The organism is Paenibacillus sp. J31P190, from assembly GCF_059692075.1.
On sequence record NZ_JCAUAS010000030.1, the window covers coordinates 1 to 57,671 of the forward strand.

Annotated in this window: 61 protein-coding genes and 2 pseudogenes (1 of these 63 running past the window's edge); 60 read left to right on the top strand and 3 right to left on the bottom strand. The window is 41.1% G+C overall.

Annotation, left to right across the window (positions count from 1 at the left end; genetic code table 11):
* The first annotated feature begins 979 nt into the window (after positions 1-979).
* From AC58U0_RS32125 to AC58U0_RS32195, 15 genes are all read left to right on the top strand, one after another.
* Positions 980-1,618 carry a hypothetical protein gene (locus AC58U0_RS32125; RefSeq protein WP_497382841.1) on the top strand — a complete coding sequence of 213 codons (639 nt, stop codon included), beginning with the start codon at positions 980-982 and terminating at the stop codon, positions 1,616-1,618.
* Positions 1,619-1,854: 236 nt separating this feature from the next.
* Positions 1,855-2,526: an orotate phosphoribosyltransferase gene (gene pyrE / locus AC58U0_RS32130; RefSeq protein WP_497382842.1), complete on the top strand. Its 672-nt coding sequence runs from the start codon at positions 1,855-1,857 to the stop codon at positions 2,524-2,526.
* Between the two features lie 208 nt (positions 2,527-2,734).
* Positions 2,735-3,040: a hypothetical protein gene (locus tag AC58U0_RS32135; RefSeq protein ID WP_497382843.1), complete on the top strand. Its 306-nt coding sequence runs from the start codon at positions 2,735-2,737 to the stop codon at positions 3,038-3,040.
* 64 nt (positions 3,041-3,104) lie between these two features.
* Entirely contained in the window at positions 3,105-3,461 is a 357-nt protein-coding gene (locus tag AC58U0_RS32140; RefSeq protein ID WP_497382844.1) for a cyclic-phosphate processing receiver domain-containing protein, read from the top strand.
* A gap of 68 nt (positions 3,462-3,529) precedes the next feature.
* Positions 3,530-4,021, top strand: a complete 492-nt coding sequence (locus tag AC58U0_RS32145) for an SMI1/KNR4 family protein (RefSeq protein ID WP_497382845.1) — start codon at positions 3,530-3,532, stop codon at positions 4,019-4,021.
* Between the two features lie 211 nt (positions 4,022-4,232).
* Positions 4,233-4,721 (top strand): EutP/PduV family microcompartment system protein, encoded by a 489-nt coding sequence (locus tag AC58U0_RS32150; protein WP_497382846.1) that lies wholly within the window; start codon positions 4,233-4,235, stop codon positions 4,719-4,721.
* Between the two features lie 71 nt (positions 4,722-4,792).
* Positions 4,793-5,593: a P-loop NTPase family protein gene (locus AC58U0_RS32155; RefSeq protein ID WP_497382847.1), complete on the top strand. Its 801-nt coding sequence runs from the start codon at positions 4,793-4,795 to the stop codon at positions 5,591-5,593.
* A gap of 105 nt (positions 5,594-5,698) precedes the next feature.
* On the top strand, positions 5,699-6,115 hold the full coding sequence (locus tag AC58U0_RS32160; protein WP_497382848.1) for an NUDIX hydrolase: 417 nt from the start codon (positions 5,699-5,701) through the stop codon (positions 6,113-6,115).
* Positions 6,116-6,295: 180 nt separating this feature from the next.
* Positions 6,296-6,754: a hypothetical protein gene (locus tag AC58U0_RS32165; RefSeq protein ID WP_497382849.1), complete on the top strand. Its 459-nt coding sequence runs from the start codon at positions 6,296-6,298 to the stop codon at positions 6,752-6,754.
* A 121-nt stretch (positions 6,755-6,875) separates the two neighbouring features.
* Entirely contained in the window at positions 6,876-7,349 is a 474-nt protein-coding gene (locus AC58U0_RS32170; protein ID WP_497382850.1) for an SMI1/KNR4 family protein, read from the top strand.
* Positions 7,350-7,595: 246 nt separating this feature from the next.
* A complete protein-coding gene (locus AC58U0_RS32175) occupies positions 7,596-8,654 on the top strand; it encodes a hypothetical protein (RefSeq protein ID WP_497382851.1) in 1,059 nt (352 codons plus the stop codon).
* Between the two features lie 9 nt (positions 8,655-8,663).
* Positions 8,664-9,062, top strand: a complete 399-nt coding sequence (locus AC58U0_RS32180) for a T9SS type B sorting domain-containing protein (RefSeq protein WP_497382852.1) — start codon at positions 8,664-8,666, stop codon at positions 9,060-9,062.
* Between the two features lie 64 nt (positions 9,063-9,126).
* Positions 9,127-9,273: a hypothetical protein gene (locus AC58U0_RS32185; protein WP_497382853.1), complete on the top strand. Its 147-nt coding sequence runs from the start codon at positions 9,127-9,129 to the stop codon at positions 9,271-9,273.
* 1,207 nt (positions 9,274-10,480) lie between these two features.
* Positions 10,481-10,915 carry an HIT family protein gene (locus AC58U0_RS32190; protein WP_497382854.1) on the top strand — a complete coding sequence of 145 codons (435 nt, stop codon included), beginning with the start codon at positions 10,481-10,483 and terminating at the stop codon, positions 10,913-10,915.
* Between the two features lie 189 nt (positions 10,916-11,104).
* Positions 11,105-11,491 carry a VOC family protein gene (locus tag AC58U0_RS32195; RefSeq protein ID WP_497382855.1) on the top strand — a complete coding sequence of 129 codons (387 nt, stop codon included), beginning with the start codon at positions 11,105-11,107 and terminating at the stop codon, positions 11,489-11,491.
* Between the two features lie 351 nt (positions 11,492-11,842).
* Here AC58U0_RS32195 and AC58U0_RS32200 read toward each other — a convergent pair whose 3' ends face one another.
* The gene (locus AC58U0_RS32200) at positions 11,843-11,965 is read right to left on the bottom strand and encodes a hypothetical protein (protein WP_497382856.1); all 123 of its coding nucleotides are present in this window, start codon (positions 11,963-11,965) and stop codon (positions 11,843-11,845) included.
* A gap of 340 nt (positions 11,966-12,305) precedes the next feature.
* On the opposite strand from AC58U0_RS32200, the gene AC58U0_RS32205 reads away from it, so the two are divergent.
* On the top strand, positions 12,306-12,860 hold the full coding sequence (locus AC58U0_RS32205) for a dihydrofolate reductase family protein (protein ID WP_497382857.1): 555 nt from the start codon (positions 12,306-12,308) through the stop codon (positions 12,858-12,860).
* A 575-nt stretch (positions 12,861-13,435) separates the two neighbouring features.
* Here the strand turns inward: AC58U0_RS32205 and AC58U0_RS32210 are convergent.
* Positions 13,436-14,266, bottom strand: a complete 831-nt coding sequence (locus AC58U0_RS32210) for a hypothetical protein (RefSeq protein ID WP_497382858.1) — start codon at positions 14,264-14,266, stop codon at positions 13,436-13,438.
* Between the two features lie 513 nt (positions 14,267-14,779).
* On the opposite strand from AC58U0_RS32210, the gene AC58U0_RS32215 reads away from it, so the two are divergent.
* The 21 genes and pseudogenes from AC58U0_RS32215 (at position 14,780) to AC58U0_RS32315 (ending at position 30,827) form a co-directional block, all read left to right on the top strand.
* Entirely contained in the window at positions 14,780-15,067 is a 288-nt protein-coding gene (locus AC58U0_RS32215; protein WP_497382859.1) for a hypothetical protein, read from the top strand.
* 373 nt (positions 15,068-15,440) lie between these two features.
* On the top strand, positions 15,441-16,202 hold the full coding sequence (locus tag AC58U0_RS32220; RefSeq protein WP_497382860.1) for a hypothetical protein: 762 nt from the start codon (positions 15,441-15,443) through the stop codon (positions 16,200-16,202).
* A gap of 345 nt (positions 16,203-16,547) precedes the next feature.
* Positions 16,548-17,216: a DUF4309 domain-containing protein gene (locus tag AC58U0_RS32225; protein WP_497382861.1), complete on the top strand. Its 669-nt coding sequence runs from the start codon at positions 16,548-16,550 to the stop codon at positions 17,214-17,216.
* Between the two features lie 175 nt (positions 17,217-17,391).
* Positions 17,392-18,144, top strand: a complete 753-nt coding sequence (locus tag AC58U0_RS32230; protein WP_307440727.1) for a hypothetical protein — start codon at positions 17,392-17,394, stop codon at positions 18,142-18,144.
* A 426-nt stretch (positions 18,145-18,570) separates the two neighbouring features.
* Positions 18,571-18,831: a hypothetical protein gene (locus tag AC58U0_RS32235; RefSeq protein WP_497382862.1), complete on the top strand. Its 261-nt coding sequence runs from the start codon at positions 18,571-18,573 to the stop codon at positions 18,829-18,831.
* Positions 18,832-19,175: 344 nt separating this feature from the next.
* A complete protein-coding gene (locus AC58U0_RS32240; RefSeq protein WP_497382863.1) occupies positions 19,176-19,652 on the top strand; it encodes a GNAT family N-acetyltransferase in 477 nt (158 codons plus the stop codon).
* A gap of 192 nt (positions 19,653-19,844) precedes the next feature.
* Positions 19,845-20,198: an AraC family ligand binding domain-containing protein gene (locus AC58U0_RS32245; protein ID WP_497382864.1), complete on the top strand. Its 354-nt coding sequence runs from the start codon at positions 19,845-19,847 to the stop codon at positions 20,196-20,198.
* A gap of 119 nt (positions 20,199-20,317) precedes the next feature.
* Positions 20,318-20,761: a helix-turn-helix domain-containing protein gene (locus AC58U0_RS32250; RefSeq protein WP_497382913.1), complete on the top strand. Its 444-nt coding sequence runs from the start codon at positions 20,318-20,320 to the stop codon at positions 20,759-20,761.
* A complete protein-coding gene (locus AC58U0_RS32255; RefSeq protein ID WP_497382865.1) occupies positions 20,754-21,257 on the top strand; it encodes an ankyrin repeat domain-containing protein in 504 nt (167 codons plus the stop codon). The genes AC58U0_RS32250 and AC58U0_RS32255 overlap by 8 nt, the downstream gene beginning before the upstream one ends.
* A gap of 165 nt (positions 21,258-21,422) precedes the next feature.
* Complete coding sequence (locus AC58U0_RS32260) at positions 21,423-21,770, top strand: VOC family protein (protein ID WP_497382866.1); 348 nt, start codon at positions 21,423-21,425, stop codon at positions 21,768-21,770.
* 107 nt (positions 21,771-21,877) lie between these two features.
* A complete protein-coding gene (locus tag AC58U0_RS32265) occupies positions 21,878-22,585 on the top strand; it encodes a hypothetical protein (protein WP_497382867.1) in 708 nt (235 codons plus the stop codon).
* 67 nt (positions 22,586-22,652) lie between these two features.
* Positions 22,653-22,928, top strand: coding sequence for a hypothetical protein (locus AC58U0_RS32270; RefSeq protein WP_497382868.1), 276 nt, complete (start codon positions 22,653-22,655; stop codon positions 22,926-22,928).
* A 37-nt stretch (positions 22,929-22,965) separates the two neighbouring features.
* Entirely contained in the window at positions 22,966-23,178 is a 213-nt protein-coding gene (locus AC58U0_RS32275) for a hypothetical protein (protein WP_497382869.1), read from the top strand.
* A 304-nt stretch (positions 23,179-23,482) separates the two neighbouring features.
* On the top strand, positions 23,483-25,375 hold the full coding sequence (locus AC58U0_RS32280; protein ID WP_497382870.1) for a hypothetical protein: 1,893 nt from the start codon (positions 23,483-23,485) through the stop codon (positions 25,373-25,375).
* A 78-nt stretch (positions 25,376-25,453) separates the two neighbouring features.
* On the top strand, positions 25,454-26,938 hold the full coding sequence (locus tag AC58U0_RS32285; protein WP_497382871.1) for a WD40/YVTN/BNR-like repeat-containing protein: 1,485 nt from the start codon (positions 25,454-25,456) through the stop codon (positions 26,936-26,938).
* Positions 26,939-27,055: 117 nt separating this feature from the next.
* Positions 27,056-27,250 (top strand): hypothetical protein, encoded by a 195-nt coding sequence (locus tag AC58U0_RS32290; protein WP_307440732.1) that lies wholly within the window; start codon positions 27,056-27,058, stop codon positions 27,248-27,250.
* Between the two features lie 168 nt (positions 27,251-27,418).
* Positions 27,419-27,649: pseudogene (locus AC58U0_RS32295) on the top strand (transposase domain-containing protein); the annotation flags it as partial.
* A gap of 410 nt (positions 27,650-28,059) precedes the next feature.
* Positions 28,060-28,983 carry a helix-turn-helix transcriptional regulator gene (locus tag AC58U0_RS32300; protein WP_497382872.1) on the top strand — a complete coding sequence of 308 codons (924 nt, stop codon included), beginning with the start codon at positions 28,060-28,062 and terminating at the stop codon, positions 28,981-28,983.
* A 194-nt stretch (positions 28,984-29,177) separates the two neighbouring features.
* On the top strand, positions 29,178-29,930 hold the full coding sequence (locus AC58U0_RS32305; RefSeq protein WP_497382873.1) for an SDR family NAD(P)-dependent oxidoreductase: 753 nt from the start codon (positions 29,178-29,180) through the stop codon (positions 29,928-29,930).
* Positions 29,931-30,185: 255 nt separating this feature from the next.
* Positions 30,186-30,593, top strand: a complete 408-nt coding sequence (locus AC58U0_RS32310) for a nuclear transport factor 2 family protein (RefSeq protein ID WP_497382874.1) — start codon at positions 30,186-30,188, stop codon at positions 30,591-30,593.
* A 90-nt stretch (positions 30,594-30,683) separates the two neighbouring features.
* Positions 30,684-30,827 carry a hypothetical protein gene (locus tag AC58U0_RS32315; RefSeq protein WP_497382875.1) on the top strand — a complete coding sequence of 48 codons (144 nt, stop codon included), beginning with the start codon at positions 30,684-30,686 and terminating at the stop codon, positions 30,825-30,827.
* A gap of 117 nt (positions 30,828-30,944) precedes the next feature.
* Here the strand turns inward: AC58U0_RS32315 and AC58U0_RS32320 are convergent, their stop codons facing one another.
* Positions 30,945-31,148 carry a helix-turn-helix domain-containing protein gene (locus AC58U0_RS32320; RefSeq protein WP_497382876.1) on the bottom strand — a complete coding sequence of 68 codons (204 nt, stop codon included), beginning with the start codon at positions 31,146-31,148 and terminating at the stop codon, positions 30,945-30,947.
* 612 nt (positions 31,149-31,760) lie between these two features.
* Between AC58U0_RS32320 and AC58U0_RS32325 the strand changes: the two genes are divergently transcribed.
* From AC58U0_RS32325 to AC58U0_RS32435, 23 genes and pseudogenes are all read left to right on the top strand, one after another.
* Entirely contained in the window at positions 31,761-32,318 is a 558-nt protein-coding gene (locus AC58U0_RS32325; protein WP_497382877.1) for a TetR/AcrR family transcriptional regulator, read from the top strand.
* Between the two features lie 72 nt (positions 32,319-32,390).
* Entirely contained in the window at positions 32,391-33,569 is a 1,179-nt protein-coding gene (locus AC58U0_RS32330; protein WP_497382878.1) for an MFS transporter, read from the top strand.
* Positions 33,570-33,605: 36 nt separating this feature from the next.
* Positions 33,606-34,028, top strand: a complete 423-nt coding sequence (locus AC58U0_RS32335; protein ID WP_497382879.1) for a universal stress protein — start codon at positions 33,606-33,608, stop codon at positions 34,026-34,028.
* Positions 34,029-34,075: 47 nt separating this feature from the next.
* Entirely contained in the window at positions 34,076-34,396 is a 321-nt protein-coding gene (locus tag AC58U0_RS32340; protein ID WP_497382880.1) for a TetR family transcriptional regulator C-terminal domain-containing protein, read from the top strand.
* Between the two features lie 65 nt (positions 34,397-34,461).
* Positions 34,462-35,181 (top strand): hypothetical protein, encoded by a 720-nt coding sequence (locus tag AC58U0_RS32345; protein WP_497382881.1) that lies wholly within the window; start codon positions 34,462-34,464, stop codon positions 35,179-35,181.
* A gap of 94 nt (positions 35,182-35,275) precedes the next feature.
* Complete coding sequence (locus tag AC58U0_RS32350) at positions 35,276-35,503, top strand: hypothetical protein (protein ID WP_497382882.1); 228 nt, start codon at positions 35,276-35,278, stop codon at positions 35,501-35,503.
* Between the two features lie 648 nt (positions 35,504-36,151).
* The gene (locus AC58U0_RS32355; protein ID WP_497382883.1) at positions 36,152-36,415 is read left to right on the top strand and encodes a hypothetical protein; all 264 of its coding nucleotides are present in this window, start codon (positions 36,152-36,154) and stop codon (positions 36,413-36,415) included.
* Between the two features lie 303 nt (positions 36,416-36,718).
* A complete protein-coding gene (locus tag AC58U0_RS32360; protein ID WP_497382884.1) occupies positions 36,719-39,547 on the top strand; it encodes an Ig-like domain-containing protein in 2,829 nt (942 codons plus the stop codon).
* A gap of 501 nt (positions 39,548-40,048) precedes the next feature.
* Positions 40,049-40,489: pseudogene (locus AC58U0_RS32365) on the top strand (NUDIX hydrolase).
* Between the two features lie 2,229 nt (positions 40,490-42,718).
* A complete protein-coding gene (locus AC58U0_RS32370) occupies positions 42,719-43,291 on the top strand; it encodes a beta-class carbonic anhydrase (protein WP_171690679.1) in 573 nt (190 codons plus the stop codon).
* A gap of 351 nt (positions 43,292-43,642) precedes the next feature.
* Positions 43,643-43,957 carry a hypothetical protein gene (locus AC58U0_RS32375; RefSeq protein ID WP_497382885.1) on the top strand — a complete coding sequence of 105 codons (315 nt, stop codon included), beginning with the start codon at positions 43,643-43,645 and terminating at the stop codon, positions 43,955-43,957.
* Between the two features lie 274 nt (positions 43,958-44,231).
* The gene (locus AC58U0_RS32380) at positions 44,232-44,825 is read left to right on the top strand and encodes a glycerol-3-phosphate responsive antiterminator (protein WP_497382886.1); all 594 of its coding nucleotides are present in this window, start codon (positions 44,232-44,234) and stop codon (positions 44,823-44,825) included.
* A 162-nt stretch (positions 44,826-44,987) separates the two neighbouring features.
* Positions 44,988-46,328 carry an alkaline phosphatase family protein gene (locus AC58U0_RS32385; protein WP_497382887.1) on the top strand — a complete coding sequence of 447 codons (1,341 nt, stop codon included), beginning with the start codon at positions 44,988-44,990 and terminating at the stop codon, positions 46,326-46,328.
* Entirely contained in the window at positions 46,313-47,242 is a 930-nt protein-coding gene (locus AC58U0_RS32390; RefSeq protein WP_497382888.1) for a carbohydrate ABC transporter permease, read from the top strand. The genes AC58U0_RS32385 and AC58U0_RS32390 overlap by 16 nt, the downstream gene beginning before the upstream one ends.
* A gap of 16 nt (positions 47,243-47,258) precedes the next feature.
* Positions 47,259-48,086 (top strand): carbohydrate ABC transporter permease, encoded by an 828-nt coding sequence (locus tag AC58U0_RS32395; RefSeq protein WP_497382889.1) that lies wholly within the window; start codon positions 47,259-47,261, stop codon positions 48,084-48,086.
* A 75-nt stretch (positions 48,087-48,161) separates the two neighbouring features.
* Complete coding sequence (locus tag AC58U0_RS32400) at positions 48,162-49,496, top strand: ABC transporter substrate-binding protein (RefSeq protein WP_497382890.1); 1,335 nt, start codon at positions 48,162-48,164, stop codon at positions 49,494-49,496.
* A gap of 36 nt (positions 49,497-49,532) precedes the next feature.
* Positions 49,533-50,357, top strand: coding sequence for an HAD-IIA family hydrolase (locus AC58U0_RS32405; RefSeq protein ID WP_497382891.1), 825 nt, complete (start codon positions 49,533-49,535; stop codon positions 50,355-50,357).
* Positions 50,358-50,618: 261 nt separating this feature from the next.
* On the top strand, positions 50,619-51,878 hold the full coding sequence (locus tag AC58U0_RS32410) for an MFS transporter (RefSeq protein ID WP_497382892.1): 1,260 nt from the start codon (positions 50,619-50,621) through the stop codon (positions 51,876-51,878).
* 711 nt (positions 51,879-52,589) lie between these two features.
* Complete coding sequence (locus AC58U0_RS32415) at positions 52,590-53,468, top strand: hypothetical protein (RefSeq protein WP_497382893.1); 879 nt, start codon at positions 52,590-52,592, stop codon at positions 53,466-53,468.
* Between the two features lie 480 nt (positions 53,469-53,948).
* A complete protein-coding gene (locus AC58U0_RS32420; protein WP_497382894.1) occupies positions 53,949-54,968 on the top strand; it encodes a LacI family DNA-binding transcriptional regulator in 1,020 nt (339 codons plus the stop codon).
* Between the two features lie 40 nt (positions 54,969-55,008).
* On the top strand, positions 55,009-55,833 hold the full coding sequence (locus AC58U0_RS32425) for an ABC transporter permease (RefSeq protein WP_497382895.1): 825 nt from the start codon (positions 55,009-55,011) through the stop codon (positions 55,831-55,833).
* Between the two features lie 35 nt (positions 55,834-55,868).
* Positions 55,869-56,900, top strand: coding sequence for an ABC transporter ATP-binding protein (locus tag AC58U0_RS32430; protein ID WP_497382896.1), 1,032 nt, complete (start codon positions 55,869-55,871; stop codon positions 56,898-56,900).
* A gap of 24 nt (positions 56,901-56,924) precedes the next feature.
* Positions 56,925-57,671 carry the 5' portion of an extracellular solute-binding protein gene (locus AC58U0_RS32435; protein ID WP_497382897.1) on the top strand. 417 nt of this gene lie beyond the right edge of the window, so 747 of the gene's 1,164 nt are visible here — the first part of the coding sequence; it begins with the start codon at positions 56,925-56,927; its stop codon lies off the right edge, out of view.

A 57,671-nucleotide genomic window follows, 5' to 3' on the forward strand; every position in this document is an offset into this window, starting at 1 on the left:
GAACCAACGGTTCTAAGCAACTTACTATCTGAACGATCTTGATTTTCAAGGTGATGAAATCCTGCGAATGAGTGAGTATACGTGAGATAAACCCTTAAAACCGAGGGACGGAGAACGTTTGTTTAATACACAGCAATGGGAGGCTGCCGGCACGACCGGCAGCCTTTCGCTCACCTAACGGGTAGGATAGTTTAATTAACTACACGAATTCATAAGATATAGGATACGAAATTAATGTGCAAAAAGGAAAGTAGGTGATCATTATTTTAGAAAGAATGTATGCAAGAAACTTTATGGATTCATTATTTTACCTTTTTATATTTATTAGATCCGATCCAATGAATCCTGTACTTTATAATCTTTTACATAAGTATCAATACTGGTTACATAACGACTTGGTAATTGATAATCGTTCCATAAATAAGTTAATAAATGAATTGAATTTAGTGGAAGACCACCAATATAAAGCAGCAATTATCTCTAAACTTAAGAAAGTCAGAATATTTAACAGGACTAAAAATATTGAAAGGATTTATCAAAGCATTAGACCGATCAAGTACATAATAGAAAGTTTAATAAATGTAATTAATCGGAAAGAGACAGAAAAGATAAGGATTATGGCAAGTTCAGTACATAACTACCCATCGTTCATTTTGGGTAATTATTACTGTAATTCAATTGATTTCTGGAATGAGCACATTAGCTACAAAGTAACTTTATGAACGAGTGGAAGCATTTATTTCAAGAATACTATCCGAAGCACGAGAAATGAGTATTAATCTATCGGAACATGAAAGCTCAATAAAGCACAGTGTAGGCAGCTGACATCAAGCAGCTGCCTCTTCCCCGCTAACGGGCAGGATAGTTACAAAAAAAGGAAAGTAATATTTGGTTGCGAATACTTAAATATCTGCAAATTTCATGTAATAGCAGATTGGCGAAACTCTCGTAAGTAAATATTAATTTGGGGGACGAATTCATGGAAGAATATATTTATCAAACAGTAAAGAATAGAATTCTCGGTTGGGATTCAGAGCTTGTTAACGAAATATATGTTTTATCATTCTATATTGATTTTGAAAATGATGATTATAGGAAACCCCGGTTAATTTTTGGATACAACACATCTAGTAACTACCTTAATAATATCTTGAAGGCATCAAGTGATCTAGAGGCTAGATGGAATTATGCATTCTGGTTACAAAATGAAGAAATAGTAATTGGCAATACATCTCTAAAGGATAATAGGGAAGAAGAATTGATGAGGGAGAATTGGGTATTAGAATCTCCGTGGTATTATACTGACAAAGAAGAAGAGGAAAATTTTGACCGAATACTTGAGTTAGGTGAAAGAATGAAAGATGATTTTTATAAAATTATAAAAAATGTAGTTAGAAGACTACACGCAAATGGTGTAATTGTAAGCAAGTTCAACAAAGAGATTCCTTTAATTATTCACGAATTAGAATATTACGATTTGATAGCTGAAATTAATAAAGAAATAAATCCAAATGAAAGCATAAAAGAGTTTAGTGATTGGATAGATTCGATGTGTTTTAAAGATTTTCTTGGTACTTCAAAGGAGTCACCTAACACCGTATTCACGCGACGGGCCTGAGGGCCCTTGGTCTGAAGAGGATTTTCGGCAAATTGGAATCTGCTGACACCCTGCACTGGCTAAGTTCGTCGGCCCCGGTGTAATGCACCTCAACCAATCGGAAATTAAGCTAACGGAGAACTATAGCACACTAATACAGGCTGCCGATAGGTAGCCTGCTCAAGTAAGGGCAGGATAGTTCCAAAATGTGTTAACATATGAGGAGAAGTATTAACATTTTAGGGGGATGTATTGAAATGAGCAATAAAGGAGATTTCATTGAATTTATGGTTAAATCAAATGTCCTCATATTCGGAGACTTTGTAGCTAAGAGCGGTAGAAATACACCATACATGATAAACACAGGGAACTTTCAAACTGCGAAGCAAATCGCTATTTTAGGCGAATACTATGCTGATTGTATACACTCAGGATTGGATAAATCAGTAAATGTTCTCTTCGGTCCTGCCTATAAGGGTATTCCTTTAACGGTAGCTGCCTCTACTGCTCTATATAATAAATACAATAGAGACATCTCGATAACTTTTAATCGAAAAGAGAAGAAAGATCATGGTGAAGGAGGACAAATCATTGGGTATATACCTCAAAATAACGATCGGATTGCAATCATTGAAGATGTGATAACCGCGGGCACAGCTGTAAGAGAAAGTATAAATTTACTAAACAACACTGCGGATGTAAAGATCACAAATTTAATAGTTTCAGTCGACCGATTAGAGAGAGGACTGAGCAATAAAACGACGATTCAGGAATTAAATGATGATTATGGTATTCAAACCAATGCCATTGTAACCATAGAGGATATCCTGAATTATCTGCACAATCGAGAAATTGATGGAAAGATTGTAATTGATGGGCTCATGAAAAATACAATAGAAGATCATCTCAACCTATATGGAGTTAGATAGCTTAGATTGTGTGTGCAATAACGAGGAACTATTGATCGATCACGATATGACGGCAGCCGGTCACACGATCAGCTGCCGTTGTGCGTTAAAGTAACGGGCAGGTTACTTCCAATATCTGTTATAATTGAGGTGAATATACTCTAGGGGGATTGGAGAGTGAAAAGATGCATGAGTTTAAGCCAGAAAATTTCAATTTTGGTTCTACAGGGTGAGTCATGGAGAACTTCTTATTCGTAGTCCCAAAAGTAACGGAAACCCAAAAAATATAGATATCTTGTTTATTGATATTAGATACATTGAATTACCACGTATTCTAGATGAAATTATGCTCGATGAAGCAACTAATGAAGAAATCCTTTATGTAAAAAACAAATTAGGTGAACCATTAAATGGTAGAAAGATAACCATAATTGTTTCAAGAGGCATTCGATATCTCATTGTAGCTTCATTTTTTAAAGTAAAAGAAAACGAGCTAGATCTGTTTGAATACCCATTTGAAAACCTAGGTCAATAGCTGAACTAACAGTGAAAGGTTAAATAAGAAGTGTAAAATATTGCATCTATCAAGAGGTGATTCCATGAAGGCTAATATATACCTAGATGATCTAAGGGACTGCCCCGAGGGCTTTGTTGTTGCAAGAACATTCGAAGAAGCAATACAATATTTTAGGATGTATACAGTAGAATTACTATCACTTGACCATGACTTAGGAGAAGATGAGAACGGAAAAGAAATGCGTAATGGCTATGATTTTGTTAAATACTTTTGTGAAAATGGTTTAAGGGCAAGCAAAATTTATCTACATACCGATAATCCTGTGGGACGAAAGAATATGTATGAAACATTATTAGCCGCACAACGCAGAGGGTTTATTGACGAGGATATTGAGATATACCATTATCCAATAACAGCAAACAAGTACTCTGGTGAATGATCATTTGTTCAACTAACGGCGAACGAGAGTTTAATGAAACATTGAGCAGCCGGAGAAAGGACAATGACATGAGTAACGTTATTCGGTTTATTAACGAAGCCAAGACGCTTTCAAACTGTGAAATTTATCCTGCGCTGGCTTTACCAAAACTTCGTTCTTCTCACATATTGCCATCCGATCTTGTAGAGTTTTATAAAGAGTGCGGTGGCATGCAGCTTTTCAATGATTCTGATTTTCCTTATCGTGTGATTCCACCAATAGAGATAAATTTGGCTAATTTAGAGATCCTTGGTGAAGAACTGGAGGATGACATCACCAAGGATTGGTACACTATCGTTGATTGTGGGAATGGTGATTTTATAACGATCGATTTACACCCTGAACGCCTTGGAAGGTGTTATGATAGTTTTCATGAAACGCATGGTTTAGTGGGAGAAACACCGATTATTGCGTTGTCATTCGCAGAATTGTTAGACCAGCTTTTTCAATTTAAAGGGAATCGAATTTTTTGGTTAGAAGACAATTTTATTGCTTTAGGAGACGCATACGATAAACAGTGAAGATCATCCGAGCTACCTATCATTGCGCTAACGGGAAACGATAGCTTAATTAAAGACAACGCGGCAGCCGGTCAGGACGATCAGCTGCCCTTTTCACGCTTACTGGCAGATTACGCTAATGATTATGGATCAAATTACAGTAAAAGGAATATCTATGGTAATCGCGAAGAGATATAAGACAATATTGCCTATTTAGGGAGCTTGAATAGAAATGAGAAAAATCCTCATTATCGGAAGTGTAGCTAGTGGTAAGACGACATTGGCTAAACGCTTATCACAGAATATTAGTGTGCCATGGTATGAACTTGACTCCATAGTCCATCATAAAACACCCACGGTACGATACAAACGTACGTCTGAAGAACAAATCGATGTAATAAAGGAGATAGATAAAAAAGGACCATGGATATTTGAAGGAACAGATAGAAATTCCTATCAATGTTTGTATCAAATGGCAGATACAATCATATTTCTTGATACGCCATTATGGAAGCGAAAAATTAGAATCCTAATACGATTTCTTAAGCAAAAACTTGGTATTGAAAAGTGCCACTATAAGCCAGACATTATGATGTTGAGGATGATGTACCAATGGACGAGGGATTTTGAACAAAGTATAAACAGGTTTGAAGCCAAGTTGAAGATATACAATCAGAAAGTCATCAGATTAAGGGACAATAGCAATCTGGATTTTACCTAAAGAAATATTGCTAAGCTAGCGAAGAACGATAGTGAAGTTACGGATGTAAATAATAATTGGGAGCAAATCGCATGCAAAACAATTGCAAACTGATTTTGGTAGAAGGGTTGTGTGGAACGGGTAAATCGACGTTAGCAGAACGATTGCATTGCTACCTGTTACAGCAAGGCATTTCCGCCCGTTTTTATGACGAGGGTGCAAAAGGACATCCTACGAGTTTGAATTGGCACGCTTTCTTTCGTGAAGACGAATATAAGGAACTTCTTATGCGGTACCCAGACACCGCTAATGAAATCAGATCATGGGCCATAAAAAATGGTAACAATTATCTGATTCCTTATCGTGAAGTCAAGGAATTCAAAGAGTTGGATGCGCTCTATTCAGAGCTGGAGTCCCGTGAGCTATGCTGGACTGATTCCCCCGTAGCCGAGCGGTCAGAGTTTACATATTCGATTCAGCGGCATTGGGCACGTTTCTCTGAGCTTGCCAGCACTTCAGAGGAGGTATATGTACTCGAAGCAGTGTTTTTTCAGCATCAAATTCATGACTTGTTGGGTCATTATCAAGCTGTTGATCACCATATCGAGCAGCATATTCAGGGAATCGCCGATCAGATTGCTGCTTTGCATCCTGTGGTGATTTATTTAACTCAGCCCAGTGTGCGGAAGCAGCAGGTTTGGATTTCTTCCATCCGTTCAAGACCCCACTTTGCGACGGAACAAAATATTGGGTTTATGGAAAACCGCAAGCGGATCGAATTGAAGCTGCTTGATATGCTGCCATTTCCAACCTATACAATTGAAAATGTAAACCTTGACTGGGATGAGGTCTTTAGTAATATGGTGGAGGGCATAGGTCGAAAAATCGAATAAAGTATGCGGTAGACTTTCACAACAATGGATTGTTAAGCTAACGAGGTTTAGTACAATTATCGAATATATGTATACTCGAAATTATACAAATAAGGGGATCGGCTCATGCAAGGGTATAACGTTCTTATGATATACAGTAAAGATATGGATCGGCTGCTAATGTGCAAACGATTAAAGAACCCCTATAAAGGTTTAACTAATTTGGTTGGCGGCAAAATCGAGAGTGGAGAAACGGGGATTGAAGCTGCTTACAGAGAACTATTTGAAGAAACCAGCATTTCAAAAGAAGATGTTAATCTGCATCATGTAATGGATTTTAAATACTATTTGCATCATTGCTACGTTGAAGTTTATGTCGGTAAATTGAAGCATGATGTCATGGTCTCTGGGGATGAAAATGAATTATATTGGTCTGATTTGGATCAAGATTTTTTCGACATGACCCTATTTGCAGGTGAAGGAAATATAGGACATATGATTGAACAAGTGAAGATGAGCAAAAGCTTATTTCTAAATGATTAAACACTTTCTGCTCAACTAACGGAAAACGATAGTTCAATCACGACATGACGGCAGCCGGCACACGATCGGCTGCCTTTGTCTGTTGAAGTAACGGGCAGATTTCTTCAACAGGTGAGCAGGATAGGGTGGTCAATTCGCGAATACTTCAAGTGCGGATAATTTATTTTAGTGAGGTAAATCATGGGCTATTATTATCGAGGTATTATTACTTCAATTGAGTCTTTAGATTGTATTAGAAATAGGTTTAGGAATCTCTACGCGATTCAATTATACAAAAACTTAATAACAATACCAATTACAGATGAACTTTACGATGAGATAAATATGAACCAAGGCACTTCCTTTAAGAACTATGAATATTTGACTGATTTAATCGGTATATTTTGCTTGGAAATTTCTAAAGTCAATAGAACTTCTTATATTGAGGCAGAATATTTTGGTGGAACAGGCACACAGAGCGGGATTGTGTGGGATTCAGAAGTCGTTATTTATGAGGAAACTTTAAGTGATAATGCAATTAATAAAACACTTGAGCATTTAGGAATTACAAAGACTGATGGAAAGGATGAATTCGATACTGTGAATCTAAGAAGACATCGATTCATAGATGATTGGATAAACAAAGAATATCATTTATAGATCCCCTCGAAGGTATATACCATCATAATTGACGCTCAGGTTCAGCCTTTGGTCATTAACCTAACTGGGAACTTTCATTAAACTAAATGGCAATGAATAAAGAAAAAGGGAGGCTATTTTAGTGTGGCGTATAGAACACGGAAAAAATTACAAAATCTTAGATCTAAATATTGTGGTGGAAGTGGAAACTACCTTGGGTTTTAGACTGCCAAGAAGCTATATAGAACTTTTGGAGGTTCAAAACGGTGGTGAGTTAGAGAATGGTTATATACACATTTTTAAAAAAACTGGCGTAAAGTCAGTTTACGTTGGCAGGTTTTATTCGATCGAACAATTATCTATAAACTTTCAGGAGCATTTGAGTATACTTGAAGAACAGTTGGCCTTTAGTGAACATAATAGTGATCTCTTTAAATCATATAAAATGATTTTGCCTATTAGTGTCGAGAATCATGGTTATGTTTGTCTGGATTATAGAAAATCAGCTAGCGAACCCACTGTTGTATATTTTTATGATGAGGATCTTGTAGACTACTACATCGCATCAAATTTTGATGACTTTCTGGAGAAATTATTGCCTACAGAACAAATATAGAAAATATGAAGAGTTCCGCTAACGGAAACTTTAGTTCAAGAATGTATGCCGAGGCTAATTGTTTTGAATAGTTAATAAAATTTTCCTGAAATAGCAAAACAACAGTATCTTAACTCTTGCATTTCCCCAAACACAAATCAACCGACACTTGCTTAACAAATTATTTTCCTCTGTTATACCTAGAACTATAAGCTTGTTCGGTACATAGAAATTAGAGTAGATAATTTTATACAAAGGAGATTTTTTATGAGACGATGGACGTTCTTTTTTATATCCTCTTTGCTGCTGTTGTATAGCGTGTTTATAGGCTTTTCGATTACAGCCGAAGCAGCGCGGGATACATCAATCTTGAAATTACCGAAAGAAATTTATTTAAGTGAAAAGCTAACGCCAATCTACGATGATCCTGAAGGCAGCAAACTGTACGACGCGACTCCACAGTTCGTGCGAGTGATCAATGCGGAGGTAAATTGGGATCAAAAGCTATTAGAGAATCAAAGAGATATTTGGTTCGAAATCGAGACGACGGATGGAAACCGTTGGGTAAATGTAGATCATCCACAGTTTGCAGATGCTTACTACAATGACGTGCTACTAACCGGAGAGGAGCAAGTGTACGAAGAACGTTTCGAAAAGGGTAAGAGACTAGGAGCTGTATCGGCTCAAACGGTTCGGGCGATTTATAGCGCAAATGGGGATTACCTCATTCAAACGTGGCTTGGCTACAATTGGATTCATCCCACCCATCCCGTATACGAGCATGCCCATGTTTATTATGGACCGGTTGGGATATCGATTTCCGTGACTACTCCGATGTTTACCTCGCCAGATGCAGGAGGGGTAGTTATGGGATGGTTATCTTCTCAGGATTTAGTAAGCACCCTACGTGTGAACGATGATTGGTACTACGTAGATTCATGGCAGGGACCGCGCTGGGTGAATATCAACATTGGTTATCCAAAGGATTTAAGAATAGAGGATAAAGAACTTAAACTAACTTTAAATACACTTGTTTACGAACATCCGAATAAAAAAGCAAAGGTACTTGCTACTTTATCTCCACAAACGGTCGATGTATATGAACGTGGAAGTGGCTGGCAGCACATTCATAGCCAGTGGTTGGGAGACGCATGGATTTATGCTGCCGACTCTGCGTTAGATCCAGAATTGTATGAACTTCCATCCCAAGTAGAAGTAAAGCAAATTTCTTCGAAATGGAGTGAACATACATATGATTTTGGAGCAGGGTGGCGAGGTTCTCCGTTTGCGACGGGAGTTAGTGCGGTAAGCAGCGTCATTAATTAACCTTTCGGTTTGATTGGTGCCGGAGATCCGATTGATATTTCATTCCAAGTTGCAAATGTAAGTGAGGATGATCTTACACTCGTTGAAAGCACATCTTTTGACATTCAGATTCTGCAAATGGATCGATCTGACCGGAATGCGCCGGGCACTCTCGTATGGTCCGGCAAGCTTCCCGTCTTAAACAAAACCTTTCCCAAGGTAGGAGACGAAATTTATAGTCAGGAGTTGTCGTTTAAATGGGATCAAAAAGACGTGAATGGTAAACAAGTTCCATTTGGAGATTACCAGGTAACCTTAAAGAAACCAACAATGATTCAGTATAAGAAAACAAATTCGGATGTTCTACTTGATCAAAAGGAAGAAGGTCATATGCGATCGCAGATGCAGCTCACTATCGCTGCTCCATAATCCTTTATCGATCATTTCCATCCAATTTCTCCAAAAACTCCGTCGAAAGGGTTAAATGTTATGAGTGCGCGCAATTGTGATTGTAGCTGGGACCATTACGGTCTGTGCGACTTCTGTGCTGAACAAAACGGAAGCTGCTCCAGGTATCGACTCCCTAATGGTGTTGAAGCATCTCAATGTTGTTACTCTAACGGAAACGATAGTTGAATAACACACATTAGATGAGCAGGCACTGCGGAGGCCTGCTCATTTTATTAAGCTAGCTGGCAGGGTAGCTTAATAACAAAGGAGAAATTGATTGATAACATCATAAAAGCGAGGACCCCGCGAATTATATCGCAGAGTCCTCTTATAGTGGGAAGCGGTTTATTTCAAAAATGCACTTCTAATGCTAAGTCTTACTCAAAAAGTATCGAAGCAGAAATCTCGATCTTTTTATCCTTCTTAGTGTTTTCATGGTGAATCAACAACCTTTCGAAAACTAAAATTGAATTCCGTTTTTCGCTGGTTTTTAATACCACTTCCCACTTATCGTATGTTTACACTTTTCCTAATATTTTGAATCAATAAGGGTAATATGGCTCTCAGAAATTGACTTGCTTGATTAAGCTAAAGTAAGAACGTTAGTCCAATAGTGGTAGCGACTTGTTCATAGGCAGTCGATTTTCATGTACAAAGAGGATCTGCTTTGGGTGACGAACTACAACCGCGGTTTTAGCATAGTTATACTCGCCAGGGTAGAAGTTAGAGAAGTTGGAAGGATGAACCCAAGGTGTAGCCTTAGTTTTTTTGCAGAAGGAGAGGTACTATAAAAAGATATGACTATAAATATTTACCAACAATCGTTACACTTAATCCATACATAAACTCGATTCTATGTGGAAAAGGTGTGATGTTATGTCTTATAGTAAAGCTATCATCGTGAGTATACAAAGCATGGTGTCAATTGCTCTTCCATTTGTGTTGTACCAGGTATATGATGATTATTTTCATGAGTACTATATTCATGGATTTCTTGAAGGTTTAGGTCCACTATTGGCTGCTATAGGGATGTTAATAATAAATTTAGCTATTCTAAATCCGCTACTGTATGTGCTTTGTAAAAAACACGTCGATAGTGTGTTATTTCTTCTACTACCTCCGATTTTTATTGGGATCTCTGCTTTCTGTCAGTTTGGAATCATGGTCGCACTAGATTAGATGAAGGACAAATACATGCAGTTTGGAACTAATCATCATATCAACTAAACTAACGGAAACTTTAGTTCAATAACATCAAGAGGAGGCTGTCGAAATTAACACGATCGGCGGCCTTCTCAGCTAAACGGGCAGTTATCTTATATTAAATATTGTTTGTATACAATCAGTTACTAGTGATATAAAATGGATTTAATTCCCAACCGAAATGAGGGATTCAAATGTCATGCTTCATATGTGAAAAGCATTCAGGTAATACTAATCAACCTCCTGGTGGGTACATTTACGAAGATGAATACTGGATGGTTTGCCATTTTCCTGCCCAGCAATCTATTTTAGGGCGGATAGTTTTAGAATCAAAGCGCCACTTCCTCGACTTTTCACAAATGACAGAAGAAGAAGCTTCTTCTTACGGAGTTTTGCTTAAAAAGCTGTACTCTGCAATCAAAGAGGTCACTGAAGCAGAACGGGTGTACTCACTAGTAACAATTGATGGTGTTCCTCATTTTCATGCACATTTTATTCCTCGAAAAAGCGATAGCTCAACAAAAGGCATAGATTTTATTAAACAAGATGGTACTTGTAGTGAAATAGATGCGATTAATTTGGCGTGGAAACTGAATCTTATTCTCAACTCAACTAAAAAGAACATTTAGACTGATGGTTAACCAATGAACTACTGAGGAACTTTAGTTGAGGAGCATGCTTCGTGGCAGGGCTCCTCTTTTGTTTATTAAAGTAACGGGCAGATTAGTTGAATACACAAAAGGAAATTAAAGGGAATAATAAGAGTTTAACGAATAGATAAGAGTGCATTGCATACTTCATCTAATGGGAGGTCAAAGATGGAAAAACCGATTATTGGTCAGATTGATTGTGTCTATCTACCTGTTATTAATCAAGAGGAAACGATTAAATGGTACCAAGATAAACTAGGAATTCATTGGACTGGTTTCAGTTTTAACCTCGGCAATGGACCAGAAATAATGCTGGTTACTGTTAATAATAAAGAAGATGTAAAAATGACGTATAAAACAGATCATTGGGAAGGAGAGAATTATGATATGCATTTGTTAACGTTTAAATCCGATAATATTGAAGATACATATAATCGTTTAATAGAAAAAGGAGTAAGCGTGTCGGAGATCAAACTATATGATGGGAATCGTAAAAATTTTAGGTTTTATGATCTGAATGGAAACCGATTTGATGTATGGTCCGGTTGGATTTAAATAGTCATTGCAATAATTCTATCTCGGGGATTGATATAACTGGAACCGACTACCGACTCATTGCATATTAACGAAGCCAAGCAGATATACCAGTCGATTGCAGTGAAATAACAAACAATGAAAATTGACATTCCTTATTACGCTAACTGGGAACGATAGTTGATCGCAGAAAAAAGCAGACCAAGACTGCATTGTTCCAGTTTTGGTCTGCTTTTTGTGATACTCCGACAAGAATAGATTAAATACATCTGAACAAAGTGTAGGGGTTTATCAAGGGGGAATCACAAGCTCGTTTTGATAACGCTAAAATGTTGGCGGGACCCAAAAAAAAGTAGTTTATGCTCCTAAACATTACCGAGTATATTTGCTAGGATCATCGTCAGGATAGTCATTCTTGGCTCCTTTAAATTTAGCATAGAAACTTATTGTTGTAATAATCGCTAGTACAATCATGCCGATTATTTTGTAATCCACGGCTTTACCTCCTTCCAGGCGGGCGGTTAATCAAAGTACGCTGGATTTCAATATGCTGTTAATAATATACATCAATTCCTAATAATTGGGTAGATTGTTCCGATGAACAAGCGGCGAATTCTATGCTTTCTAGAAGCGTCTATTTCCAAAAATAAATGCCCTTTAATAATTAACGGGAGAACGATACCACCTTGACGAACAGGACGCCGACAGTATTGGTAACCTATTGAACTATCGGGCAGCATAGTTGAAAAGATACCCTTTCTGTTATTAATATGACACAATGTGACATAGTTAAGGTCTATAATGGGTGGTAGATCAACGAAAGGAGTAACAAATCATGAAACGAAGAATAATTTTAGATTTAGCAGTTACTTTAGATGGTTATATTGAAGGGAAAAATGGGGAAGTTGATTGGTGCATTATGGACTCTGAGATGGGGTTTATTGATTTCTTAAATCAAATTGATACTATTTTATATGGAAGAAAAAGCTATGATTTATGGGGACAATTTACTCCGGAAATTGAACATACGGATACTGAAAAAGAAATTTGGGGATTAGTTCATAGTAAAGAAAAATATGTGTTTTCCAGGAGACAAAAAGGGACAGATAATAAAGCAATATTCATAAATGATAATGTTCTTGAAGAAGTAAATAAATTAAAGAATAAGCCTGGTAAAGACATTTGGCTTTATGGTGGAGCAAGTCTTATTACAACTTTTATCAATTTAGGGCTTGTTGATGAATTTAGATTATCTGTTCACCCTGTTATTTTGGGAGAAGGAAAACCGATGTTTATTGATATAAAACAGAGGTTGAATTTAAAAATGGTTAATACAATAACGTTCTCCTCTGGAGTTGTGCAACTAATCTATCATTTGAATGGGAAATAATATTGCACATTCCAATGATAAAATACAATAAATATCATCAGGAAATACCGAATAATAATTGTTAAACTAACGAGGAACTTTAGCTGAATAAATGTAACAAGAATGAAATCTTATTTTCATATAGCTTTAATGAATCAAGCCTATAATAAAACTGACCCCCTTTAAAATATAAATAATTATGACCCCCAGCCCGTTGCTGTGGGTCACTTTTTTGTTCGTTGAAGTAACGGGCAGTATACTGCGGTAATAAATTCAGGTACTAGAAATAGATAGCACTATTGAAGTAAACCAAAACATCCTATAATTTAATTGAAAGTAGATTTATATAGAATGGGAGTCAATAAATTGGATTGTATTTCAAAATATGAATTAGAAAAGAGAACTAATTATGTCAACAAAAGTTGGGTATATAATGAGATCCATGCACCAATTTTGAGTTCGATATATGTTGTTATTAATTTAACGAATGTAAATTATGCAAGTAAACATTATGATATCCTCAGCTGTGCGATCAAGCAGCAGCCACTCCTCTTCACATTGCGATGGTCTAAGTTGGCATCACGTGGGAAGGCATCTTAACGTGCACTACGTCGGCTGCGGCCGTTAGTAGCCGCTTTTGGTTTTCTCCAGTACCAAAGTGTGCTAAAGATGAGATAGAGTCCCATGACTGCCGCAAGCAGAATAAGGGTGAAGTCCGACATGTTCTCCATGGAATCAAGCCAACCGATTCTTTTCATGCCGAACAAACTGATGTTAAACACGATCCCAATCAGCATAACGGACCATATGGATGAAAGGCGTACATAGATGGATCCATAAATGAATCCTAACGCTACACCCAGAAGCTGCATCGCAATTCCTCCCGGCTGCAACGCCGCAATAATCAAAGCGATGACTACAATTGGCCAGAATACGGGAACATGTTTCCGGGCTTCGTTAAACATGATACCAAAGAATAGGATCAGCTCAAGTGCGGTGGTGAGCACTGAGGAAAGTATAATGTAAACGAAAGGAACAGAGGCGAAATATTCTTCTGTAAAATCATTGAACGTTGTAATGTTGTAGTAAAGAAGTAGTTTCATGGAGGCAACGATTAATAAAGTGAACGCCAGTCCGATTGTTATCATGTGAACCGAAAAGCTCGGACTGATCGGCGAGAAGCTACTAAGTCTCCAGAAGCTTACCGGTGTCTGTTTCAAAAGCCGATATTTAATGGCGTAAACAATTGCGGAAAGAGCGATTGTAATTACAAGTACCATGAATACCTGGATTGGGATGTTCTTTCCTTTTCCGAACTGCCCCCATCCTAATACAGGATCAATGACGATATTATAGAGGAAGATCACTAAAATGATGATCGTCAAATAGAGTAAGTAATTTCCCAGCATCGATAAATATCTCTTCATGAGAATCGCCGCCTTTCATTTTAGAAAAATAAACTAACTCACCCATTTTCAGATTATTCCTTATCCGTGAATAATATAATAACTCGTTTTTTATTTAGCGAAATATAGTGCATTCCTGCAGGATGGTTTGAATATTTCGATGAAATAAAGAGTGATTTATTATGAATCTCCCCCTTCTGTCGAATAGATGCTTAATAGGTGGAACAATTTTTATGACTCAAGGAGTAGAAGGACTTCTTGAAGCTCGGCGAGGTAAGGGTAGTACCAGAGGAGTGTATTAAGTTCCCCTTAAAATCGGGGTTTTTTAGTTTAAATCGCCAATGTTTGTGTCGTTTAAGATGTAGGGAAGTGGTACTTCATTGTGCTAACGGGCAAATTTCTACAATAGAAACGTGATATAGTGAAAGCAAACACTTTTTTGCATTTTTTTTTTTGGATTGCAGGCTAAAAACTAAAAAGTCTAATTAAGGAACCAGACTCGATTAAACTAATCGAACTTCTTTGGAGGAAAAAATGGGTTACATTTGTCCAGTTTGTGGTTATGACGAATTAGAAAAGCATCCATATGATGAAAAGGGTAATGAATCATTCGAAATATGCGTATGTTGCGGTTTTGAGTTTGGCGTTGATGACATGCTTTATACCTTTGAAACATACCGAAAGGAATGGTTATCTAATGGTGCGAAGTGGTTGTTCCATGCTAATAGACATAGTGATAACTGGAACGCAGATGAACAACTAAAGAATATTGAAAAAATCCAACCAATGTACATCCCATACAATCGGCCGCCAAAGCCCTAAGCAACGGGAAAAAGAGCTCAATAAACACCAGGAAACAGCGTAGGCCAGATTTGATCGGTTGTCTTCTCTGTTAAAATTTCGAAATACGATATTAGGTGGAATTTTATTGGCGGGGATCGTCGGTTATCTTACTAATCAAATCCCTGGTTTTTTGTCGAGATAAATGCATTATCAGCGGAAAGTGAACAAATTTATTAGTTTGTATCAATCGGCGTAGTTGCAAGACGGACAGGGGAGGGCATATTGCTCTCCCCATTTCTTTTCGATAAAGCAATGATTGCTGAGAAAATTCAGATTAAAGCTCTAAAGGAGGAGCATATTTTATGAAGAATAATATGTAAGACTTACTCAATTCACATTAGGAGCTAAATACATGACCTTTCAGTTGGATGATCTGTACGCAGGTCTAACGAATATGCCTTTTTTCCCGAATGAACTTGCGTACCTAAGCGTTTCAGGTAAATGCGAAGATACGCTTCGCGATCGTTTGGCTTACTATCTTGCAAATGAATCTCATCAGCAAAAGAACTGGGATATATTTCACCCTAAAGAAGTTCCGATTAATATGGGCTACGTGGACCTGGCCGTTTTCTCTGAAGAACACTCATCAATTACCCGAATCAAGGCCTTAATTGAAATGAAACATCTGATATCAACGGAAGTGCTTTCTGGGAATGAATTCACCGGCAGATACGGTAACAACGGTAAAATCAAAAGAGTGCTTTCCGATATTGAATTTTTACTTGAATCCATTCAAAATGGATCCTTAAGTAGACACCCAATCAGGTTGTATCAGATCATTTTCGTTTCACATTATATACCTGGTGCAGGTTATGATACACTTCCGGATCGAGAATACCGGTACTCACAAAATGTAGCTCCGTTTCTTCATATTCCGGGTGCACGAATTGAGAAAGGATTAATCCGGAAATCAGTCGAGTTAGAACTGCAATTTCCAACCACTGAATCAATGAGAAAAGGAATCGAGAAAAAAATTAAGGATTCCTTCAGCGCAATATTTAATGTGCAGATATCGGTAAAGGTGGGTGTGCTAGATCATGGCCGCCAACACGAATATCATTACTTCCAAGCTAAAGTCTTTTTTGCTGTGCTTGAGATGACCGTAAATCATTAAAACAAGACAAAGGGCTATACTAGATTGTCAAACACCTTGTCGCATGGGAAGGGTACCTACCTGGAAAGCAACCGGTATTATCATGCTCAACCTTGCTAAATAAATAAAACAAGGCACAGCGAAGTAACTTGGCGTTGAACTAACGGGAAACGATAGTTCAATAAAAACACGGAAGCAGCCGATTCACAATGACCGGCTGCTTCATTGTGCTAACGGTCAGTTTAATGGAATCCTGTGGTGTACATGTTTTGTAAAATATTGTAAAATAATCGAAATTGTTAGAGCAACTTTTACTTAATCGTACCGTCTAAATGTTAAAGTGGTAAATAAAGGGAGTGATGAATTTTGAAAAAGTTTGTTTTAGGTCTAATTTGTGGAATTGGTTTAACTGCAACAACCGCTGTATATGCCTCAGACACAATACAAGCGTATTTGTTTCCTGCCAAGTTTGTGTTTAATGGCGTAAGTAAACAATTGGATAGTAACGAATATGTAGTGTTAAATCATAATGGTCACGCCTATGTACCAGTTCGTTTTGTTTCTGAGTCCATGGGTGCTCTTGTTAAATATGAAGACACTACCAAAACGATTACAATTGAACAAACAAATTTAAGTGAAAAACTACCTTTGGATAAAGACTTTTTCTCATTTGCTTCAGAAGGCAAAATCAAAGGAATTGAATTTGGAATTGGGTCCAATAAATATGATGTCGTTCAAAAATGGGGAGAGCCCCAAAAAACAGGAAGTTGGCAAACGCAATATTATTCATGGTTTGATTATTATTATTACTTTGGTAATCCCGATGAGAGTGTCAGCGCAATTCGAGTAGTTGGAGATACAGTCAAATATACAGTTAATGAATTAAAAAAAGCAATTGGTGAGCCGAAAGATGAAGGATTAAGCGACCTTGAAAGTGGATGGTATCTGAATTATGAGGCGGGGGATTACCAAGTATTCTTTAATGCGGATACTAAAAATGGCGTAATTAAGTATCTGACATTAAAAAAGAAATAAACCAATAAATTAAAATGCTTAATGCTACACACTGCATTAACGCAGAACATTAGTTCCATAAGATTGTACCATCTCGGCTACAGGTGAATCGCTCTGTGGCTTATTCCAGTAATAGGAAGAATAGCATGGTTGAAAACATTACCGTATATGTTCCAATAAAGGAGGGGATAGGAATATGAATCCGGACGTCCAAAAACTGGTGTCTGATTATTTTAATGGTCCGTTAAAACAACAAAGTATTTACCCCTTTCTTTCAGAAGCTTTAGATGCAGCTTTAATAATAGTAACTGGAAGTTACTCGTTTGGAATGTCTAACGAATCATCAGACCTCGATATTGAATTAATAATTCCCAATGAACTGCACACTGCTTTAGTCGAATTGGCGGGTGGGGTCCAACATTTATGGGTTCACGATGAGAATCATCATCCCTTAGTAGATATTAAGATCCGACCTTTGACTTGGCTCCAAAACCGATTGAATGGAAGTGATCCTGAGGTACTTTGGATATACCAACATGCTATTTCTATTCAGGATCATGAACAAATCCTTTCGCAACTTAACACTGAAGCGACCAGGCGATTTCGATCAATAACCTTGGGTCTTATCATGCAATGCTATAAAGATTTTCGTACAGGTGTAACTGTTCCTGCATCGCGAGAAACGTTGGGAAAAACAATTATGATGACCAGATCAATTGAAGCGGCATTGGCTTTACCTTTTCTCTCAAGGGGAGAGCCTTACCCTTATCCGAAATGGAAAAGTATTTGGTTAATAAACAGTCACAAACAAGGAGCGACTATCGTGTCTCTCTGTGAGCAATGGTTAGCTGGAAAACAAGTTTATGAAGCATTAAGAGAAGTAATTAACTCAATAATGATTGAGTCAGGATATCATGATTTAATCAAACACTTCTGGAGAAAGATCTAACAATCGATTACTGAGGGACGGAGAACAACATTTGAACAAAACAAGGAACAGATCTGCCGTGGTAGCTGCTCCTTGTTTTTATTGGGGTAGTTTATTTGCGGTCTTAAATCAGGTGCTAGGAGTTTCGGATCATGAATTCTGTGTGTTGCGTTTTTTTTGTTTTAAGAAAATATGTATTTACTGCAGATGGTCGCTCAACTAACGGGCAGTAAAGTGAAATGAAAAAGACTGAAATTCTGTAAAATGATGGAACTTTCGTGAGTGTTGAACGTCTAAATGATATTAGTAACTTACAGGAGGATGGTTCAATGGAAAATAATCACGAAACGAAACCTAGCCTGAAAGTAAGTAAACAAAATGGCAACCAACGATATTGGCAAACGGTTTCGCAGGTATCTGAAAAATGTTAGGGGAGTGATGATTAATATGGGGAATATCGAGCAACTCATTATAAATATCATCATGCTTCTTTTTTCCAAGCATAGGCGTTTAGTGTTTACTGCATTCAATCAATCGAAATATTATGATGCGGTAAATAAATTAAAAAGTCATGGCATTTCCTATCGCAGCCGAATAACAAGTCATGACACGGGTACAGTGGGTTCAGGAAGAAATGAAAACAGCCAATACGACATCTACGTCAAGAAGGATGAGGTATATCTCGCGGAGAAGGCTATAAATAGCTAGCGGTTTAAATAATAAAAAATGCTGTTGTACGGCAGCAACATCCCGTTGAGGGACGGCGAACGATAGTTCAATCACGACATGACGGCAGCCGGCCACACGATCGGCTGCCGTTATCCGTTGAAGTAATGGGCAGTTAGTTAACGTTAAAAAAAATAAAACCGGCACAATTAGGTGCCGGTTAACAAAATGCCCAAATGCAAAAAAATGATAACCCTAAAAAAGCCATGGATACATAATAGTATATAAAAAAAATTAATATCAGTCTATTACTTTTCTTGGGAAAATTGTATGTTATTTATGCGACCGCGCGGCGCAATATGATAAGGGTTGAAGGGAGAAGGCCTATGATAACGCTCAGAAAAATCACATTGGAAAACCGGCGTGCCATATTTAACCTGGAAGTTTCAGAAGATCAACGACGCTTCGTTGCATCCAATCTGTCAAGCGCAGCTTCGTGTTATGTCCTTGCAACCAATGGGGGGCATCCATTTCCATTTGCCATATACGCGGATGAGCAGCCTGTCGGTTTTGTTATGTTGGCTTATGGAATCACCGGATACGAAGAACCGTCAATCGCAGATGGCAACTATTGCATCATGCGACTGATGATTGACAAGCAATACCAGAATCGGGGTTATGGTCGGGAAGCCATGACAAAAATCTTGGAATTTATCCGTACCTTTCCGGCAGGGCCAGCATATTACTGCTGGATCCCTTATAAACCAGATAACGTCGCTGCCAAAAAGATTTATGAAAACTTCGGCTTCTGTGACAACGGCGAAATCTTCAACAACGAGTCAATAACCGTCTTGCAACTCTGATTTTTTTATCATACTCTGTGTTCCTAGGATAAAATTAAGGGGTACGTTAGTCGAATGGAACAAGGAGCAGCTTTGCCTAGTGGCAGCTGCTCTTTGATTTTATTGAGTAACGGAGCAGGATAGTTGGGAGGATGTAATTGGGTTGATGTAGAAATACTTGAGTCATTCAATTAATACAGGAGATTTAATTACATGGCTTACTTACCAATTCTACACGAGAAAAGTAAACAGTTTTATTGGAAAGGTTCAGGGGCTCTATCGATTAAAACATTCCGTAATGGCAGGGCTTACTACAATACTGGACGCGGCCATTATATGGTTGAAGAAGGAAAGTACTTATTACTAAATCGCGGTCAAGAATATTCAATCACCATTGATTCGGAGACTCCAGTTGAGTCATTTTGCGTTTTTTTTCCTGAGGTTATGGTTGAGGAAGTAATTCGAACATTAAGAACATCAAGTGCTATGCTGCTAGACGATCCTTTCGATAAACCTGCTAAATCACGGTTTGAATTTGTAGAAAAAACTTATACAGATGATAAATAATATTGTCTCCCTTGCTTAATTCACTACATTCTTTTCCAGGGGATGACTTATGGTTAGAAGAGAAAATGCATGCAATTTTACAAGGTCTTCTCATTATACATACACACGTTTGTGACGAAATGCAGAAATTGCCCTCTTTACGTGCTTCAACAAGGGAAGAACTATATAGACGAATCCAATCCGGGCATGAATATATTTCAGCATATTTTGATAAAGAGATAGGGTTATCCGAAATAGCAAGAGTTGCCTGTTTATCACCAAATCACTTTCTACGCAATTATAAATTGCTTTTCGGGTTTACCCCACACCAGTTTATTATTGAAAGGCGCCTTCATGAGGCTAAGAAACAGCTTCTTTCAACAAGGAGAACGGTTACAGAAGTTTGTTTTAGTGTAGGCTTTCAAAGCCATGGAACATTTACTAACTTATTTACAAGAAGATTTGGTGTTTCGCCTACAAACTTTCGTAAAAAGGTGATTTTGAATAAGCAGAGGTGCGTAGTAATCACTTACAATAGAAAAGTAAAATCCAAAAGTCAACGGAGGTTGGATACAAGTGATTAATGAAATATTTTCTGCAGCTCGCTCGGGAAATAGCGAGCAATTAAAGGGATTATTAGGCGAGGCCCCTAAGCTTGCAAATACTGAAAATGAAGATGGTTTAACTCCATTAGGATTTGCTGCACATTATGGAAATTCTGATGCCGTAAAGGTTCTTTTGGAGAATGGTGCCGATGTTAACGCGGTATCTCATTCAAAAATTGAATATATACCCTCTAATACCGCTCTCCACGCGGCGATCGCTGGTGAAAGGGATACAGAAGTCATAAAAGTGCTTTTAATGAACAAGGCAAACCCTAACATTTTTGATAGTAACGGTCACACAAGTTTACATACTGCGGCCTTCCATGATGACAATATTGATCTAATCAAATTATTGGTGGAACACGGCGCTGATGTTTATGCCAAAGTTGAAGGCGGCGATGATGCAGCTTCCCTTGCAAAGGAAAGAGGTAATCTTCGAGTCGCAGAGTTATTGGGAAATTACATTGCTGATTAAGCAAACGGAAACGTGAGTTCAGCGGTGGAGCCGATCCATCGCTTTTCTGCGTTCTGCACATGGCCATTAAACAAACGGACAGATTTCTTCAACAAGAAATAGGGGAATTATGTTATTATTTGGGAATGACTTCTACGTTAGCAAGCAATAAAAAGGAGGCTTTCTATGAATATAAAAGAAACTGGAATTATCCTATTTTGTGAAAATTATGAGGCGGCATTAAAATATTATTCTGATAAACTGGGTTTGCATGTACGCAAAAAAGGCGAGGACTTATCCGTATTAGACTTCGGAGGTAGTTATCTCATGTTGGAGGATAACGGGGTTGCTTCACTAAAGGAAAAAACAAGGGCAGAGAACCCGACAGTCATTCGTTTTAACGTCACTAACTTTGGAGAGGCTGTCTCAGAGTTAGAGCGGCGTGGAGTCTTTGTTGATGTCAAGAAATTTGATTGGGGAACGATTGGAGTTATTATTGACCCTGAAGGAAATCGGATTGAATTGAAGGATTAGATTTAAAGTAACATGTTGAACTAACGCAGAACGAGTTCAATTACAAAATAATGAGGCAGCAGACAACTTAGGTCTGGCAGACTTCTCAGTGAACAGAGGAGGGTAACATGTATTCCTGGATAAAAGAAATCCACAAAGAAGATGTATTCGGAAATGACGTTGAAAACGCAATACCAATCCATGTACCTTTTAAAATTGAAAAGTTGGAAGCAAAAGATTCTGTTTATAATATGACTGTCTTTGCTCAATTTCTTAATTCATCCAGTGTCCTATTGCCAGGGAATACATCCATCCAGCTAGAGTCTGAGAATGAAGAAATCCATAATTTGATTCTAAAGGAATTAGTTCCTCACTATGAGAAAGTTAAAATTGTTATAATTGATAATCGGATAAGCACCATAATGATGGAACAGTTGAAGAATGACTCCGTAGAGTTATTTAGATCTATGGAGCAAAGCGGCGAACTGTCTCCTTTAATAATGGACTTTTATCGAAGTAGTGAAAGGAACTTGCTTGGTCCTCATAAGATGAGAAGAACTTGCAGGTATTTTAATGTATTATTTGATAAGTTGGAACCTATGAACTTAACTGGAACAGATTCTCTGATGAAATGGATCGAAGATGGGTATAAACAACCGAATGAAAGACTAGCTTTATCACCTACTGGATGGGTATTAGAGGACGAATTACAAAAGTCGGTCTCGCTTCGCTTCTTTGCAACATTCTGTCCTAGTCTTTTCTTAGTAGTAGATGCAGATGATTTGAAAATAGTCGGACTTGATATCTTAAAAAAGCAAATGAAATCATTCAACTAATGACGGAGAACGATATTTCGAATGTGAACTTTTCTTCTAAACTTGAAGACCAATGGAGGCTAAGTGTGTGAAAATTAAATTTGTAGCACTCTTACTCTTATTTACAATCTTTATTGCTTTGACTGGATGTTATAACAATTCCAAGGAGAAAACCCCACGGGAACTGACTGCTCAATCGGTATCAGAACTGATAACTATTGAAAATGTTGAATCGTTACAAGTTGTTGGCGGCTTACCAGGTGCAAAGGGTTCTCAATTATTTCAAAAAAACGATGCAAAGGGTAAGGATATTATTACAAAAATTATAGGCTGGTTATCTTCTGCAAAGGCCGTAAATAAATGATCAAACAGAAACACAATATGGGAAACACGGTTATCCGATGGTTTTAGAAATAAATAATAATGAGGGTAGGACTACATATATTGAGCTTGCATACAATTGTGTTTCTAAAACAAATCCAGATGGGAGCGGTACAAAGACATGCACTGCTGCTGAAGGAGAAGTCTTTATTTACAATGAGTTAATAAAAACACGTGTTAACTCTCCAAGACTGTACGAATGGCTTAATGAAGGATGGATAAAAGAAGAATAGTTTGACTATTATAATCTGATGTGTGTACTCAGGAGATTGTACAAATCGCTAAACTAACGGATACTATAGCTCAATAAACAACAAGAGAAGGCTGCCGAGATCAATTGATCGGCAGCCTTCTCAGGTAACGGGCAGGATAACGCAACTTCTGAGAGATGTATGTGTCTTATTAATGGGATAAACTGTAAATTATGAGGATTCTTATGAAAAAATGAGTATACGTTATTTTAGTAATAATGACCTTTATGTTTTCATCGGGTGAATCAGTTTCTCCAAAAATATTGAGGAGGAGTGAAAGATAAAAATGGTTGTAAATAAAAAGGCAGCTGCGGTTATTGTCGCCATCATCATGGTAAGCGGATTAGGTTGGATTGGCTTTCGATTGGTAAACGAAAGCAAGGGCTCAGTTTCACAAGGCACAACTCAGCAAAGCACTGCTGAACCCAATGATAGTTTTTCAATGAAACCTATACCCTCGGTTGTTGATGGGATAATCGAAGAGGACATTCAATCTATTCGTATCTTTGAAGGATCTATGTCCGATTATACGGCTAAAGAAACCCCTTTCTTTTCAAAGCCTGATGTAGGCATCATGTTTTTTCCGAAAACGTTGATGCCTTTAACGCCAGAGGTCATATCCGAACTTCCTAATAGAATCAAGATCATTTCTAAGAATATAAAAAAGGAAGTTCGTTTTTCAGTCGATCCGATAAAATCCGGAGATTCCAACGTAGTTCCGTTGTTGCTGCAATTGATTGATGCTCCTAAAGAGGATCTCCTTATCCATTTCGTTTCTATGGACGGAAAACAAGAAAAAATCGTTACCCTATTTTATACCGAACCGTTCAATTATACAGTTACATCTGAAGATGATCCGGAAATTGCGAAATACGACGAATATTTAGAACAAGGGATGAACACAGTTCGCCATTTACAACCAGGCAAGTTATATAAGTATCGATTCCAATTTACTCACGATCTGAATAGGGAGAGCGTTCAACACAAATTGACAGAATACCTCAAAAACAATACTTTTCAGGGAGTAAGCTTGGACTGGGAGAATGATAGGAGTTTTATTCTTTCTATAGATTTCAGGCAGGAGGCAAATGCAGCTCCTGTTGGATTGAGTTTTAACGGCGTTCGTAACATAGCAGGATATACGCTCTCAACCGGTAAACAACATCGTTTTCAACCTGCACCTGCCCAGGCGCTTTATAGAATCAACCTTGCAACTTCAAAGAAGGATAGCTTGTTTGCCTCCTCTATTCATTATAATGAAATTGATGTATCCCCCAATGGGAAGTATGGATTGGCAGCAGAAGTGGGAGACAATGAAATGCATTCGATTTACGCCTATTCTGTAATCGATTTGAATGGAAAAATATTAAAGTCATTCGGTATGGACGAGATTCGTCTTGCCAAATGGTCCCTAAATGGCAATGCACTGATCTATTTGCAAAAAAACAATGTGATGCTTTATGACCTCCCTAGCGGTAATACCAAGGTCATTTGGGCAGCTCCAAATCAAGAAAAAAATGCTAGAATCGTCTCCTTAGACAATGATCCTACATCAGAAACGGCAGTGATCGGTTGGGGTAAGCACGACGATGATGGTAGATTCACCTATGATCTTTATGTTTTATCAGATTATAGTGACAGCCAACCAAGGAAAATCCAATTCGCGGGCAGCTTTTCTTGTTACGAAGGACCTTGCATTGCCCCTGGTTATCGGATCGTCAAAAAAGACGAAATGTATTACGAAGTTTATGGTGATCAGGAAAACACTCCTAAATGGTCTGCTTACAAAATAGATTTGGCCAGTGGGGAGAAGAAGGAAGAGGACCTAAAACATCTGATTTCGGATGACGATAATAAGCGTATTTTTGAATTATCGAATGGGAAATCGTTATGGATTCAAAAACTACCTGTGAATAGTAAGGAGCAATGGATTCGTTCCGATCCGTTCAAAGGCAAACAAACTCCACTCATGGAAACCTCTCTCGGATTATTTAAAGAGTGGATGTCTCTGTATGAAATCGGGGAAGACAAATACTTGATCCATCTTCCTGATCAGAATTGGAAAATCATTGATACAAGAAACAACAACGTGTCAGAATATGTATTGATTCCAAAGGAAGTCAATCAAGTTCACAAATTAGGGACACAACTATATTTTTTTAGCAACGAAGAGTCATAACTAACCAATTGTAAACGATGGTTAAGTAGTAAATGAAATGATGCAGGAAGTTCAAAAAATTGAGAGTGGCGGACCGAAATGTCAAACAATCTTAACCATTTAAGAGTATTTATAAAAAAGATACTCTCCGTGATTTTTCTTTGCCTAGTCTTAACCGCTTGTACCGATCCAAAACAATCACAACCACCCACCATAAAAATAACGCCATCCGCACAACCTGAACCTACAAAAGAAAACACTGTTATTAAGCCTGAGAAAGAAAATATCATTCCAGTAGAGTATATGCCTGTAACATTACCTACTATTAGCCTATCACCCATTGGTACGAACGTGGTCAATAAGAAGCTTAAAGAAGTAAAACTACAAGATGCTTCGGTTGTTCTATATAGCAAAAAGAGTGGCGAATCTCATCACATCTACGCTGGTATTAAAACTGGAGACAAGATTTACGAAATCGAGGGCATTATTGGATATGGAAATCCCGACGAGACCGAAATTTCTCAAAATTATTTCAACGGCATTTCACTCATTAAAATCCGTGGATCAGAAGGAGCATCCGCCCCGATTACCAACTACATTAAAATTGAAAATGGCTTCCCTATATCATTTATTCAAATGGAAAAATACTTCCAAGAATATGATATCGATAGTGACGGTAAAAAAGAATTGATCACATCTGCTGGAGGAACGATTCCAGAAACTGAAATAATAAAAGTAAACGGCAACAAATTTGAAAGCGTAAATCTTAATCAGGTCATGAATGGTGTTGTGACTTTTGATAATAAGCAACTAGAATTTATTGTATACCAACCCAACAAAAATCCTGAATTATATAAAATGACCTCTAGAGGAATGGAATATGTGAGCGAGCAGTCCATTGCCACGATTGATAACAAAAATACTACTATTAATGAACCTGAACAAAAAGTTTGGTTTCCCCGACCGCACGGGGGTAGAACAATAAGCGGTTCGGGCAACCAGCTTGATGATACATTTATTGATCCGAATAATGGATGGGCCCTATTCCATATAGGCGAAGAAAATAGGTGGGAGCTACAACGCACCTTCGATGGGGGAAAGAATTGGGACACTATAACGAATAAAGCGCCTGAGAAATCCTTACAATTGAGTATCCTTGACGACAAACATGGTTGGCTTCTCGGTAACTTTGAGAAAGATGAACCCCCCATATTATATATAATGAGGACAGAAGATGGCGGAGTAACGTGGAAGAAACAAACACTTGAATCTCCAGTTGATACAAATAAAATTACTAAAGACACTGAAATCATATCCCAGAATATGTTTTTCTTTAACGAGAGTGAAGGAATCGTACAACTCGAATTTAAAGTTATGGATTCTAAATCCCTTTATATCTACTACACCTCAGATAAGGGAAGCACCTGGTCAAAGCCAGTAAAGGTTGACTTAACAAAAACAACGATTACGTTTGGTGATTGGACATGGGATCGTACCGATGCAAATAAGTTGATATTCTCGAAAGGAAATAAACAATGGATTTCGGATAATAATGGTGAAACATGGAATCTAGTGCAGAAATAAATGCCCGCAGCCGTCCCGGAGCTTCACTCCGCTAACGGGCAGGATTGTTAAGAATAGGTAATGGTCATAATGAGTATTAAGTTGTTGAGACTAAAAAACAAGAGGGGTGAGCCTCTGTTGAGAACTTTACTATACGTGATTTTAGGTTGTATCGGAGGCATGTTCCTTGTTTTATTACTTATTTTTGCTAAGGCTTTATTTAATGCAGGTATTGAGGCGATATTTCCGCATAGTAATGCTCAACTCATTTTGGGGATTATTGTATTAGGTTTAGTTGTTATTTATTTCATTTGGAAGAAAAAACGTCACTAACGGGAAACAATGTGTAGGAGTTGCTATCAGGCTCCTTAATTCGTTTGTTGAAGTAACGGAAACGATAGTTAAATAACAGAAGGGCTGCCGTGTCGTGGCAGCCCTTCGCTCAGCTAACGGGCAGTTTAACGGAACAATTTCTTAAGACATAAAACTCGCTCAAATGAGGGGAATTATAACTGGCTGTTTGCTAACACGCTAAGATGCGCGAAGGCCAGTGCAGCGATCTACAGTATCATCGAGACGGCAAAGGAATATGGACTGCATCCGTTTAAATACATCATGCATCTTTTTGAGAGATTGCCACAGCTCGAAAATCCCTGTGATCCGAAGTCGCTGGAGCCGTTTTTGCCTTGGTCATCGTCTATTCCATTGATGTGCCGTGTCTTTACTTCGTGATAAGTCTATAACAGCCCTAGTACAATATAATGCTGCAATGACGATGTTGGCTAACGTCATCGTTCACGTGTAGGCTTATTATGTCTGACTAACTTTGAATCAATCCAATACCTCAAACAGTTTATTATGTCGCGACTTAGCCAACCTTTTAAGATGGGTGGATTTTCTTGACACCACTTCAAGTTCTAGAACGCAGCTTGGTCCGCACAATAGTTCCACTACCAATGGGCCCAGGAATCCGAAGTTCGCCGCCGCTGTATCTCAAATAGCAGATACACGCGATAATCGTAACAAAGCGTTGACTTCTGAACTGTTGAGGCTAAACGAAAAAATGCACTAGGCCGCGAGGCTAGTGTAAGTAAGGGACTAATTATTTCGAGAAGCTATGCACTTGAATGGAGGTGACTTTTATGCAGATCAGTAGACTTTTCGGTATCGTTTATTATTTGCTTGATAAAAAAGAAAGCACTGGGAAAGAACTTGCAGACCGTTTTGAAGTGTCGGTTAGAACCATATATCGCGATATCCAAACATTAAGCAGTAACGGTATACCGATCTATACGAGTCAGGGCAAAGGCGGAGGCATTGTTATCCTTGATAACTTTGTACTAAATAAGTCGGTGCTCTCAGATAAAGAGCAGGATGAAATATTGCTTGCACTGCAAAATCTCTCGGCGGCGCGATATCCGGATATTGATTTTGTGCTTTCACGACTGAGAAATTTTTTCCAGAAGAGCGATGTCAATTGGATTGAAGTGGATTTTTCCCCGTGGGGAAGCGATGAAAGAAATAAAGAAAAATTCAACGAGCTGAAAATGGCAATTATCAGAAAGCAGATCATTACGCTCGAATATTTTAATACTTCGGGTACGAAAAGCATGCGCAGGGTTGAGCCGATGAAGCTAATTTTTAAGGATAAGGCATGGTATTTGAAAGCGTATTGCTACGATAAAAAAGCCTACAGAACGTTCAAAATATCTCGTATGGCTAATATCGAAATCACCGACGATGTATTCGGGCAAAGAACACCGGGTGAGTCCACGGCTGAATCGGAAGATAATCACATTCTTGAATTCATTGATATTCGGCTAAAAATATCACCAGCAGGGGCGTATAGAGTTTACGATGACTTCAATGAAAAAGAAATAACGAAACACGAAGATGGATCTTTTACGGTTCTTACATCTATGCCTAGAGGGGATTGGCTTTCAAATTATCTTCTCTCTTACGGCCCGGTTATTGAATCGATAGAACCTCAAAGTCTGCGAGATACTGTCATAGGCAAAATGGAGGTAATCATGCAAAATCTGAATCGGATAGACGAAATTCGATAGATCAAAGAGAACGAATTTACCGGACCGAATCAAACTGGATGCTGACATAAACTCATTTTACAAAAGCGTTGAATAGACTTTCATCCAAATGGTAAAAGAATAAAGAATAAAAAAAATGAAGTTAATATGACACGCTGTTGTCCAGTTATATATGATAATCTTAGAGCGTGTTAAAACAAAAAGGAGGAGAACTAATGAAATACACCGTAATAACAGGAGCCAGTTCCGGCATTGGGTATGAAACTGCGCTCGCCTTCGCTGCGCGTGGCAAGAACTTGATACTTACTGCACGTAGGAAGGAGAATTTGGATGAGCTTCGCTCTAGCATTCAGCAACTTCATACCGACGTTGACATCGTCATTCATGCCACAGACCTCTCTATCGCCGCAAATGTTTTCTCACTATACGAAAGTTTGAAAACGTATGAGATTGAAACGTGGATCAATAATGCGGGGTTAGGAAATGGCGCTTCCGTCGGAGACCAAAATTTGGACAAAATCCAGCAAATGCTGCATCTAAACATAGAAGCCCTCACGATACTAAGCTCCCTGTTTGTCCATGACTATGCCAGTGTGGAAGGAACACAGCTGATTAATATTTCCTCGGCTGGCGGGTATACCATCATTGGCGATACAGTCACATACTGCGCAAGCAAATTTTATGTCAGTGCATTTACCGAGGGGTTGGCACAAGAATTAGCGGGAAAGGGGGCTCGCATGAAGGTAAAGGTTCTCGCCCCATCTACAACCGAGACAGAATTTGCGAAGCGTTTTTACGACCTTGAACATTTCGAGTACTCGGGTGTCTTTCCGAAGTTTCATACCGCTGCACAGATGGCCGAGCTGCTCCTGAAGCTCTATGATGGCGACAAGGTAGTAGGAATTGTCGACGGTTACACGTATCAGTTTGAACTGAGAGACCCAATCTTCCCTTATTTAAGTTTGTAAATACAAGTCTCACAAGGGCGTTCGCGAGTCGCGGAGTAAATGCGTGCCCGTTCCATGAATAAAAAGTGAAGATCTAAAACAAAAGTGGTTGAACAGGAGGCTATTCCTGTACAACCACTCTTACTGTCATAGGCAAAATGGAGGTATTAACGCAGAATCTGAATCGGAGAAATGAAGATGTTAATATGACACGATGTTGTCCAGTTATATACGATAATCTTAGAAAAAATGATTGTAATTAAAAGGAGTATAAACATGGAAAAGCAGCCTATTGGATTTAAAAATGCCGAACCATTTTTTAACATCATTATGGAAGGACTTAAAGGTGAAGTTGATGGGGAATACTTTTGGGATGCTGTTGCGGATGATGCAGTATTTGATTTTTTATACAACATTCCAGGATTTCCAAACAGAATGGAAGGTCGCTCGACATATATGAGTTGGTTCAGTAATTATGGTACTAAATTAAATAGCGCCGATCATCTAAAAGTTTATAAAGTGCAGGGAGAAAATATTATTGTTATGGAATATCAGGTCCACGGAATCGAACCATACTCCGGTAAGCCTTACGATAATAGATTTTGCTCAATAGTTACGATTAAAGATCGAAAAATAGTTTATTGGAGAGACTATATGGATTCGCTTGCTGCTATGGGCAGTTGAAAACTAGGTTATGGAAGCTTTCGATAAAGCATTTACCTTGTAGAGCAGGCAAGTATCGAAGGATCCTTGGACGAATGCGGAGAATTCGAATTGTCAGCGTCCTTCGAGGCACTTCATGGCACGTTAGACGTAGATTTATTAAATCCGCTGCAAGCCGATCTTGGAGTTAATGTGCATGTTCCGGAATTGAAAGTAGCAGACGTGATTGCAAAATCATTGAAGGTTGATTTCTAAGGCAAGTTCTTCGTCGAAAAGTGTACGCGGCTGCGATTGATCGATAGCATGTTCATGTTCAAAAAGGGCCGGCTCGCAAGCGAAGGGATCGCTTGTGAGCCGGCCTTGATTGTTAGTTCAACCCTTATTCCTGAACTTACTCGGCGTAACGCCCGTAACCTGCTCGAACACCCTGCTAAAGTAGTAGGGGACGGGGAATCCGACGCGTTCGCTTACTACTTTGACGGAGTAAGAGTTGGATGACAAATTGGTTTTGAAATGACAAATAAAGTTTTGAAATGTCAAACAAAGTTTTGAAATAAAAAAACGTTCACTAATCAACTCTGAGTGAACGTTTTTTTACTGAGTTAGAGCATATGATTAACATTTTAGTTGCAGAAGCAGCGGGGATTAACGGGAGAACTATAGTTCAACCACGACATGGAGGCAACCGGCACGATCGGTTGCCTTTGTCTATTAAACGAAAGGATAATTTGATCAATTCGCGAAAACTTTAAGGATGGAATTATTTTCAAGATTATCAGAAATCAAAGTAAGGGGATTAGGATATGAAGTACTATTTGTCATCATTTAAGATTGGAAATAATGAAAAGAAGTTACTACAAATGACAGAGAACGGGAAGAAGAAAGCTGCTTTTATTAATAGTGACGAAGTGGACATTACGGAACTTAAAATCTTGGATTCTTTGTAGACATTCTTGACTTAGAATTTTGAACAATACGATATTAATATTCTTCTGACCCCTCTATGTAGTTAATGTAAGGTGCTTACTTTTAGGTACTTATTCTTTAGTCTTAGAATAGATCGTGGAGCGCGGCACTCCAGTCATATTAGAAATCTTGTTCGTAGTAGAAGAAAATTTTTCAAATACAGGGGAGCAATTCTGCTCTGTTTAGATTGAAACTTACCTACTAGTAAGTTATAATACAGCTATGGAAAATCGAAAAACACAAATTTTAGACCTGGCACTAAAACTTATTCGAGAAAAAGGTTATGTTGCCATAAGTTATGATGATTTGTCCAAACAGCTGGGCGTAACCAAGGCAAGCATACACTATCATTTTGAAAAAAAGGAGGATTTAGGAGTTGCCGTTACCGAGCGGATGCAACAAAATTTGCAGAATTTCTTATTATTCATTAATCATTCTACAATGACAGTAGAAGAGAAGCTTATGCAGTTCATTGCTAGACAAATTGAAATAAGCGGGGATGGAATATGCCCAATATCGTCTTTACAATCTGATTTTGTATCATTACCTAATATTATTCAACAAAAAGTGCAGGAAGTAAGTAAGTTTGAATTAAAAGTTTTAATAAATATTCTTACAGAAGGGTATAATGAAAATATCGTTCAAAAATCAGAAGATATTGAATCATTAGCTTTTACCATTCTGTCATGTATAAAAGGTGCTTTGCAATATAAACGAACATTGGGAAAGGATGTATTATCCCAAGTTCTGATTCAGATAAACCGTCTTATTAAATATTAAAAGGCGGTTAATTACGAAGTATACTTATCTACTAGTAAATAAAATAATAAGGGGAAGTAGGAAGTTACTAAAATGAAAAGAATGCTTTTGGTTATTCTTATAATGTCCTGCTGTGCTACTTTTATTACACCGTTATTTCCTCTATACAGTGAACATTATCGATTGAATAGTCTGCAAATTACGATTTTGTTTGCCATTTATGCTGCTTTCCTGCTTCCGACATTGCTTGTCGTGGGAGCCAAAGGCAGCGCTTGGGGATTGAAAAAAGTACTTCGCAGCAGTATTTGGATCTCCATCGCATCAACGTTGCTCTTACTAGGAAGTTTTGATGCTTGGATGCTCTATGCTGCAAGGATATTGGAAGGTTTAGCATATGGCGCTTTTACGGGTACTGCAGCAGCTTTTTTAATTAAACAAATCTCACCTAATAAAGTAGGTACAGCTATCAAGTTTTCGGGAGTAACAATACTCATCGGTTTTGGCCTGGGTCCAGCTATTGCCGGTTTAATTTTGCAATATTTACATCTGCAGCCGCTTCGAGTACCATATTGGTTTCTACTTTTCATGTTAATTACTTCTTTAGTAATTCTGGAAACTCTTCCTAAGCACGAGGATTCTCTAACTCAGAAAACGGTTAAGACTAAAATTTCACTCGGTGTGCCGGGTAGTATTCGTTCACATTTTTGGTCATTTGTTGCACTGCCGATCTTCACTGTTTTCACAATTCAAGGAATTGCGTTTTCCCTTATACCTTCTTTTATCAAAAATGTCATTCACACTTCAAACCTCTCCTTTTCCGGGTTATTAATTTTGTTGCTTCTTGGAGGAGGGGCCTTGGCTCAGTTTGTTCCTTGGCCGAGTAATCCAGTCTCACGGATGCGCTTTGGAATCTTACTACTTGCTATTGGATCATGGGGCATTGTATTTTCTGGTCTGACAGCGAATTTATTTTTGCTGTGGACCGGCATATTCATTCAAGCAATCGGCGGTGGATGGACGTTTCAAGTTTCTTTAAGGTTTGCCAGTCAGTTGCCGAAAGCAGAAGAACGTCCACGAGTTATATCGGCTTTTTATTTATGCGCCTATTCCGGATTCATTGTTCCGGTTATTGGAGTCGGAGTCCTGTCTCAATTTTTTAATTTAAACTTTTCATTGATTCTATTGAATTTGTTTGCTGCGATAATCGTTATCTATGTATTGATTTATTCAGTCAGATTTAATCGATATTATTCTAAAGTTACATCACAATAATCACCATCATGGATTGATAGATAGGAGAATACTAACATGTATAAACGTTTTTTGGTTCCGGTTGACGGTTCCGAACACTCCAAACATGCTTTGAAATCGGCGCAATGGCAGGCGGAAAATGCCGGGATAAACGCCCGGATAACACTACTTCATATCATTTCTCGGAATGATATCAATACAGTTGCGTACGGGGTGGATCTTGAACAATTGCAAAAAGAGGAAGCTAAGCGGATTTTAGAAGAATCCGTACAGGTCCTTTCAGGATCATCCATACAATATGATATCGAATACCATATTGGGGATCCTGCAGAGATGATATGTAAGAAAGCGAAAGAAGGAGATTATGACCTGATCGTAATGGGCAGCAGAGGACTTAGCCTTTTTTCAGAACTGTTCGTGGGAAGTGTTAGCCATAAAGTAATCCAACACGCTCATTGTGCTGTAATGATTGTAAAATAACTCATGCTTGAAAACTATATAATGCACATGCTGGTTTGTTTGACTCCATGATTGAAGGATACGACGACAAGCCTCCGGGTTGCTTACTTGTCAATATGGCAGTGGAGCTTGCTCCATGGGATCACGAAGTGGACGTCAAGGCCGGAGAAAGCTTCGACAGGATGGAGCAGCTTCTTGCCGAACTGATCCGGAGAGGACAAAAAAACGGAGAGTTCGCCACTTCCCGTGACCCGGGTAAACTCGCGGAAAATATTCACAATACGATGGTGGGGGTTGCTCGTACTTGCCCGAACTTCTTGACCGTGATTTCAAAACTGCGCGGAACATGGGGATTATATTGGAAACAGAACATACTGCCGTCGTACTGAAAAGTAATAATATGAATGTTGGACGGCATAAACGCTCACGCCAGATACCGCTTAAGGAGGAGCACATGAATAATCTTTTGACAAATGTGATAGACGCGCACGGAGGAATTGACCGTTGGAAAAAATTTAGTTCACTGACTGCCACGATCGTCACCGGCGGCGGACTATGGGCATTGAAAGGACTTGTACAAGACTCCAATCCTCGGGAGATGACAGTCGCGCTTCATTCGGAAATCGCCTCTATTACTCCCTTTGGGCAACCGGATTGGCGAACTGCCTTCACGCCCGATCGCATAGCGATTGAGACCCTTTCTGGGGAAATCATCCACGAGCGACAGAATCCTAGAGCCTCTTTCGCTAACCACGTGATGAACACACCGTGGGAACCGTTACATCGAGCATATTTCAATGGATACGCATTGTGGACATACTTGACAACGCCTTTTTTCATGACCATGCCAGGATTCGAGGTCAGCGAAATCCCGCCCTGGCAAGAGGGCAATGAACAATGGCCCGGTTTACGTGTTCAGTTCCCCGACCACATAGCCAGTCACGGCAAGGAGCAAGACTTCTACTTTGGCGATGATTTTCTGCTGCGCAGGCACGATTACCATGTCGATATCTCAGGTAGCTTTCCAGCGGCGCAATATGTCTACGACTTTATTGAGATCGAAGGGCTTCGTTTCCCAACAAAACGCCGCGCATATCTGCGCGGACCCAATCTGGAGCCAGTAAAGGATATGCTTTTCGTCTCGATTGATCTCAGCAACTTCCGGTTCAGTTGAACTCATACCTCCGCATCCACAAGGATGCGGAGGTATTCTTACAGGAAAATCATCCGAAGTTAATGTTGTTCTTGATCATGTCCGGAGCAGGGGGATGGCGTACACTATAGAAGAAGCAGAAAATAATCATAAACAAAAGAAGGCAAGGCGGAGTTCGTACGATGGCAGACACGATCGGTTGCTTTTGTCTGTTGAAGTACTTAGTAAAATGAAATCGTATAATCCAACAGCGATGGCAATGATGGTGTATGATAACCCCACTGAGCAGAATAAAGAACTGCAGCGAAATGTCGAAACGTATGTTAGAAAACTAATGACGTAAGCTAAATACAAAAGCGCGCGCGCTGCCGGTATTTGTTTGTCAGTAGCGCGCTTTATTTTGTCGTAAAAGAGAGAGAGATAAAAACCTGTACAACTTCTTGTCTTTTATCGATAGTTATTCTAGACATGAGTGTAAGAGGACAAGATCATATATCTATAGAGATCCGCGCGCAGCGCGGTTTTTTTATTTTAAGGATGTAAGTTCTTGTCTTTTTCGCAAGACAAGAACTTACATCCTTTACCGATACTGGACAAGAACATATATCCTTTGCCACGGTGGAGTTCAACGGACAATATTTTACATTTTAGGAGTCGTGTGAAACCTTTTTAAATACAATTTAGGGACGTCATGCAAGGAAATAACAAAATTATTTGCGCTAAAAACATATATCTTTTGCCGAATTATTGTACAAGAACATATATCTATTGTCGTAAATATAGACAAGAACATATATACTTAGCTGATTTTTTGGACAAGAACAAAGTATTATAGCCGAAGCGCAATATAGAACAACAAGAAGCTCTAAATAATGATTGTGTTAAAAACATTGCACACATTCGTGGTGCAGTACACTCTCGAGTTGAAATAATTCTCTTCAATATTCCCGACACAAGAGAAAGAGAGAGGGAATTTGAAAAAGGACTGGAAATGTCAAGAGCACAAGCCATAAAAATGATCAGGGATGCTTTTGATATTATCATTCAATATCTCGAACGACTTCAATCTAACCCGGAGTTAGTAATGTCACAACCATTTATCTATTTGCCACCTCTTACGTATAGTCAAGTAAATAACGAGACTACAGCTCTCAACCTTATGATCGCGATGGTGCGAGAGGTCCATTATCATACGGGGCAAATCATCTATGCAGCAAAAATGAGAAAGGGACAGCTTGTATGGCAATACGATTAGGGATAAAAACTTGATATAATTGACCAGTGGTTTAAAAAACCCTTGATCCCCAAGGACTATTTAATTTGTAAGGATAAGCATGCCAGTAAGCAAACTAACGGCGTTTATGTTGATACGGATCGATTCCAGTAGATTTTAATTTTATGAATGTCGAAATCAATGTCAAAAGTCACAAAACAGATGAATGGAAATCAATGCTATATTTCTGAAAAATCAAAACTATCGCTCTATATGATATACATTTTTTATAGTCTAATATTAGGTTGAAAGGCTGATTGCTATAAAAAATACGGAGGTTGGCAAATGAGAACAAAGGTAACAAAGCGAATTACAGTATTAACTCTCATCTTTATCGTAATCCTGTCTCTATTTAGTAGTTTGGCTTCTGCCTCGCCTGAAAAGTCAGTAAAGGCAGAAGGGAGAACAATTGTATCGCTCGTTTTAGCTGCACCTAGAATAACATTCATAGATGAAGGGGAAGAGCGTCCAATCGCTTTGAAAGCGCTTTATAGCGATGGTTCGATGGAAGACGTAACTAATTTAGCCAAATGGGAATCAAGAGATCCGTCGATTGCAAAGGTTGAAAATGGCGTATTAAAAGGAATATTGCCAGGTGATGTTTCATTGAGAGTAACCTATTCAACTTTTCCACAAATAAACTTCTTTGCTTCTATAAGAGATATTCCAGATCATGTAACGGCGCTCGAACTTTCGACTAACCAGTTGAGACTTGAAACCTCTGATAAGCCGGTTCAAGTATTAGCCTTTAAAAGGGACCCCGAAGTTACAGAGATTACTTCTGCAGGAAGCTGGACAACGACAGATCGTAAAGTTGCTACCGTTAGTAAAGATGGTCAGATTATCCCAATAGGACTAGGAGAAGCATATATATATTTTAAATACGATAAATTGGTTGATGCTGTTTACGTTAAGGTTGTTAAGCCGGAGAAGCTTGTAACTGATACACCTGCTGTTGAAGTTTTGCCAGGTGCGAATTGGCCGGTTAGCTTAACCGAAGTATTCAATAACGGAGAATCAAAGAATGTAAATCTATATGAAGTGAAGTGGACTGTCGAAGATAGCAGCATTGCAACGGTAACGGATTCAGGATTAATCATAGGAGGCAAGACAGGTAAAACAATTGCGACAGCTTCCTATAGATCAGATGTTCTTCCGCCAGTTAAAATTGAGGTTACTGTCACCAATAAGCTTACTGCTCCAAGAGTTATTGGTGTGACAGCTTCTCCATCAAATCTCTCCATAGGTGTAGGTGAAGCAGCACCTATTGCAATAACGGCGATTTACAGTGATGGGAGCACAGAGGATGTCACAGCTTCCGTTATATTGTATACCGACAATGGCAAAGTAGCCTCAGTTCAGCAAGAAAAGGTTATTGGTCAATTGAGCGGCACAACCGTTTTGCATGCTATCTATTATAATGGTCGTAACACTGTGGATATCCCGGTGGCAGTCAAGGATAAAGACGGTCAGAAGAAGGCTCCAATCCCAGAATCGATTTCTATTACACCAAAAATGAAAAATATGGTGGTACATCAACAGCAGCAATTGGAGGTAAAAACGAGCTATACGGACAGATCTGTGGTAAATTCGACTCCATCTGCGGTTTATAAATCATCTAATCCTGATGTTGTTACAGTTAATAAGGATGGTCTACTTACTGCTGTAGGTACTGGTACAGCCATAGTTACCGTAGATAGCTCCGGCTACTCAAATCAGATTCCTATTGGCGTTTCAGAAGAACCATCTAGATTTTTCGTGAATAGAATTGTTGATCTCATTCCTAGTGAAACTAACATCTCCTTCCGGTTAGCTGAAAGTACGCATTCGTTTTCTGTAAAGGCAAAATATCAGGATGGTTCAGCAGCTGACGTCACTTCAGACTCAAGATTCACATCATTAGACCCGGACATCGTTACAGTTAAGAATGGTGTTCTTACAGCGGTTGCACCAGGTACAACTCAGGTCCTTATCAATCACGGAGCAAGCACCGAGATCTTAAATGTTTCAATCCTTCCTGATAATGCTGCATCAATAGAGGATTTAAAAATCGAGTCATTGCTTGTATCCTCATTGGATGTTGTTGTTCAAAAAGATAAGTTTTATCCCGTACATGTTTTTGCCCAATACAATGATGGGACTCAAAAAGAGATTACGAAGTCAATCCAGTGGGTTTCAGAGGATCCTAGTATTGCTGGTGTTACAGACGGGAAATTTACTGGAATGAAAATTGGAAAAACGACAGTTAGTGCAACAATTGCAGGTTTCCCTCCTATTAAATTTCCGGTAAAAGTAACACAACAAGAGGGACCGGTTAATTTAGTAGGAATCACTCTAAACTATGGAATGCTAATACAGCCTGAGGCAGGAGCTCCTGTAGATGTGAACGCCTTTGCGGAATATACAGATCATAATATAGTTCAGGTTGATACTGATGGGAAGTGGGAATCTTCAGATGAGAAAGTAGCAACTGTTGATCAGAACGGGGTCATTACATGGGTCGGCCCTGGTCAAGCATACATCTATTTCAATTATGGAGGTTTAAGAGATTCTATTTGGATTAGAAACATTAAGCCTAGCGCTTTAATTCCAACTACCCGCAATGTGATGTTAGAACCTAATAAGTCGAAGGACGTGTCTATATTTGCTTTATTTGGTACTGTTCCACGATTTGGCGTTAATCTTTTTGATGTTACTAGCCAAGTAAAATGGACGGTGGCGGACGAATCGGTTGCAACGATTTCTGCCGATGGACATATCATCGCTCACGCTGTTGGAAAAACGACGATAACTGCTACTTTTTATGGTGCATCAACGACAATTAATGTTGAAGTCGTAGCAAAGTATCCTACATTTACTAAGGGGATAAGTTCTTCGCCAGGTTATATCGTAAATTCAGCAGGCTCAACAAGTGAGGTAGTCATTCATGCTATGTCTAGCGATGGAACGGTAAAAGACGTTACGGCTGATGTCACATGGAGTACGTCTAGTCCGGAAGTAGCTGAAGTGACCGCCGATCATAAGATCGCAGCGAAGTCAGAGGGAGCAGCTGTGATATTTGCGGAATATGAAGGATTTAAGATAATTATTCCTGTTATAGTCAAACCTAATTAATGCTGCACAAAAATTAAATCAATTTAAAAAGCCAGCGATTTGTAAACTGTACCCTATCGAGAAGACACTTTAAAAAAAGTCTCTCGGTAGGGTACTTTTGAGCTAAACTTCAGGAAGAATGGGTACAAGTTCTTGTCGTTTAACGGGTCAAGTTCTTGTCGTCGGACAATTAGACAGCAAAGATGTCGGGTGACAAGAACATATAAGCTTAAGATGCCGCATATCTGCGGCTTTTTTCATTTTAACGATATATGTTCTTGTCAAAAGCCAGTGACAAGAACATATATCGTTTGCCGATTTAGGACAAGAACATGTATCGTTTCCCGCAATTGAGGATTATTCTCAATTTGTATGATTGAAAGTCAGGTCAAGAGGAGCAACAGCGTTTAGAATTAAACGAGCGTGGTGGAAGCCAGTTACAAACATTGAACGGGCAGGATAGTTCAAATAAAGTAACGAATTGTTGACTATTCACATTTCTTCGAGAAGGGGATTTATTAAATGAAAAGAGTAGATGTTGCCTACGTGCTTCTCTCTGATGAACAAGGAAAAAATGTATTGATGGTCAAAAACAAGGGTATGAAATCTTCCTACTATACACTTCCTGGTGGAACAGTACAACGGGGAGAAACACTTGAAGAAGCTGCTATTCGTGAGGTAGAAGAAGAAACTGGCTTAGAGGTTGAATTAAATGGTATTTTCAGTGTAAGTGAAGCGTTTTTTGTAGATAGGGGACATCATACAATTTTCTTTACCTTTAGAGGGAATGTAATTGGTGGAGAAATAAATATCTCATTTCCAGAAGAAATTGAGGAAGTTACTTGAATGGAGACACAAAGAGCAGAAGAATACATACATATACCAAGTGAGTTAAAGGGATTAATAATTGGTAAATCATCAGCACCATATGTACTCAGAGGAACTATTAATCACAATTCATAATAAAGTTTGTTGAAGTAACGGAGAACTATAGTTAAAGGGCTTGCTTCGCAGCAGCTCTTTAGTTCATTCAAATAACCGGCATGATAGATTAATCACTTCGCGAATATATTTATGAAATTTCTTTCATCGTTTCAAAGATATTTCTATCTTTATTATGAGGAACTGAAAAATCAAATGGTTAGGAATGGTAACAATAGAGCTGAGTTCTCCTTATTGGCTGGTTGAAGTAACGCAATTCGTCAAAGCGGGGGATTCCCTTCGATTTGTTCCAATACAAGTCTTATATGAAACTTTTTTAGGTCTGCAAAACTCGCTAGTTTTTCGGGATCATCTTCACCGTCTGCAGTGGCCTCTAGTGCTTTTACAAGTTCAATAAATAACTCTGTGACTATTGCCGTGATAGGCGTAATTTGGGCTATCAGTATGGTCTGTTTTGTCAAAGGCTTATTGTCTTTAAGTTATTTGAAGAAAGGGTAGCTGAACTAACGGAAAACGTTAGTTCAATAAAACAGCGACAGTCTAGGACTTTATTTTCTCGTCCTTGGCTGTCGCTGTTTCGATTTGTAGGCTCATTAACGATCTGAAAAGGGAAAATAGTTTATAGGGCCTTTTTTGTCCGTTTGGTGATGTGTTTTTGATGGACATGGACACAAAATTGGGTGTTTTATTCAGATATCCTTTATTGAGCTATTACATATCAAAACGAATTCGTTTTGATATGGCCAAGTAAACGAGACAGGCGAGCAAAAGGCATCCACCCCAAATAGTATAGATAAATGAAGAAAAATGCAGGAAGTCATTATCAACCACGAACTCTTCTGAATTACCCTTACAGGTCGGTCGGAAAGAATCATTTCTCCAATTATGATATACCACCCCTTTGCTTGCTTGTGTGATTCTTTAAATTGTTCAGATCGTCCACTTTGCTCTGTAAACTCTGTTTGTTGGAATAAAAATTAATAATGTCATCAATGGTCGAAAATACAACACTAACGTTCGAATCATGTGTATCTATTTTGATAAAAAACCGCTTTTCTGATGTGGTCACATCTTTATTTTATATTAGTATTTGGTGGCGCTAAGCTTAATTTAAAGCTTCTTTCAGACCCAAGGCTGCCCGGACCCTTCGACTTAGAGTATGAAAAAACGCCAAGGCGGTCATGTTTAAAGGCTTAGTGTATATTTTCGTCAAAATGTTGGCGGTCACCTATTATTAAACTGATCATTCCCAGAAAACAAAAATTCACATATTAAAAAAAGTTTCATCATAGAAATGAGACCTTTTTCAATATGTGAATTGGTTTCAATTGGAATAATTAAGTTAATTATAACACAAAAGGTTAATGAATTAAAGTAAGTAAAGTGAGGAAAGCAAGGACATCCAGGTCCTTTTTTGTTTATATTAAAAGTATTACCGTTAAATTTCGAACTTATGATGATGTGTCGGGTGACAAGAACATTATCTCATTAATTGCCGCGTAAATCGCGGCTTTTTTATTTTATGGGATCAAGTTCTTGTCAAAACCCAATGACAAGAACTTGATCCCATTCCCGATTTTGACAAGAACTTGATCTAATTCCCGACAGAGCCATTGCAAGAGCATTATTGTTACGCTAACTGGTAGCATACTGTGACGAATGACAGATTTATGATGGCATGGTAGCTTGTAGGGAGAGACAAAGACCAACAAACTGTTAAAATCGAACATTACCTTGTTCCTGGTTATGACGTAGAATAGAGTAAATATATCCAAAGCGGAGTGTGATCTATGATTGACAATAATGGAATGATGGCTAAGAGAGCAGACACCTGATCGGTATTCAGGAGGATGATTGGAAATCCCTCATTACGATAGAACATTTACTTGCAATGTCGGCAGGTTCGATTTGCCAGATTTCGGAGAGTGGAATTATTTCGCCCCTATGGTCTTTCACGAGGGATTGTGGTTTTGGCAAGCTATTGTTCACTTTTTTGAACCCTAGTCATGCAAAACCACAACATTAAAGTACTGGACAGGGGTTCAAAACCCTACATTACCAATTATTACGACAGTATCGTCAGTTGCGTACTGGTAGCGCTTCTGATGGTTCTTTTGCTTTTCATGGATGTTGCAGGACTAGATTCATTTATCGAAACCATCTAATAAGAATAAGGTTTGGCATGTTGAGGGTGCTTCGTAGGTTATGATAAGATTATAAGATATCAAGAGAGAAATTGAGGTGAGAAGCTTGGACCGACTTTATGATATGTTACATTTTAACTCGGAGTTTGTAGAGAAGAAGGAATTTGAAAAATATAAAGCTTCTAGATTCAAAGATAGAAAGATGGTTGTTGTAACTTGTATGGACTCAAGGCTTACCGACCTTCTTCCCCGAGCGTTAAATATTAAGGATGGAAATTCCAAAATCATTAAAGATGCTGGAGCGATTGTTTTGCATCCATTTGGCAGCGTTATGCGTAGCGTTATTGTTGCTGTATATGAATTAAATGCCGATGAAGTGTTTGTGGTAGGACATCATGATTGCGGGATGAGCTGTATTGACCCTGGCGAAACCATTAATAAAATGAAGGAGAACGGCATATCTTCCGAGACTATCGACACCCTCGAAAGTTCCGGAATTAATTTGCAACAGTGGCTACACGGTTTCGATAGTGTTGAAGATTCCGTCAAAGGAAGCGTGCAAACGGTCAAGAACCATCCCCTCCTGCCAAAACACATTCCAGTTCATGGCCTTGTAATCGACCCGGAAACAGGAAAGTTGGATTTAATAGTGGACGGTTATAAACATAAGGAATCGTAGGGAATCCGAATTGAATGAAGCCTTCTTAGATCACGAAACGCTATTCTGGGAATACTGAGCTATCGAGAAACGTTAGTTACATACACTATCAAGCAAAGGCTGCCGGCAAAATCGGCAGCCTTTGCTCAACTAACGGGCAGTATAGCGTGGTGGATAGCTCAAAAAGTAGATTATAATGATACTGGTAACTCTGCACGGTCATTACAGATGAGGAGGGGTTAATAGTACTGGATCCATACGACATTGGAGAAGGCTATATGTTTGGTAAAACAGATATCCTACCTGAATGGGGGAATTATCATATCAATAGCATATTGATGGAATTAAATACGATAAGGGGGGACGACAAAAATGGGCGTTAATACAAAGGGAAAAAGAAAGTTCGTTCATCTCGAAAAGAGTTATACTTGGTATGTCAAAGAGGATGATGAAGACTACGGACGTATCAAACCTTTTATTGTTTCGGAAGTTAAAAAGTTTATCGTTTCCTATGAAGTTGGACAATCCAAACAAGAGCGAATCCCCTACATTGTTGTTATGGGCTTGGAGCTTGGCGGCTTAAAAAATGGCGGTCACAGCAGTCGGGTTAGGGTACAAACGCCTTTGTGGGATGACGACATTATGACGCCGGGTCTTGTTAAATCCATAATTAAATGGAGTCCCTAGGGAGATCCTCCCCGGCACGAAGTTTTTTTTTCTACGACGGAATAATCAACGAACATCTGAAGTTTGATCCCATTGCTCCTCCAATTGTTGCAGAAAAGTGAAGGGATTGCGATTAAACTGTCTACGTTGAACGCCTTCGGATAAGCGTTCGCTCCATCGTGCTTTGCGCTTAGTATAAGTTTCATTTACAAAAACGAAATATTCCGTTGATATTCCGCTAACAATTCCGATCTAAGATGAATACAGGAACAAGCAATGAAGGGAACTGGGACGCGTGACGTTACTTCACCGAATCGGGCAAAAACCGATCATCGCCGCCATAAGGGAGACGAGTGATGTTCAGGCGGCGATTGAGAGCCGGGTGGACAACCTCTTTTTCATGGGAGGCACCATTCATGAAATCATCAATGCCGTACGGGTTGCCAAAGCCGCAGGCAAAGGCACATTCGTCCATATCGATCTGATCCGCGGGTTATCCAGTACGGATAAGGAAGCCGTCGGCTTCATCGCCGAATACGTAGGCGCGGATGGCATTGTTTCCCCCAAGAGCCATCAGATCAAGGAAGCGAAGAAAGTCGGCCTATACGGTGTGCTTCACTTGTTTATCTTGGATTCCTTGGCGCTCGAGAACGGGCTGAGGCTGGCGAATTCGCTGCTGCCCGATGCCGTCGAGCTGATGCCGGGAGTCGTTCCTAAGGTCGTGCGGCAATTTTCCGACACGCTGGACCATATTCCGATTATCGCTAGCGGGCTCATCCAGACCGCGAACGAAGCGGCAGATATTCTGCAAGCGGGTGCGACTTCCTTATCCGTAAGCAGTCAAGCATTGTGGAATATCACGTTCGAAGATTTACACCTAATTTCATAATCTGACCGAATTTCGGTTGTTCGGAGTGACGACTAAGAGAAAGCTCCCGATAACGGATAGGCGTAATCGCCTGTTTGTTAACGGACTTTTTCTTTTTTTTGTTTTTTACCCGAAATCCGTACCGCAACCGAAAAAAACGGCAACTCAAGGAGGATATGAACAATGAAGCAAGCTACTGATAAGCGTGTAATTATCATCAGCATTGACGGCATGGGCAATCACTATCTGGACGATCCTCAGGTGCGGATGCCCCATCTTCGCAGCCTCATCCAGCAAGGTGCCCGGGCCGAAGCGATGGTCAGCATCTTCCCGACGGCAACCTGGGCAATTCATACAAGCCTGGTAACCGGGACGTTCCCGCGCAAGCATGGGGTGTTGGGCAATTGGGTGATTGACCGATCGAACCGCAGGGTCGGCGAGCATTTCGCCGAGCGGATGTGGACAAAGGAGGAGGCAGTGCGGCGGGAGACGATCTACGATGCGGCCAAGCGGCAGGGTTGGACGACGGCGTCCATCTGCTGGCCGAGAACGCGGGAAGCAGCCTCCATCAACTGGAACATTCCTGAATTTTTCGACCAGCATCTGTTCGATGAGTATTGTACGCCGGGGTTGATGGAGGAGTTGCGCGAGGTGGGATTGCCGGTGCACAAATACGGCGAGTGGAGCCAGAAGCATAACCAAGGGCAGATGCAGGACTGGTTGTCCACCGAGGTGGCCAAGCATCTAATCCGAACCCGTAAGCCGGACCTGCTGCTCCTGCATTATCTGCTGGCGGATAGCGTGCAGCATGACTTCGGAGCTAGCTCACCGGAGGCGTATTGGTCGCTGGAGTACGTTGACGAGCGGATCGGTGACCTGATTCGGTGCCTGAAGGAAGAAGGCATCTGGGAGCAAACGGACCTATTCGTCCTCTCCGACCACGGCCTGGCGGATACGACACACACCTTTTATCCGAATGTGCTGCTGAAGCAGTTGGGATACCTCAATCCGGTTGATCTATCGGCGAGCAAGGCGATGGCCGTCTCCAACGGTGGCTCATGCTACCTATATCTGCTCGAAGAGGATGCCGAGGAGCGGGAACACATGCGGGCCGAACTGCGGAGGCTGCTTACGAGCACGGAGGGCGTCGCGCAAGTGATTGAGCCCGAGCGGTTCGCCGAATTCGGCTTGCCGGGTGACTCCGAGCTGGATGAGCATCGCCCGGACTTTGCGATCGAAATGAAGCTCGGCTATTTTGTACAATTCCGCCACGAGGAGGGCGAGGTGATAGGAGGCGGTAAGTTCAAAGCGATGCACGGGTATACGCCTCAGCATGAATCCATGAAGGCGATCTTCGTCGCCGCCGGACCGTCGATCCGCTCCGGGGTCCGCTTGCCGGAGATGCGTGCCATCGATGTCGCTCCAACGGTGCTGAGACTGATCGGTGAGGAGCTGCCCGATCTGGACGGGCAAGCGCTGGACGAATTGTGGAAAGAGGGTGACAGCGGATGGAGAGCGCGTTGAGTTTGGCGCAGAAACGCAATAAGACCCGCAAGCATCTGACGGGACTCACATGGCGGAAGGCTGTGCCTTACTGGTTTTTGATTCCTGCTTTAGCGCTATTTGCAGTGTTTTTCGTCTACCCGCTCGTCTTTTCGCTGTTTCTAAGCTTTCACGAGTGGAATATGATCAGCCCGGATAAGACGTTCGTAGGCTTGAGCAATTACGCCGCTCTGCTGCAGGATGAGGTATTCTGGATCTCGGTGCGCAATTCTGCGGTCTATGTGCTCTGGACCGTGCCCATCTCCATGCTTCTCGGGCTTGTGCTGGCGATGACGGTGGAAAGCCTGCTGCGGGGAAAGAAGCTGTATCGGCTCCTGTTCTTCCTGCCAGTCGTCACCTCCATCGGTATCATAAGCGTCGTGTGGAGCCTGCTGTACAACCCGGATATCGGAGCGATCAACCGTCTGCTCGCGATGATTGGGATCACCGGACCCAACTGGCTGAACGATCCCAATTATGTGCTGTGGGCCCTGGCGATCATTGGTATCTGGAAAAACTTTGGCTACAACATGGTCCTATACATCTCGGGGCTCAAGTCGATCGACCGAGGCCTGTACGAGGCCTCTGCCATGGATGGAGCGAGCTGGTGGTCGCAATTCCGTAATGTCACAGTACCGCTACTGTCACCGGTGACGTTTTTCATCACGGTGATGAGCGTGATCTCTTCATTCCAAGTCTTTGCGACGATCCAGGTGATTACTCGCGGCGGTCCCAACAACGCTTCCAACGTGCTGGTGTACCAGATTTATCAAGAGGCATTCCAATTCTTCAATGTCGGAGTCGCTACCGCCTCGTCCACGCTGCTGTTTCTCTTCGTCGCGGGTCTAACCTTTATCCAGTTAAAATACGGACAGAAACATGTCCATTACCAGTAAAGAAAGGAGATTCCCTATGACTCGCGTGTTCAAACAGGTGCAGGAAGGCTTAAAGCATGCCTTTCTGCTTGCGGTCGCCTTCGTGATGCTCGTTCCGCTCTTGTGGATGTTGGCGACCTCGTTCAAGCAACCGGACTCGGTCTTTACGAGCGCTTTGTTCTGGCCGAGTGAATTTAGTTTCGGCGGGTACTTAAAGGTGTTCGAGCAGACGCCCATCGTCCAGTGGACGATGAACAGCGTGCTAATCGCCGTCCTGACGACGAGCGGCCAGCTCCTGGTCGGCGTGCTCGCGGCCTATGCCTTCGCTCATTACCGCTTCAGAGGACGGGATGCATTGTTCTTCTTCGTACTCATGACGATGATGATCCCGTCTCAAGTGACGATGGTGCCCGTGTATATGATCGTCAACGGGCTGGATTGGATCAATACATTCTCCGGGGTTATTGTGCCGCATATCGCTAGTGGTTACGCGATTTTCCTGCTGCGCCAGTCGTTCTTGACTCTACCTCGCGAGATTGCAGAAGCCTCGACCATCGACGGCTGCAGCCCCTTTGGCTCGCTGTGGCATGTGTACCTACGGATGTCGGGGCCGGTGATGAGCGCGCTAGCGGTTATTCTATTCGTGAGCAACTGGAACGAGTACCACTGGCCGCTGCTGGTGTTGAACGACAAGGCGATGCAACCGCTGCCGGTCGCGTTCGTTCAGTTCCGCAAAGAGGAGTCGTTGGACTGGGTGCCAACGATGGCAGTGGCGACGCTTTCCACCCTCCCGATTCTCGGGCTGTATATGGCGGCTCAGCGTTATTTTATCGAAGGGTTCGCGAATAGCGGGCTGAAAGGCTAAATACTTAAAGACTGAAGGCTGTATCAGTGCGAGTTCATTCATTATTTTCCAAATTTGAGGAGGACGACATTCATTATGATGATTCAAATAGCATCAAAGCTTTTGGTTGCGACGACGGTATCGGCGGTTTTACTGGCAGGCTGCACATCCGGAGGAGGCACGAAGACGGCATCGCCGGCTCCCAGGGAAACAGGGGTGACCAGCAGCGCAGTGCCAGCGACGGGTGGAGAGCCGGTAGAGATTGAGTTCCTGTACGAACAACCAGGCGATATGATCGAGAAGTTGGTGACGGAGTATAACAAGTCACAAAATAAGGTGCGCGTGAAGCCCGTCTTCGTTCAAGGATCTTACGAGGGGATAATCGAGAAGATTCAAACGCAGGCAGTAGCCAAGCAGCTGCCGGATGTATTCACCAACGGCTTCGTCTATACGCGTTTTGCTATCAATACGCTACCGGTTGTGCCGCTGCAAAAGTTTATCGATCAGGAGAAAACGGACATGTCCGACTTCTACCCCTCGATGCTGGCGTTAGGCAAGGATGATGGTGGCAAGCAGGTGGCGCTTCCGTTCGCTGTCAGCACACCGATCGTATATTACAACGCCGACCACTTCAAGGAAGCGGGTTTGAACCCCGAACAACCGCCAAAGACGTGGGACGAGCTGCGCCAGACATCCAAGGCTCTTACGAAAAACGGACGCTATGGGATCTATTTCAAATATTCGATCACAGGCAACTGGTTGTATCAGGCGATGGTAGAGAGTGCCGGAGGACATATGATGGCCAAGGATCTGAAGAGCGTGGGCTTCAATGACGAGGCAGGCCGCAAATCGCTTCAATACTGGGTCGATCTGCTAAACGTGGATAAATCGATGCCGAATCTGGATGCCACGCAAGCGGAGCAGAGCTTCTATGCCGGCAACCTTTCGATGTACGTGACGTCAGCGGCGGCACTGAAAGGAATCCGCAATCAGTCCAAGTTCGATCTGCGCACTACGACCTTCCCGACGACGGACGGCAAGCCGCGAGTCGTGCCGGCAGGCGGCAACAATCTGTTCATGCTGTCTAAGGATCCGAAGAAGCAGGAGGCGGCTTGGGACTTTATCAAATTCGCCACCTCTACGAAGTCGACGACAATGGTGGCGCAGGAGAGCGGCTACATGGTGACCCACAAGAGCGCCCTCGAGCAGCCGGACCTGATGGGCGAATTTCTCAAGAAGACACCGACGGCAAAGGCCACCTACGACCAGGTTAACGACATGGTGCCTTGGTACAGCTTCCCCGGGGCGTCGGGGTCCAAGGTGTACAAGATCGTGCAGGATAACATCCAGGCGGCTCTTCTGCAGCAGAAGACGGTCGATCAAGCGGTCAAGGACGCGGCTGATGCATCCAATGCGATGCTGAATAAATAGCAGGCCCTTGCGGCAGAGGAACGGAGGGCGGACGAAGTGAACGTCAGGCCATTGACACACATTCAAGCTTATTTCTTTGATCTGGACGGGTGCGTCTATTACGGCGACGCACCTGCGCCAGGTGCCATACAGTTACTCGAACAGCTGAGGTCGGAAGGCAAGAAGATCGGCTTTATTACGAATAATTCGCGGCAAACGGCCGAGGAGGTCGCCGCGAAGCTGCGGAGGTTCGGCTTTCAGGCGGATCCCCGCGAGGTGGTGACTGCGGCGGACGCTGTCGGGCATTATTTGCTGGATCGCTACGGGCCAGTTAAGGTAAAGGTAGCCGGCTCCGAGGCGCTGCGGCAGGCGATCAGCGCCTGCGGGCATACGGTGCTGCCAGATCTCGCGCCGGAGACGGCGGACTTCGTCGCCGTCAGCCGGGACGTGGAGTTTTCCTATGAGAAGCTGCAGTGCATCGCGGCCGAGACGGGGCGCGGAGCACGGCTCGTGGCGGCCAATCCGGACCTGCACCACCCGGGGCCGCATGGCGTGCGCGTGCCGGAGACGGGCTCGCTGGTCGCTGCGATCGAGGCGGTATGCGGGGTGGCGGCCGAGGTCGTCGGCAAGCCGGAGCTCTATTTATTCATCCGCGGCATGCAGATCTATGGATGCGAGCCGGAGCAATGCGTGATGGTGGGCGACAATCTGGATACGGATATCCGAGGTGCCCGGAAGGCCGGTATGTGGTCGGTCTGGATCGCCGGGAATAGCCCGGCTCCTGAGGGCGAAGATCCAGATTGGAGCGTGCGGGACATGCAATCGCTCTACGACTGGTACACAGATAGCGGGAAGGAAGTGTCCGTCTGGTCGAGGGTGTGAGCACAGGCCGAGCAGAGATAACCGAATAGCGGCTCACTCGTCGCAAGCAAGAAGGTGTGTGGAGGGGAATCGGCCTAGGGAGGCCAGCCTTGCACGTCTTCTTGGTGCGGGGGGTGAGTTTTTTATTTGATTTTTTATGAAGAAAAGCGGTGGCCTTATCGGTATTGATAGAAAATGGGAATCACGCCGCTCGCTTGTACGAAGAAACGGCGAAGAACAACAAGGAAACAACATGACATAACATGCAGGAAGGTGAGCCTCTTGAGCATCAAATCTATGGGCGAGCGGTTAATTAACAATCATTTTCACGCTCTGACCCATCCAAATTATCGCTATTTCTTGATAGGTCAATGCATTTCACTGATTGGCAAGTGGATGCAAAATATCGGGCAAACATGGCTCGTATTGACTTTGACAGGATCGCCTTTTTTATTAGGGCTTGTTGGAACGATACAATTTTTGCCGATCACTTGCTTTTCGCTGTTTGCGGGGACAATCATTGATAAATTTCCAAAGAAAAGCATTTTGATCGTTACCCAGACAATCTCCATGATTCTTGCGCTACTGTTATCAATTCTTGCGTTTACTGATACGATAAAATACGAGTATATCCTCATATTAGCTCTCATTCTCGGATTAACGAATACGTTTGATTTGCCGACATGGCAATCGTTCAATATCGAAATCGTAGGCAAGGAAGACTTAATGAATGCGATTGCCTTGAACTCAACGACGTTTAATCTTGCAAGAATATTAGGTCCTTCTATCGGAGTTGCAATGATGGCTCTGCTTGGACCGGGATGGTGTTTCCTGCTGAACGGGATCAGCTATCTGGCCGTCATTTACGGATTGCTGCGCATCAAGACGACTTCTTACGTGAGGGAAAAGAAAAAGGATGTCAGCATGTTCAAGGAAATCAAGGACGGTATGGTGTACATAGCAAAAGACCCTGTTCTGGCTCTGACCCTGCTGCTTGTCGCTATTATCGGTACGTTCGCTTATAATTTCAGTATATTAATTCCGGTATTCACCAAAGGCGTCCTTCACATGCAGGAACAAACCTACGGGCTATTGATGTCCTGTCTTGGCGTCGGTTCTCTCGTCGGGGCGCTAACGATGTCTCTCCGAAGCAAAAAAGGCCCCAGTATGAAAGTGATCATTGTCGCTTCCATGATGATTTCGTTATTTTTGTGCCTGATCGGTTTGACGGAATCGCCCTATTTAACCGGCATATTTCTTGCTTGTACCGGAGTTTTTGACATTTTGTTCGCGACCAGCTGCAACTCCACATTGCAAATTCATTCTAAGGATGAATACCGCGCAAGGGTCACGAGCGTCTACTCGCTCGTGCTTGCCGGGTCCGCACCGGTAGGCAGTTTGTTCACCGGTTTTATAGCTGACAGGTTCGGCGCTGACGGAGCCTTTATCGCATGCGGCCTGATGTGCTTCGTTCCTTGCCTTCTTATCCTGATCGTGTTTCGAAAAAGAAGGGCCGTCTCTGAAGAGCAGGCGGCGGTATGACCCATAACATATGAATAAAAGCGCGATTACACCGCCCGGGAAACCCCGGGCATTTTTATTGGACAATACTCTAAAGGGGCAGCCGCCTATTTGTGATTGCCGAATGAGTCCAAGAATATATACTGATTACAGAGATAGAACTGTTTAGAATGATTATTCATGCAGGATGACAAGAACCTTATCTAATTCCCGACGGATTGCAGGAGACTTTAGTGATTAAGCTAACGGAGAACTATAGATCAATCACAATACAACGGCAGCCGGCACACGATCGCCTGTCGTTGTCCGTTGAAGTACGGTGAACGATAGTTAAATACCCGAGGAGCGGTCCAATGGCGGCACTTCGCTACGCAAACGGGCAGTTATCTTCAACCTTATGTTAAAATATGGGTATGGTAATTTTCAATTAAGAAAATTGATTGAGGTTTCTTTTGACAAGCCTCAAGGAGCAAGAGTCCAATGCTAGATATTATAACTTGTATTTTCTTTATTTACATATCGCCATGGGTACTATTTGCATTATATGGGATAAGCCTTATCCTCCTAAAATATAGGTAGCCAGTGAAAGAGTTCATTATGCTCCAACGGGTACGATAGCTCAATAACGCCTACAGACTGGATCGGCGGGGCCTTTTCTATGCAAACTGGCAGGATACTTGAGTTATTTTAGAAAAGAACACTACCAATAAAATGAATTGGCGGAGGCGGAGAATGGGAACTACGATAAACTATGAAGGCACTGCTAAAAAAGTAAATGAAGTCAAAATATTACGTTACATTGAAGATTACGCAAGGAGTCACGAGTGGCAGATTAACATTAACGATACCAATTCAATTATGGTTTCACCACACACAGATTGCGAATCTCTCGTTATATGTTTTAATGAAAACCAAAAGTTTTCTGGTTTTGTTAAAACCGGTTTTGCTCCAATTGAGATTCACCAACAAGTTGTAAAATTATTTTATGAGATAAAGCCAATGCTAAAGCATCTTAATATTGAAGATGAGAGTGGGTATTGGCTCGAATATATTGAAAAAGTATCTGGAAATACTGCCAAAGAGCTTTCGGAGTTTCCTGCAGTAAGTGAGAAGGATATTGTAAGGTCAGAGCTCCTTCAAATTCCTATGTATGCATCAGAGCTTGATCGAAGTTTTTGGAATTCAAACCCCAATTATATAGAACCATTTATGCATATTCCTACAGTGCGAGACAGAATGGGATATGATATATTGAACGGACCTTATATTTTGACTGCTGAGGAAATGGGGCAACTCTTAGGGAGTGAAGGTTTTACTGTTCCTCCAGAAGACTGGAAAGATGAAGTCTTTTATTTTATAAACTTGGCAATATTGTGGGCTTGGAAACGTTCAACTGGAATGAAAGCTACTATGATGAGAAGAAATAAATGTAGAGCCTTCGGATGGGCATTAGCACGGGGTTGTCATGGGTTTGGTGGAGGTTTTTTGGATCAGACACATCGGCGGGCACATCTTGCCATAGATAACTTAGAGCAAAAAGAAGGAGAACTAAGCCCAATAAGAAGTTTACAGATTTTGTATGGCCTTTTTGATTTCGTAGGTTTAAGATAGCAAAGTTTATTAAACTAACGGAAACGTTAGTTCAATGAAGGACTCTTCTATGGAGCTGTCCAATGACACAAATGTGCCAACATAATCTTTTCAGCAAAGCTTGAGAAATCAGGCTTATTTATTTTTATGTAGAGGAGATTTGTGTCAACAAATTATCGCCTTTTTGAAGCAAAAAGGATATTCCTTAGTAACGGTGCCAGAGCTTATTTCTAAAAGAAACTTTAAGAGAGGCTTGTTCTCTCAATTTCCCCTAGCAGCATCAAAGTGAAATCGCCCTATATGTCTAAGATCACTGTATCATTCTAACGGCGAATTCTATCGTTGGATATGCCTCTCTATTTACTTAGAACAATTTACAATGTCTTCATACACAGTTAATTGTCTTCAAACAATTCATCAGTAGAATAATGTTATAAGAAATTTTAAATTACTAGTCGGTGATGTGGGAACCTTCCCACATGAAAAGAGGTGTTTTATTTATTGAATTACACGATCAAAGACATTGCAAATATTTCGGGGGTATCGAAGTCAACTGTTTCACGCGTGATATCCAATACAGGCTATGTAGGTTCTGATGCGCGTAAAAAAGTGCTCCTTGCCATTGAGAAACTGCAATATAAACCCAATGCTATAGCCCGTGCCATGGTTTCCCGCCACACCAAAAATATCGGCGTTATTATTTACCGACAGCATCATCCGATTGCCTCCCATCCATTTTATGGAAAAATATTGGATGCTATACTGGAAAAGGCATCGGAATTAGGGTACTCGATATTTGTCATGACGGATAAAGAAATAACTAGCAGGTCAGCGGATTTTTTGCTAGAGAAACGGGTGGATGGGCTTATACTGATAAGCCGGCTGAATCAGGAATTGGTTTATTATTTTAAGAACTCACAAATTCCGTTTGTTATGGTTAACGGGACATCTGATGACAGTGACGTGATTCACCTCGTCAATGACGATGAGCAGGGCGGAGAGCTGGCAGCTGAACACATGCTGTCTATCGGACTGACAAGAATTGCCGTCATAGCCGGACCTCAGGAGCACCGCAGTCACTTTTTAAGGTTACAAGGCTTTCGGAAGACATATAACCAAAACGGTATTGAATTAGATGAAAATCAAATTTACTACGCTGATTCCTCGCAATTTGAAGAAGGTTACAAAGCTTTTCAAACTCTATGGGAACGTTCCCATAATTTCCAAGCCATTTTTGCAACAAACGACATGATTGCACTGGGAGCAATAAAGGCCATTTACGAAAAAGGGCTGCAAGTCCCCAAAGACATTGAAGTCGTAGGGTTTGACGATATTGATTATGCGGCGATGTCCAATCCATCTTTAACTACCGTTCACAGCGCCAAAACAAGAATGGGCCATGAGGCGGTATTGATGCTAGACGAATGTATACATGGACATACCAGACAGACCAAAATGCAAGTGTTTTCTGCTGTACTTAAAATCAGAAATTCTACAAAAGCAAAAATATTGGAGGATTAATCATAAATAAATCATTTCATCTGAAAGAAGTGAATTCCTTATGCGTTGGTATTTAAAAGGGCTAGGTCCTCGTAAAATTATTGAATTTATCGTTCTTGTAGTATTTATTATCTTCTTCTTAGGACCTCTGCTGAATTTAGCCATTTTGGCCTTCACCGGCACATGGAACTATCCAGATGTACTTCCGCACCAATGGTCTTTGAAATGGTGGACGTTTGTACTCCAGCAGGAGGATATCGCTAAATCGATTGGATTGTCGTTTCTTATTGCTTCAATCGTGACTGCATTGTCTATTGTACTCTGTATTCCGGCCGCCTACGCGTTCGCCCGAATCCCTTTCCCGCTCAGCCGCTTCTTCCTGTTTTCCTTTCTGCTCACGCACGCATTTCCGAAAATGGGGCTGTATGTGTCGATTGCGGTTCTGTTCTACAAGCTTGGTTTAATGAACACTTTGGTAGGCGTCGTATTGATTCATATGATTAACGTGCTCATGTTCATGACCTGGATTCCGACGGCCGCGTTCCGTAACGTTCATGCTGCCCAAGAAGAGTCAGCTAGGGATGTGGGAGCAAGTCCATTTCGAGTATTTCGCAGCATCACGCTTCCAATGGCAATGCCGGGCATTATTGTCGCTTCGATCTTTACGTTTTTGAATTCGCTCGATGAGGCGCAAGGCACATTCCTGGTTGGCATCCCTCATTATAAAACGATGCCGGTCGTCATGTATTCGATCATCGCCGACTATCCTGCATATGCCGGAGCTGTATTCTCGATCATTTTAACGGCGCCAACGATCATTCTGCTGCTCGTCGCGCAGCGATTCGTCAGCGCGGATATTATGTCCAGCGGATTTCAAATCAAATGACAGCGACAACGGATCAGATAAAAAAGGTGGTTAATATGGATATTCAACTTTCAGTACAAAAACTGACAAAACGCTATAAAACCGGAGAAGGCGTATCCGACATCTCGCTCGATGTTCTTAAAGGCGAGCTGATCACGCTGCTTGGTCCGTCCGGCTGCGGCAAAACGACGGTGCTGCGCAGCATAGGCGGGTTTCTCGACCCGGATTCAGGCGACATTCTCATTGAAGGCAAAAGCGTTCTGCAGGCTCCCCCGGAAAAACGCCCGACTTCAATGGTATTCCAGGGCTATAATCTTTGGCCGCATATGACCGTTTACGAAAATTTGGCGTTCGGCTTAAAATTACGAAAAATGAAGAAGGCCGAAATCGAACAAGCGATATCCGAAGTGCTGAAGCTCGTCCGATTGCCTGGGTCGGAGTACAAATATCCGTCTCAGCTTTCCGGCGGTCAACAGCAGCGGATTGCAGTTGCCAGATCGCTGCTGTTGAAACCGGCCGTTCTGCTGCTGGATGAGCCCTTCTCCGCACTCGACGCCAAACTTCGGCACGAGATGAGAGAAGAATTGCGTGAAATCCAGGCCAATACAGGTCTGACCATGGTGTTTGTCACCCATGATCAGGAGGAGGCGCTGTCGATCTCCGATCGCATCGTCGTCATGAACCATGGACACATCGAGCAAATTGCGTCGCCGCAGCATATTTATGATGAGCCCAATTCGCTCTTCGTCGCGCAATTTATCGGTAAAATGAATTTTGTTAAGGGGGTGGTAGCGGGCGATCGGGTGAGCGTTGGGCAACAGTCATTCCCGAATTACAAACAGCTTTCCGGAAATGTGAAACTGGCAATTCGTCCTGAAGATGTAACCGTAAATGGCAATGAAGGACAAGGCCTTTCAGGAACGATCAAGCAGATTATGGTACTGGGGCATTATGCTGAAGTATCCATTCATTTGCGGGATCACGGAACTATTCGAGCCTTTCAACCACGTCATAACGTCAAAGAACTTCATACTGGCCAAGAAGTAGATGTAATCTTTGCAAAAGTAATTGCTTTTCCGGAATCCTAACTATTATTAAGGAGGAATTTATCCATGTTTAACAAGAAAACCGCCATTATGCTTACGACTCTATTCACCATCACCGGTACTGTATTAGCAGGCTGCGGCATGAAAGAGACCCCTGCAAGTGTCAATCCCGCTTCCAGCTCCAAGCCTGCTGCACAGCCTGTAGAAATTTCGCTTTATGTGACAAGCTCGCAAAACGTTAAGGATTTCTGGAATGCAGTCATTCCTAAATTCGAGAAACAAGTACCGGATGTGAAAGTAAATTTGGTATTCACTGCATCCGGCACGGGATCCCAACCGACATATGACCGCATTCTTGCTGCCAAGCAAGCGAATAAAGGCTCAGGCGATATCGATATCCTTGAAGACTCCTTGGCAGCTGTGACGCGCGGCCAAAAAGACGGTCTTTGGGAGACAGTAAGCACCGATAAAATTTCGAACTTGGGCAAGGTTGATCCTTCGACGATGAAAGATATTTCCAATATGGCTGTTCCATATCGTTCATCCGCTGTCGTGTTGGCTTATAACAGCGACAAAGTAAAAAAACCTCCGGCCAACTTGGACGAATTGTACGCTTGGATCAAAGCGAATCCGCAAAAATTCGCTTATAATGACCCGTCCACCGGCGGTTCCGGCAGCTCTTTTGTAACGACGTCAATTTATAAATCATTGCCGACTGAAGCGATTCACAGTTCCGATCCAAGCATTCTGAAGCAATGGGATCAAGGTTTTGCGCTGCTGAATGATCTTGGAAAATATGTGTACGGCAAAGGC

Excerpts from the sequence above, each read along its gene's own strand:
- AC58U0_RS32125 (WP_497382841.1), top strand. The coding sequence starts at position 980 with ATGGAAGAATATATTTATCAAACAGTAAAGAATAGAATTCTCGGTTGG.
- pyrE (WP_497382842.1), top strand. The coding sequence starts at position 1,855 with ATGAGCAATAAAGGAGATTTCATTGAATTTATGGTTAAATCAAATGTC.
- AC58U0_RS32140 (WP_497382844.1), top strand. The coding sequence starts at position 3,105 with ATGAAGGCTAATATATACCTAGATGATCTAAGGGACTGCCCCGAGGGC.
- AC58U0_RS32145 (WP_497382845.1), top strand. The coding sequence starts at position 3,530 with ATGAGTAACGTTATTCGGTTTATTAACGAAGCCAAGACGCTTTCAAAC.
- AC58U0_RS32150 (WP_497382846.1), top strand. The coding sequence starts at position 4,233 with ATGAGAAAAATCCTCATTATCGGAAGTGTAGCTAGTGGTAAGACGACA.
- AC58U0_RS32155 (WP_497382847.1), top strand. The coding sequence starts at position 4,793 with ATGCAAAACAATTGCAAACTGATTTTGGTAGAAGGGTTGTGTGGAACG.
- AC58U0_RS32160 (WP_497382848.1), top strand. The coding sequence starts at position 5,699 with ATGCAAGGGTATAACGTTCTTATGATATACAGTAAAGATATGGATCGG.
- AC58U0_RS32165 (WP_497382849.1), top strand. The coding sequence starts at position 6,296 with ATGGGCTATTATTATCGAGGTATTATTACTTCAATTGAGTCTTTAGAT.
- AC58U0_RS32175 (WP_497382851.1), top strand. The coding sequence starts at position 7,596 with ATGAGACGATGGACGTTCTTTTTTATATCCTCTTTGCTGCTGTTGTAT.
- AC58U0_RS32190 (WP_497382854.1), top strand. The coding sequence starts at position 10,481 with ATGTCATGCTTCATATGTGAAAAGCATTCAGGTAATACTAATCAACCT.
- AC58U0_RS32195 (WP_497382855.1), top strand. The coding sequence starts at position 11,105 with ATGGAAAAACCGATTATTGGTCAGATTGATTGTGTCTATCTACCTGTT.
- AC58U0_RS32205 (WP_497382857.1), top strand. The coding sequence starts at position 12,306 with ATGAAACGAAGAATAATTTTAGATTTAGCAGTTACTTTAGATGGTTAT.
- AC58U0_RS32210 (WP_497382858.1), bottom strand. The coding sequence starts at position 14,266 with ATGAAGAGATATTTATCGATGCTGGGAAATTACTTACTCTATTTGACG.
- AC58U0_RS32215 (WP_497382859.1), top strand. The coding sequence starts at position 14,780 with ATGGGTTACATTTGTCCAGTTTGTGGTTATGACGAATTAGAAAAGCAT.
- AC58U0_RS32220 (WP_497382860.1), top strand. The coding sequence starts at position 15,441 with ATGACCTTTCAGTTGGATGATCTGTACGCAGGTCTAACGAATATGCCT.
- AC58U0_RS32230 (WP_307440727.1), top strand. The coding sequence starts at position 17,392 with ATGAATCCGGACGTCCAAAAACTGGTGTCTGATTATTTTAATGGTCCG.
- AC58U0_RS32235 (WP_497382862.1), top strand. The coding sequence starts at position 18,571 with ATGGGGAATATCGAGCAACTCATTATAAATATCATCATGCTTCTTTTT.
- AC58U0_RS32240 (WP_497382863.1), top strand. The coding sequence starts at position 19,176 with ATGATAACGCTCAGAAAAATCACATTGGAAAACCGGCGTGCCATATTT.
- AC58U0_RS32245 (WP_497382864.1), top strand. The coding sequence starts at position 19,845 with ATGGCTTACTTACCAATTCTACACGAGAAAAGTAAACAGTTTTATTGG.
- AC58U0_RS32250 (WP_497382913.1), top strand. The coding sequence starts at position 20,318 with ATGCAGAAATTGCCCTCTTTACGTGCTTCAACAAGGGAAGAACTATAT.
- AC58U0_RS32260 (WP_497382866.1), top strand. The coding sequence starts at position 21,423 with ATGAATATAAAAGAAACTGGAATTATCCTATTTTGTGAAAATTATGAG.
- AC58U0_RS32265 (WP_497382867.1), top strand. The coding sequence starts at position 21,878 with ATGTATTCCTGGATAAAAGAAATCCACAAAGAAGATGTATTCGGAAAT.
- AC58U0_RS32275 (WP_497382869.1), top strand. The coding sequence starts at position 22,966 with ATGGTTTTAGAAATAAATAATAATGAGGGTAGGACTACATATATTGAG.
- AC58U0_RS32280 (WP_497382870.1), top strand. The coding sequence starts at position 23,483 with ATGGTTGTAAATAAAAAGGCAGCTGCGGTTATTGTCGCCATCATCATG.
- AC58U0_RS32285 (WP_497382871.1), top strand. The coding sequence starts at position 25,454 with ATGTCAAACAATCTTAACCATTTAAGAGTATTTATAAAAAAGATACTC.
- AC58U0_RS32300 (WP_497382872.1), top strand. The coding sequence starts at position 28,060 with ATGCAGATCAGTAGACTTTTCGGTATCGTTTATTATTTGCTTGATAAA.
- AC58U0_RS32305 (WP_497382873.1), top strand. The coding sequence starts at position 29,178 with ATGAAATACACCGTAATAACAGGAGCCAGTTCCGGCATTGGGTATGAA.
- AC58U0_RS32310 (WP_497382874.1), top strand. The coding sequence starts at position 30,186 with ATGGAAAAGCAGCCTATTGGATTTAAAAATGCCGAACCATTTTTTAAC.
- AC58U0_RS32325 (WP_497382877.1), top strand. The coding sequence starts at position 31,761 with ATGGAAAATCGAAAAACACAAATTTTAGACCTGGCACTAAAACTTATT.
- AC58U0_RS32330 (WP_497382878.1), top strand. The coding sequence starts at position 32,391 with ATGAAAAGAATGCTTTTGGTTATTCTTATAATGTCCTGCTGTGCTACT.
- AC58U0_RS32335 (WP_497382879.1), top strand. The coding sequence starts at position 33,606 with ATGTATAAACGTTTTTTGGTTCCGGTTGACGGTTCCGAACACTCCAAA.
- AC58U0_RS32340 (WP_497382880.1), top strand. The coding sequence starts at position 34,076 with ATGATTGAAGGATACGACGACAAGCCTCCGGGTTGCTTACTTGTCAAT.
- AC58U0_RS32345 (WP_497382881.1), top strand. The coding sequence starts at position 34,462 with ATGAATAATCTTTTGACAAATGTGATAGACGCGCACGGAGGAATTGAC.
- AC58U0_RS32350 (WP_497382882.1), top strand. The coding sequence starts at position 35,276 with ATGGCGTACACTATAGAAGAAGCAGAAAATAATCATAAACAAAAGAAG.
- AC58U0_RS32355 (WP_497382883.1), top strand. The coding sequence starts at position 36,152 with ATGTCAAGAGCACAAGCCATAAAAATGATCAGGGATGCTTTTGATATT.
- AC58U0_RS32360 (WP_497382884.1), top strand. The coding sequence starts at position 36,719 with ATGAGAACAAAGGTAACAAAGCGAATTACAGTATTAACTCTCATCTTT.
- AC58U0_RS32375 (WP_497382885.1), top strand. The coding sequence starts at position 43,643 with ATGGGCGTTAATACAAAGGGAAAAAGAAAGTTCGTTCATCTCGAAAAG.
- AC58U0_RS32385 (WP_497382887.1), top strand. The coding sequence starts at position 44,988 with ATGAAGCAAGCTACTGATAAGCGTGTAATTATCATCAGCATTGACGGC.
- AC58U0_RS32390 (WP_497382888.1), top strand. The coding sequence starts at position 46,313 with ATGGAGAGCGCGTTGAGTTTGGCGCAGAAACGCAATAAGACCCGCAAG.
- AC58U0_RS32395 (WP_497382889.1), top strand. The coding sequence starts at position 47,259 with ATGACTCGCGTGTTCAAACAGGTGCAGGAAGGCTTAAAGCATGCCTTT.
- AC58U0_RS32400 (WP_497382890.1), top strand. The coding sequence starts at position 48,162 with ATGATGATTCAAATAGCATCAAAGCTTTTGGTTGCGACGACGGTATCG.
- AC58U0_RS32415 (WP_497382893.1), top strand. The coding sequence starts at position 52,590 with ATGGGAACTACGATAAACTATGAAGGCACTGCTAAAAAAGTAAATGAA.
- AC58U0_RS32425 (WP_497382895.1), top strand. The coding sequence starts at position 55,009 with ATGCGTTGGTATTTAAAAGGGCTAGGTCCTCGTAAAATTATTGAATTT.
- AC58U0_RS32430 (WP_497382896.1), top strand. The coding sequence starts at position 55,869 with ATGGATATTCAACTTTCAGTACAAAAACTGACAAAACGCTATAAAACC.